Raw genomic sequence first — 56284 nt, forward strand, 5'->3', positions numbered from 1 at the left:
GTTGCGGCACGACTGGCCGCCGCGCAGGGCGCACCTGCGCGCCGCGTCACCACGGTCGCCAGCGAAGCGGTGAAGGGCAAGGGCAATGTCGGGCGCGGCATCGTCTGCAAAGCCTGTCGCACGGTGTCCGCGACCGCGCGGTAAAAATTTTTCCGGCGGGTCGGGATGAAGTCCCATCCGGCCATCGTTCTCCTTCCGACGGGCCAGAAGAGAGGCCCGCATCTTGAAGGAGATGTCATATGAACCGGATTTTGATCACCACGTTCGCCGCTGCCGCCATTTTCGCGATGCCCGCGCAGGCGCAGCTCCTTGGTAATGCCGGCGGGTCGCTGGGCGGCACGCTTGGTGGCACGCTGGGCGGTGCCGGCAATCTTGGCGGTACGCTCGGCACGGTCGGCTCTGCCTCGCAGAGCGTCACTGGCACCCTGTCCGGCTCGGGCCGGGCCGACACCAGCCGCTCGGTCGATACGCGCTCGGGTTCGGCCAGCGCCAGTGCGGGTCTGGCCGGCACGGTTGCCGGCACCGTTGAAGGGGCGACGTCCGCGACTGGCCCGGCTGGCACTGTGACCGGTGGCGGTGCGCTCGGCACCAGTCAGAGCATTGACAAGAGCGTCGGTGTCTCGGCGCAGGGCGTTGGCACCGACGCGGTCCGCAGTACGGCGGGCGAAGTCGTCGGCACGGCGCGGGGCACGGTGCAGGGCACGGCCGAGACGGCGCGGGGCACCGCTCGCGGCACAGTGGAGACCGCGCGCGGCACGGCCCGCGGTGCGGCTCAAACGGCGCGCGGTACCGTTCGTGGAACGGCCAACACTGCTCGTAACGCGGCCGGACAGGTGCGCGATACCGCCGGCTCGGTGGATGCCAGCGGCACCGTGAGCGGCTCGGTCCAGGGTTCTGGCGCGGCCGGCCAGTCTGCCAGCACCGGCGACGAGTAAGCCTCCCTCGCACCGTCGCCGTAGAACGGCGCTGTGTGGGACAGACCGTTCGGAATGCCCCGGCTTCGATGAGAGGCCGGGGCATTTCTCATGCTCAAGAGATGGCGCTCAGCGCGGTGTCCAGGCGGCTGCAGCCTTGAGGAATGCGGCCGTCTCTTCGTCGGCGCTCATATTGGCTGGCGGGAAGTAGCTGAGCTTCACCACCACGGTGCGGCTCGCCGGATCGACGAACACATATTGCCCCTGCAGGCCGATGGCGGAGTAGGAGCCGCCGCCCAGCGTCCACCACTGATAGCCATAGCCCATCGGCCCTGCTTCCTTGGGGTCGGTCGGCCGCGTCGATTCCGCGACCCAGGCGGCCGAGACGATCTGCTTGCCATTGGCCTTGCCGCCATCAAGCATCATCTGCCCCACGCGTGCCCAATCGCGCAGCGTGGCATTGTAGCCCGCGCCATTGAACTCACGGCCCACGCCCGGCGGCCCATCCATGATGAAGAAGCCGTCGCGCTCGGCGCCCAGCGGCTCCCACAGATGCTTGGTCGCATAGCCGGCAATGGTGTCGCCGCCGCTCACCCGCTCGATCAGCCAGCCGAGCACGGCAGTGTCGATGGTCTTGTACTGGAACACAGTGCCCGGCGTGTGCAGCCGCTTCACCTGCCGCGCCATGTCGGCAAAGCGCGAGACATTCTTGACCAGCGCATTGATGTGATTGGTCGCCGCGATGCCGGGATTGGCGAAGTCGTAGCGCTCCTCATAATCCACGCCCGAGCGCATCTGCAGGATGTGGCGGATCGACACGCCGTCATAGCCCGAGCCTTTCAGCTCGGGCAGATAGGCGGTGATGGGATCGTCGAGCGACTTGATCCGCCCCTCCGCCAGCGCGCTGCCGATGAGGATCGAGGTCAGCGACTTGGTCATCGACCAGCCCATGAACCGCGTCTGTTCGTTGCTGTTGTTGCGGTAGATCTCCGTGACCATCTTTCCGTCCTTCATCACCAGCAGCGCATTGGTGTAGGTGCGCTCCAGAAAATCGTCGGCCTTGTAGGTCGTGCCCTTATAGGCATAGCTGAAATCGAGCGGCTTGTCGTTGCGCGGGAGTTGCCAGATCGGCCCGGAGCGCGGCGCTGAGCGCGTGGTGAACAACGTGTCCATGCTGCGGAAGGTCAGGGACGCGACGTCCGCATCATTCATGTGCCAACGCAGGATCTGCACGGCGGGCGCGACATCCGATTTCGCGCCGCTGGCGAGCACGGGCGGCAGTTCCTGCTGGGCGAGGGCAGGGGCGGCACAGATGGCGATGGGAGCCAGGGCCAAGCCGACCCGGCGAGCAAGATTTTTCATGATTATGTCTCCTCTCCTGCGCTGTGGGTAATCCGGGTGCGGGCGGACGGCAAGAGATCGCAAAAACGAACAGGCGGCACGCCGTGAAGCCTGCCGCCTGTCTGTCTCTTGTCGCCTCGAAAGGGCGATGTTGTGGGCGCTCAGGCGGCCGGCTGGGCCTCACCCTTGAGCCGCGCGGTTTCCGCCGAAGTCGACTGCGGTCCGGTGTTGCGGCTGGAAAGCCCGTTCTTGGCATTGCCCTTCACGAACGGTTCGGGATCGCCCTCGCGCAGTTGCAGACCGAAGATGGGCGAGAGACCGGGATGACGGCCGAGGCCACCATACAGATCGAACCCACGCTCGATCCAATCGCGCAGCGGATCGTCGTCGGTCAGCACGGGCGTATCTGCCACCGAGGCGGTGAACAGGAACACGGCGAGCAGACGGTAATCGGCATAATTGGGCGTGTCGCCACCGAACCACTTATTCTCCGCCAGCACATTGCGCATGATCTGGAGGTTTGGCGGCACCTTGGGCAGACGGTCTTCACGGCCCACAATGATGTCCTCGATCTTGCGGCCGAACATCCGCTCGCGCGATTCGGTAACATATTGGTGATCCTGCGGCAGCGAGCGATCACGATATTCCTTGAGGAAGCAGGTCATCCACGGGCTGATCGCTTCTTTCCACAGCCAGGCTTCCATGCCCTGGGTGAGGGCGCGCACGCTGGGGTGCGGGATGAGCGTCGGCCGGTCGGGATAGGTCTCGTCCAGATATTCGGCGATCAGCCAGCTATCGAGCACCCATTTGCCATCGTCGACGATCGCCGGCAGGCGCTCGGTCTTGCCGCCGGTCCGCTCGAGAATGCCGGTGAAACCGCCGGGCACCGTGTCGATCTCAAAGCCCTTGTGGGCGATCGCATATTTCGTCGCCCACACGAAGGGGCTGATCGTCGCGCCGCTCGCCAACGCCAGATCGTAAAATGTAATTTTGTTGTCTTTTGCCATTGCAGAGCCTCTTTCAGTCCTCGCCATTGTCGGGCGCTGAATAGGGCGTTGCAATCTCGAATGCCAGTATTTTTGCGGCTAAGCGCAAGGGGAATGAGCAGAGCTGCGCGGGCCGCGCGCACTCTCTCATTGACTAAGTCTGGCAGGTGTCAGCTTTGCGCGATGAGGCCCCGGGCGGGTTCGATCACGGTGAGCGTGGCGGAATCCGTCACCAGCCAGCACTCACCCGCTGCCCAAGGCTGTCCGTCGATCGTGCCCCGGCCGCTCAGCGGAACGAACCAGCAATGGCCATCGGCGCAGTCCAGGTCATGGCTGCCTTCGTGCCAGCGCTCCAGCGCCAGCGTGAACGGCGCCTCGTCGCGGCGGAGAAGCGTATCCGCATCCACTTCTGCGATGTTGACCGGCGCCCGTCTATAAGGCTCGGCGCGGCTCACGGCGACGCCATCATCCAGATGCAGTTCGCGCGGGCGGCCATAATCGTAGAGCCGATAGGTCACATCGACATTCTGCTGCACCTCGACCAGCGTGACGCCAGCGCCGATGGCGTGGACAGTCCCGGCGGGAATGTAGAAGAAGTCGCCGGCCTTTACCGGCTTCCAGTCCATCAGATGCTCGATGCTGCCATCGAGCGAGGCGGCGCGCAGGGTCTCATCATCCAGCGGGCGGAGCGTCCCCATGCCAAGCGTCGCGCCGGGCTCGGCATCGAGGATGAGCCAGCACTCGCTCTTTCCGCCCGGCAGACCGCGCGCCTGGCCCTGCGCGTCATTGGGGTGAACCTGGACGGACAGGCGCTCGCTGGTGAAGATATATTTGACGAGCAGCGGCGGATGCTGGCCGTCCGGCCCATCGAACCAGACCTCGCCAATCTGCCGGCCCTGTCCATCGGGATAGGCCGCTGGCAGATCGGTGCGGCCCCAGGGCTTCTCGACATATTTGGTGGCAAGGCGAATGGCGTTCACGATTCAGCGATCCTTCAGGGCGACGCGCTTGCCGTCCATCCACAGTTCGAGGACCTGCGTCGCGGCAAGGTCGGTGGGGCTGGCCAGTTCGATGTCGCGGTCCAGAATGAGGAAATCGGCACGCTGGCCGGGTGCGAGATTGCCGAAGCGCTCCTCGGCAAATGCGGCATAAGCGGCGCCGCGGCCATAAGCGCGCAGCGCCTCCGCCAGCGTCAGGCGTTGCGTCGGCAACCAGCCGCCCGCTGGCTCGTTGCGGGCATCGAGCCGCGTGGTGGCCGACTTGAGGCCGATGAAGGCATCCGCCGGCTCCACCGGTGCATCGGAGCCGAACGCCAGCGGCACCTTGTTGTCCAGCATCGTGCGCCAGGCATAAGCGCCGCCGAGCCGCTCCGGCCCGAGCCGCCGCGTCGCCATCGCCCAGTCGGAGGTGGCGTGCTGCGGCTGCATGGAAGCGATCGTGCCGCTGCGCGCGAAACGGGCGAGATCGGCCGGGTCGACGATCTGCGCATGTTCGATCCGCCAGCGCCGGTCGCCCTTATAGGTCTCGCTCAGTTCCTCGATGGCATCCAGCGTCTCGGCATTGGCCTGATCGCCAATGGCGTGGACGGCAAGCTGGAAGCCGTCCATCGCTGCCCGGCTCATCTGGTTGCGCAACTGGGCTGATGTCAGCAGCGCTAAGCCGCTCTCCTTGGGCGCATCGGCATAAGGCGCCTTGAGCCAGGCACCGCGTGAACCGAGCGCGCCATCCAGCACCAGCTTGACGCCGCCCAGCCGCAGCCGGTCGTTGTACAGCCACGGGGTCGGCGCAGGCCCGGCGATCAGCGCGGCCTGCTCCATGCCGGCGGCATAGCCCAGGATGCGGATTCGCAGCGCGCCCCGGTCGCCGGCGCGGCGATAGGCCTGCCAGTGCTCGATGCTGGTGCCCATGTCGGCGACGGTGGTGACGCCGCGCGCCAGCAGCGCATCCTGCGCGGCGGACAGTGCCGCGTCATAATCCTTGGGCTGGGGACGGGGGAGGGCAGGCGTCATCAGCGCCATCGCCTTGTCCACGAGGATGCCGCTGGGACGCCCTGCGACCATCTCGATCCGCCCGCCGGCAGGGGCCTTGCTGGTCGGTGCGATCTTGGCGGCGGTCAGCGCGGCGGCATTGGCCCAGCCGGCATGACCATCGACGCGCTCCAGCCAGATCGGGCGCCCATCGCCCAGCCCATCGAGGTCGGCGGCAGTCGGGAAGCGGCCGAGGTTCCACTTCTCGTGATTCCAGCCAAAGCCGATGATCCACGGACGGCCGGGATTGGCCGCAGCGAAGGCGGCGATCTTCTGCCGCGCCTCTTCGAGCGAATTGGTATCGCTCAGGTCCAGATTGAGGCGCGAGAAGCCGACATCAATGACATGAACATGCGCGTCGATGATGCCGGGCATCAGCGTGCGGCCCTTGCCGTCAAAGCGGAAGCTCGGCCGATCGGGGCGTTTCTCGCCGCGCGCCAGCCGCTTTTCCACCCGGCCATCGTCGCTGATGACAAGGCCGGTGAAATGCACGAGGTCGCCGGTCGCATCGACCGTGATGCCGTTCACATTATCGATCAGGCCCTGAGCGTCCGCGCGGGTCGCGCCCATGCCCAGTCCGAGCGCGAGCGCCGCCAGAACGGCGCTTGTCCTTCGTGCAAAACTCATGGCTTGCGCAGGCGCCTCACCAACGCGCTGGTATCCTGCCGTCCGCCGCCCATGGCGACGACCTCGGCATAATATTGATCGACCAGCGCCGTGACCGGCAATGTGGCGCCGAGCGTGCGCGCTTCATCAAGGGCCAGGCCCAGATCCTTGCGCATCCACTCCACTGCGAAGCCGAAATCGAAGCTGTCCTCGCTCATCGTCTTCCAGCGATTGTCCATCTGCCAGCTTTGCGCGGCGCCGCCACCAATCGCTTCCTGGACCTTGCCGAGGTCGAGCCCTGCTGCCTGCGCGAACCGCAGCGCTTCGGAGAGGCCCTCCAGCACGCCGGCGATGCAGATCTGGTTGACCATCTTGGTGGTCTGGCCCGCGCCGGCCTCGCCACAATGCACGATGCGGGCGGCATAGCTTTGCATGACCAGCCGCGCTGTCTCGACCGCCGCCTGGGTGCCGCCGCACATCACCGACAGCGTGCCGCCCTGCGCGCCGGACTGTCCGCCGGAAACCGGCGCATCGACGAAATGAAGCCCCCGGCTCTCCGCCTCGTCTGCGAGCTGCCGCGCGATTTTGGCGGAGACGGTGGTGTGATCGATGAACAGCACGCCGGGTCGCATCGTGCGGAACGCGCCGTCGCGCCCGATGGTCACCGCTTCGAGGTCGGCATCATTGCCGACGCAGCTGATGACGACCTCGGCCTCCGCCGCGGCTTGCGCGGGGCTGACTGCCGCCTCGCCGCCATGCTGCTCGACCCAGGCCTGGGTCTTGCCCATCGACCGATTGAACACCGAGAGGTCGTGCCCGGCGGCGGCGAGATGCCCCGCCATTGGTCCGCCCATCACTCCCAGCCCGATAAACGCGATTTTTGCCATAAGCAGGGCATAGTGGCAGTTTGCAGGATGCGCCAGATGGGAGTAGGGGGCGGCGCCATGAACAGGATCGAACCGCTTGAGCCCCTGACGGCCAGTGCCGATGCGCTGCCCGTCTCCGTCGCCGATGTCCGCGCGGCGGCGGCGCGAATTTCGGGCTCGATCCTGCGCACGCCCACCGTGGTTAGCAAGACGCTCTCGCAGATGACTGGCGCGACCGTGTATCTCAAGTTCGAGAACCACCAGTTCACCGCCGCCTACAAGGAGCGCGGCGCGCTCAATCGCCTGTTGCTGCTGGACGATGCGTCGCGGTCCAAGGGTGTCATCGCGGCGTCGGCCGGCAACCACGCACAGGGCCTTGCCTATCACGGCGCCAAGCTCGGCGTTCCCGTCACCATCGTCATGCCCATGACGACGCCGCTGGTGAAGGTGATGCAGACCGAGGGTCACGGCGCGACCGTGGTGCTGGAAGGCGAGAAATTCGAGGACGCCTATAATCACGCGCGCAAGCTGGAAGCCGAGCGTGGCCTGACCTTCGTCCACCCGTTCGACGAGCCGGACATCATCGCCGGGCAAGGCACGGTGGCGCTGGAGATGCTGGAGGACGCGCCGGAGATCGACACGCTGGTCATCCCCATCGGCGGCGGCGGGCTCTTCTCGGGCATGGGCACCGCTGCGCGCGGCATCCGCCCGGATATCGAGCTGATCGGCGTTCAGGCGGAACTCTACCCCTCGATGTACGATGTGGTGAAGAGCGCCAACCTGCCCTGCGATGGCGATACGCTGGCCGAGGGCATTGCGGTCAAGGAGCCGGGGCAGCTCACGCGCCGCTTCGTCACCGCGCTCGCCAATGATGTGGTGCTCGTGACCGAGCGCGCGCTGGAACAGGCGGTGAGCCTGCTGCTCCAGATCGAGAAGACCGTGGTCGAGGGCGCTGGCGCTGCCGGTCTCGCCGCACTGATCGAGCACAAGCCGCTGTTCGCCGGCAAGACGGTGGGCCTGGTGCTGTGTGGCGGCAACATCGATACGCGCCTGCTCGCCAATGTGCTGCTGCGCGATCTGGCCCGTTCAGGCCGATTGGCGCGCCTGCGCATCATCATGCAGGATCGTCCCGGCGCGCTGTTCCATGTCGCTCGCATCTTTGATCAGGAGGCGGTGAACATCCTGGAGCTCTCCCACCAGCGGATTTTCACCAATCTGCCCGCCAAGGGCCTGACTCTGGATGTGGAGTGCGAGACGCGCGACGAAGCCCATCTCCAGCGGTTGATGCAGGCGCTGGCTGTGGCGGGCTACGATACAACGCCGGTCGAGCTGGCCTGAAAACGCCGCCGCGCCGGTGACGCGGCTTTGACCGGTCAGGTCAGCGGCGTGTCGGGTTCCGGCTGGCTGGCATTTCTGAATGCCAGCGCCGTCTGGAGCGCGTCATCCAACGCGGCCACGCTATAGGGCTTGGTCAGCGTGGTGACGTGCGCGAACGCCTCGGGGTGCAGCGCGCCGCCATAGCCGGTCACGAAGATGCAGGGTGTGCCCTTGTCTCGCAGCATTTGCGCCAGCGGATAGCTTTGCTGGCCATGGATGTTCACATCCAGAATGGCGAGGTCCAGCGCCTGTCGGCCGATCAGCTCTGCCGCACTGTCGAAGCTGTGCGCCAGAACGGGGTTCGCGCCGCGATCCAGCAGCTTGTCTTCGAGGACGAGCGCGATGATCGGCTCGTCCTCAACGATCAGGATGGTCAGGTCGTCCAGTCTCATGAAACAATCGATGCGTTGGTGAGCTTTGCCTTGATGGTGCACAGCAGGCCGGTCGGCCGAAAGTCTATGACGACGCCGCTGGCCCGTTCCGTCGAGAAGCCGTGCTCGATGAGGCGCGACCCGAAACCCCGACTTGCGGGTTGCTGGACGGGCGGGCCACCGCGTTCTTCCCAACGCAGGTCGATCAATCGGTAATCCTCTTCTTCGTCCTCGATCGTCCAACTGAGGTCTATGTGACCTTCAGGCACGGACAAAGCCCCATATTTCACAGCATTGGTGCAGAGTTCGTGAATGATCATGGAGAGGGACACCGCCGTCTGCGGCGCGATGGTGAAATCCCGGCCATCGAGATGCACCCGTGCCAGATCCTCGCCGATGGAGGCTTCGGCCGCACTGCGCACCGTCTCGATGAAGCCGGCGGTTTTCCAGTTGCTGGTCGTCAGCAGATTATGGGCCGCCGCCAGCGCCGCGAGCCGCGCATTGAAGGTCTGACGCGGAACCTCGGACCCAGGCATCTGGCGGAAGGATTGCATCGCCAGGCCCTGGACGATCGCCAGCGTGTTCTTCACGCGGTGATTGAGCTCGTTCATCAGCAGGGCCTGCCGCTCTTCCGATTCCACTTGGTCGGTCACGTCATGGCCTTGGACGAACACCCCGGAAACAGTCCCGCCTTCGCCCACGGTGGGTTGATAGACGAAGTCGAGGTAGCGCTCCTGCACCTCGGTTCCCTCGTCATTCTGCAGCAGCACCTTGAGGCGGCGCCCGATGAAGGGTTTGCCCGAGCGATAGACCTGGTCGAGCAGGTTCAGGAAGCGCTGCCCGCTGACCTCCGGCAGGGCGTCCTTCACCCGCTTGCCCAGCAGATCCCGGCCCCCGACCAGCTTGTGATACGCGGCGTTCGCCATGCGGAACTCATGATCCGGCCCGTGCAGAATGGCCACGAATCCCGGCGCCTGCTCGAACAGGGATTTGAACTGTCCGGCCTCTTCCGCGAGGTCCAGATTGCGCGCCTGCACGGCATTGGCGCGCTGGATCAGGCCCATTTCATCGCGCATGGCCCGCAGCGTCTGCAGTTCGGTCACGTCGACCGTGTGCTGCAGGATGTAGGCGACCTTGCGTGCCTCGTCCGCAAAGGGCGTGTGGGTCGCACTCCAGTAGCGCACGTCCATCCCGCCATCGGGCGTGGGAATGTCGTAGCGGATGAGCGCGATCTCGTCTTGTTTGCCGGAGGCGAAAACCCGCCGGAACGAGGCTTCCAGCTGCCGGTGACTCTCCGAGTCCGGGTCGCTCGGAAAGGCATCGAACATGTTCTGGCCCAGCAGCTTGTCGCGGGTGCGCATGGTCACCTGCAGATAGGCGTCGTTCATCCAAACGATCCGCAGATCGCTATCGAGCAACACATAGGGATTGGGAGAACGCGCCAGCAGGGCCTGAAAATCGATCGTCACGGAGCCCTCGGAAAAGACGGACGGCGGTAGAATCCAGCCCGACAATGCACGATCTTGCGCGTCGGTTGCACAGAGTCAATTTCATTCCACCGGCGCCGCCCAAAGCCCGACGATTTTTGGTCGCATCTGCACGGGCGGCGAAGGCCCGCTGCTCAGAACATCCCGTTCGCGTTCGGCCCGCCGAGCTTCACGTCCTGCGCGACATCCCAATGCTCCACAATGAGGCCGTTCTCGATCCGGAAGATGTCAACCACCGCCCAGCCGCTATCGTCCGGCCAGCGGCGGACGTGGTAGTGGACGATGACATGATCGCCATCGGCAAACATGCGCTTCACGTCATGCACGCCCTGGGGATGCACGGACCTGATATGGTCGAGAAACGCCTTGAATGGCGCGCGCCCCGTTTCGACCGAGGGATTGTGCTGGATGTAGTCGGGCGCGATGAACCGGTCCACGGCGCCCGAATCCATGGGGTTGAGCACCTCGTCGAAAAGCCCGCGGACCAACGCCAGATTGGCTTGCTCATCGGCGGTATATCGCATCTCATCGCTCTCCATTGCGGCAGGCGTGCGTTATCGCACTTGTGCTCGTGCATATGCACCGTAAGACCAGCAGGGCAAAGGCCGCAACGGTCTGGCAGAGACAGCGTGGAGGGGAGGGCGACCGACCGATGGATGAGGCGGACTTCGTCATCGTGGGGGCGGGCAGTGCGGGCTGCGTGCTGGCCAATCGCCTGAGCGCGCAGGCCGGAACCTCCGTCACGCTGCTGGAGGCGGGCGGCGAGTGCCGTCATCCGATCATCGATATGCCGCTCACCTGGATGCAGGCCGCCGCGACCGAGCGCTTCATCTGGGGCAATGAGAGCGAGCCGGACCCGCAAATGGGCAATGGCACCCAGCCCATTCCGCGCGGCAAGGCGCTGGGCGGCAGCTCCTCGATCAACGGCACCATGTATATTCGCGGCCACGCGGCGGACTATGATCGCTGGCGCGACATGGGCTTGCCCGGCTGGGGCTTCGATGATGTGTTGCCCTATTTCCGCCGCTCGGAGACCAATTGGCGCGGCGCGGGAGCCGACCATGGCGGGACGGGCGAACTGCACGTCACCGCGATGAAGCCGGACCCGGTGCTGTTCCCGGCGTTCATGCGCACCGCGCGCAATCTGGGCTATGACGAGGAACCGGATTTCAACGTGCCGCGCCCGGAGGGGTTCGGCATTCCTGACTGCACGATCCGCGCGGGGCGTCGGCACAGCACGGTGCGGGCGTTCATCGACCCGGTGCGTGGCCGCCCCAATTTGCGGATCGAGACCCATGCGCTCGCCTCGCGCGTCATCATGGAGCATGGCCGGGCGGTCGGGGTGGAGTATCGCAAGGGCGGGACCGTGTGTCAGGTGCGGGCGCGCCGCGAGGTGATCCTGTGCGGCGGTGCGATCAACTCGCCGCAACTGCTCATGCTTTCCGGCATCGGCCCGGCGGCGCATCTGGCTGACATGGGCGTGCCGGTGCTGCGCGATCTGCCGGGCGTGGGCGCCAATCTGCAGGATCATCCGATCGCGCTCAGCTTCTGGCAGGCCGCCGCGCCGGTGACCTTTGACGATCAGTTGCGGCTCGACCGGATCGCCCTGCACGCGGCGCGCTGGGCCCTGTTCGGCACCGGCAATATGGCGCAGAGCCCCATGTCGATACAGGGCTTCCTGCGCTCGGGGCCGTTGCAGGATCGGCCCGATCTTCAGTTTCAGATCGTCCACGCAAGTTACGCGGCGCGGCCTTGGTTCCCCGGCTGGCGAAAAGGCGCGGGGCATCAGTTCTCGGCCGGCACGCTGCTGCTCAACCCCAAGAGCCGGGGCAGCATCGCGCTGCGCTCCGCCGATCCAGAGGCGCTGCCGAAAATTCACCTGAACTTCCTGAGCGAACAGGGTGATCTTGATCGGCTCTTATGGTCGATGCACTTCATGCGCCGTTTCTTCGCGACCGCACCGGCGCGGGATCTGGTCGCCGCGGAAGTCGCGCCCGGCCCCGATGCAGCGGATGATGCGGCGCTTGAAGGCTGGCTGCGCGCAACGGCGCGGAGCGGGGGGCATCCCGCCTGCACCTGCGCCATGGGCACCGACGATGCTGCCGTGCTGGATGCGCAGTTGCGGGTGCGCGGCGTCGAGAGCCTGCGCGTGGTGGATGCCTCCTCCATGCCGGCGCTGATCCGGGGCAATACCAACGCCCCCGTAATCATGATCGCGGAAAAGGCGGCTGACCTCATTCTGGGCAAGACGGCGCCGGCCGGGCCAGCGCAGCGATGATGGACGAGCAGGAACGGCCAGACCGGATGAACCGGCGGCGAGGGTGAGAGGATGGGACCGAGATGAGCCAGAGCGACGCAATTCTGCCGGCGGATGCACAAGCGGACCCGCCGGCGCCTGCCAAGGCGGCCAGCGGATTTCAGATCTACATCGTCGGCCTGCTGAGCTTCATCATCATGGTCATCGATGGCTATGACATCGGCTCGATGCCCGTCATCGTGCCGCATCTGGCGCAGCTCTGGGGCGAGCCGCCGGCCTTGTTCGCGCCGGCCTTATCTGCCGTGGTCATCGGCCTGGGTCTCGGCGCCTTCTTTCTCGGCCCGCTGGGCGACAAGGTCGGGAGGCGCACGACGACCGTTGTGGCGCTGGGCGTTATCAGCTTCGCGACACTCGGCACGTCATGGTCGCAGACGGTCAGTCAGTTGTTCTGGTGGCGCTTGCTCACCGGCACGGCGCTGGGCGCCTGCCTGCCCAATGTGCTGGCGATCCTCGCGGAGGTGATGCCGGCCAAGCGGCGGGCGAGCGCGATGACCATTGTCGGCTGCGGCATTCCGGTCGGGGCAGCCGGTGCCGGCGTCGTGGTGCCATGGCTCACCGCCGGGCGCGGGTGGGAAGCGGCGTTCACCGTCCCGGCGACCTTCATGTTCGTGATCACGGTTCTTCTGGCGCTGTTTCTCACGCGCCTGCCGGCGGCTCCCGTAGCGGCCAAACCGGCGCGCGAGCGGGCGTGGCACTGGACGGACATTCCCATATTGGCGCCGCTGGGGCGCGGCTATCTGCTGCGCACCACGCTGTTTTCCGCGCTGTTCTGCTTCAATGCGCTGTCCATGTACATGCTGGCGAGTTGGCTGCCGACGGTGCTGCGCGGGGTCGGCTTCAGCTTCGAGACGTCGGCCCACATGGCTTCCATCGTTCAGATCGGTGGGCTGGTCGGCGGCCTCATTCTGGCCACGCAGATCGACCGTCACCGCACGATCCCGGCGCTGTTGGCAGGCTATGCGCTGGTGTCGCTCGGCTTGGTGGCGCTGGCGGTGCTGGCGCCGGCATTCGCCACCTGGGGCCTGCTCATGCTGATTATCGGCATGGGCGTAGGCGGCGCCCATATCGCGCTGACGGCCGTGGCCGCGAGCATCTACCCGATCACGATGCTGTCGGCCGCCATCGGCCTGGCAGTCGCTGTCGCGCGCGTGGGTGCCATGGCGGGGCCGCTCGTGGGCGGGGCGTTGATCGCTGCCAACATGTCCGCCGGCATGTTCTTTCTGGCGCTGCTGGTGCCGGTCGGCTGCTGCATCCTGTGCGTGCTCGCCTTCTCCAAGGCGCGGATCGCGACCGCGCCCTCCGCTCAGGAGGAGGCTGCAGCCTGAGCGGCCTCTTTCGTATCTGCGCCTTCTGAACTCTCAGAGGCCTCGGCAGTGCTCCCTCGCGGCGGGTGTTCGCTCGTCAGCAGATCGAGGAAGCGCTTGAGCCACCAGCGAATGTCCTGCGTTTCCACGCTGTCCATCATAGCCCGCCAGCGCGTCTTGCGCTCTTCGAGCGGCATGAGCAGCGCCTGGTGCAGCGCGTCGGCCAGTTCTTCCGGGCTGAACGGGTTGACCAGCAGGGCATCCTGCAATTGCTCGGCGGCGCCGGCATAACGGGAGAGGATGAGGACGCCGGGATTTTCTGGGTCTTGCGCCGCGACATATTCCTTCGCGACAAGGTTCATCCCATCCCGCAATGGCGTCACCAGCGCAGCGCGCGCGGAGCGGTACATGCCGGAGAGGGCAAGCCGGTCATAGCCACGGTTCACATAGCGCAACGGCACCCAATGAGCGGTCGCAAACTCGCCATTGATGTGGCCCGAGAGCGCATCGAGTTCACGACGGATGTCCTGATAGCTGGCGACCTGCTCGCGCGATGGCGGCGCGATCTGGAGGAAGGTGACCTTTTCCTGAAATTCGGGATGGTCCTGCAGCAAGCGGCTGTACCCGTGAAAACGCTGCTCCATGCCCTTGGAATAATCGAGCCGGTCGACCCCCATGATGAGGTCGCGGCCTTCGAGACTGCGCAGGATGCTTTCGCGCGCTTCATCGGCTTCCGGGGTGGTCGCGCTTTTGGCGAAGTCCCCCGCATCGATGCCGATCGGGCAGGCGACGACCCGCACGGTCCGGTCGCCGATGCGGATCACACCGTCCGATATCTCCGCCTCGGGGAACTGGTCGTGGACATAATAGAGGAAGGAATCGAGCCAGGCCTGGCACTGGAAGCCCAGCAGATCATAGGCGAACAGCGCATTCACCAGCTTGGCGTGGCTCGGCAGGGAGGTCAGCAGGCGCGCAACGGGCCAGGGCGTGTGAAGGAAGAAACCGGTGCGGTTGGTGACATCGCGTTTGCGCAGTTCCGCGCCGAGCGGGATGAGGTGATAGTCGTGGACCCAGATCAGGTCTTCAGGCGTGACCAAAGGCATCAGGGTGTCGGCGAAGCGTTCGTTCACGCGCGCATAACCACCCGCGAAGTTGCGCTCGAATTCTGCGAGGTCGGTCCGGTCGTGAAAGAGCGGCCAGAGCGTGCGATTGGCAAAGCCGTTATAGTATTCGTCGATATCCTGCGGCTCGAGGTCGACGGTAGCAGTGGTGACGCCGTCGCTCTTGCTGAAATTTACATGCCCGGTGAACGTCTCGGTCTCGTTGCCCGACCAGCCGAACCAGATGCCATTTGTCTCGCGCAGCGCCGAGGACAGCGCGACCGCAAGGCCACCCTGATTGGCTTGTCCTTCCCCCGTCGGCGGGCTGACGCGGTTCGACACGATGACGAGGCGAGTCATCTGATGGTACTCCACGGCTTGCTGAGCAGAACGGCGCAGTTGATTAATCCAACCAACGAATAGGTTTGGGGATAGTTGCCCCACAGTTCGCCCGTGGCGGGGTCGATATCCTCCGAGAGCAGGCCGGCGGCAGTGCGGCGGCTGAGCATTTCCTCGAACAGCACCCGCGCCTCGTCGACCCGTCCGGTGGCGTGCAGCGCCTCGATCAGCCAGAAGGTGCAGACGTTGAAGGCGGTCGAGGGCAGGCCGAAATCGTCCTCGGTGGCATAGCGCAGCATGTGGCTGCCGCGACGCAACCCCTGCTCGACGGCCTCGAGCGTGGTCTTGAATCGCGGATCGCCGGGCGAGAGAAAGCGTAGGTCCAGCAACTGGATGATGCTGGCATCCAGATCGTCGCCCCCGAATGTCGCGGACATGCGGCCTGTGTCCTCCCGCCAGGCCGCATCGATAATGGTCTGGCGCATGCGATCGGCCCGGCCCTGCCAGAAGGCGGCCCGTTCCGGCAGATCGAGCGCGGCGGCGGCATTGGCCAGTCGGTCGCACGCCGCCCAGCACATGGCGGCGGAGTAGGTGTGGACATGGCTGCGGGTGCGCAGCTCCCACAGACCGGCATCGGGCTTGTCATAGACGTCCCACGCGCGCTCGCCCACGGCCTCAAGCGCATGGAAATCGTCGGTGCCGCCCATGCGCAGCAGCCGCCGATCAAAGAAGCTCTGGGTGCTGGAGAGGACGATCTGGCCATAGGCATCGTGCTGGATCTGCTCGGCCGCCTGGTTGCCGACGCGCACCGGCCCCATGCCGCGATAGCCGGCCAGCCCCGGCGCGATCCATTCGGTCAGCGTGGCTTCGCCACCCACCCCATAAAGCGGCTGAATATGGCCCCCGCGCGCATTATCGACGAGGTTGCGCAGATATTCGAGATAGCTCTCCAGAACATCGAGGGCCCCGAGCCGGTTGAGCGCCTGCACCGTGTAATAAGCGTCGCGAATCCAGCAGTAGCGATAATCCCAGTTGCGCCCGCTATCGGCATGTTCGGGCAGCGATGTGGTCAGCGCCGCGACAATCGCGCCGGTTTCCTCATGTTGGCACAGCTTGAGCGTGATCGCGGCACGAATGACCGCTTTCTGCCACTCCACCGGCGTGGCGAGACCACGTACCCAGCCCTGCCATTCCCGGATCGTCCGGTCGAGCATGGTGTCCAGCGTGATGCGCAGATCGTCGGCAAAGCTCTCGTCCGGGCCTAAGAAGAAGTGCAGCGGCCGCTCGACACGGAAGAGTCGCTCGTCCTCGATCCAGCCGACCGGCGCGGTTGTCGTCAGGCGCAGGGTCATGTCCGAGAGCATGTAGCGGATGTGATTGGTGCCGCGCGTGCGGTGCGGATCGCGCGCGCCCCAGTCGCGCGCCGGGCGCAGGCGGATGCGGATGCGCGGGCTGCCCGCCACCGGCTTGACAATGCGGGCATAAGCGACCGGACGGAACATGCGCCCGCTGCGGTGGAAACGCGGACAGAAGTCGATGACCTCGATGGCGTTGCCATGCTTGTCCTCATGCCGCGTCACCAGCACCGGCGTGTTGCGCACATAATGCTGCGTCGTCTCCACGCAGTCTTCCAGGTCGATTTCCCAGAAGCCGCGCGCGCCCTCAGCGGCGCGTGGAGCAGGGTCGAGCAGGGAGGAGAAGGCCGGGTCGCCATCCACCCGGGGCACGCAGCCCCAGACGAAGCGGCCGGCCCGGTCGATTAGGGCGGAGACCTGGCAATTGCCGATGGGCCAGAGGTCGAGTGTAGCAGTCATCAGAGCAGGTCCTCCAGCCAGGCATGTACGGCGCGCGGATTGGCAAGCTTGTATTGGGCTGCGGTCGGCCGCCGATCGCCCACGATCACTCCGACGCCGCCAAGCGCCTGCGCGGCGAGAAACGCGGCCTCGTCGGTCTCGTCATCGCCAAGGAACCAAGGCGAGGTGCCTGCCATGGGCGCGCGGCTCATCAGGGTGCGCACGGCCTTGCCCTTGTCGCCGCCGGGCATCCGCAGTTCCGTCATCATCTTACCGGGCTGGTAATGGAGGCCGAGGTCGTCAGCGAGGCGGGTGGCGAGGGCGGTGGCTTCCGCCTCGATCTGTGGCGCCATGCGGAAATGCAGCGCGACGCCATAGCTCTTGTCCTCGACGATCACGCCCTCGTGCCGGCCGGCGAAGGCGCGAAAGTCCGCGGCGGCTTCGTCCAGTCCCTTGGGCCGCACCGGATGCGCCGCGACACCGCGCCAGCGATGTTCGCTGCCATGGCTGCCGGAAACCGCCAGATCTTGCGCGATGGGGCCGAGAATGGCGTCGATCTGCGCGATGGAGCGCCCACTCACGACGGCCAGACGCCCATCGAGCCGCGTCGACAGCCGGGTGAGCAGGCTGCGCAGACGCTCGTCTGCGATCACCTCTTCGGGATGGTCGATCAGCTCGAAGAGCGTGCCGTCCAGATCCAGAAACAGGCTGAGATGGTCGAGGGTGTCGATTGAGGGGGCTGGAAGATCGAATGCGGACGGATGCGAAATGGTGATTCCCCTGTCATGGTTGGCGTCATGGTTGGGTCCGCCGTGATTGGGTTCGGCGTGGCTCTCGTTGCGAACGCCCGCACATGGGGGCGGGTTCCTGTCTCGCGGCCTGGCCGAAGCGCGGCCGGGTCGCGTTCGTCGTCCGCGCATGATAGCGAGGCGCATGCTCAAGCCAACCCCATCCGCCATTTTGTTCGTCTGTCTCGGCAATATCTGCCGGTCGCCTTTGGCCGAGGCGGCCTTCCGCCACGAGGCGTCGCTGGCCGGCCTCGATGTGACGGCGGACTCGGCGGGCACGGGCGACTGGCATGTCGGGCGGCCGCCCGATCCGCGCGCGCAGGCCACCGCGCTGCGCCATGGCATCGACATCTCGACCTATCGCGCGCGGCAGATAGCCCCGGCGGATTTCCAGCGCTTCGACATGATTTTTGCGCTGGATGGGGACAATCTCGCCAGCATCCGGCGCCTCGCGCCCGCAGGGCATCGCGCTCATGTCGGCCTGTTGCTGGACATGGTGCCGGGGCGGGAGGGGCAAGCCGTGGCCGACCCCTATTTTGGCGATGAAGCGGGGTTCGATGTGACCTGGCGGGACGTGCAGGCGGCGGCGCGCGCGCTGGTCAGCCGGTTTTGATCTGCGCGTAGAGGCGGTCGATGTCGGCCGGGCGGGCGAGGTCGGTGCCCGGCGTCAGCACCGCCGCAGTGCCACCGGCAATGCCATAGCGGAAGGCGTCCTCCACTGGCCAGTCGCTGGCCAGCGCATAGACCATCGCGGCGACGAAGCTGTCCCCGGCGCCGACCGCGCTTTTCGCGTCGATGGGGATGGCGGGGTGATAGAGGGTGCTCTCTGCCGTCGCCAGCACCGCGCCTTCATGGCCGAGAGTGACCGCGACATAGCGGGCGCGGCCCGATCGCACGATTTCCTGGGCCGCCGCGGCAATGGCATCCGGGCCTTTCAGGTCTCGCCCGACGAGCTGCTGCAATTCGCCCTGGCTCGGCTTGACCAGCAGCACATGCTCGCCGCTCAGGCCACCGCGCAGACCGGCGCCTGAACTGTCGAGCACGAAGCCGATGCCGCGCGGCGCCAGCGCGGCGGCAAGCTGCCCGTAGAAATCCTCCGGCACCCCGGGCGGCAGCGATCCGCTGGCCACGAAATAATCGCACGCCACCTGACTGAGCTGGTCGAGCGCCAGCCGCCATTCGGCGTCCTCCACCACCGGTCCCGGCGGCGTGAAGCGATATTCCTTGCCGCTGTCCTTCTCCAGCACCGAGGTCGCGACGCGGGTTTCGCCTTGGATGGGGATCTGCGCGCGCACCAGTTGATGCCGGTCGAGCAAGCCATCGAGCGCTACGCCCGTCGCCCCGCCGGACAGGTAATGCACCCGCGCATTGCCGCCCAGCCGCACGAACACGCGGGCGACATTGATGCCGCCGCCGCCGGGATTATGATATTCGCCAGCCGTCCGCATCTTGTGCGTGGCAAATACCTTGTCGACCTCATAGGCCACATCGATGGTGGGATTGAGGGTGAGCGTGGCGATGTTCTTCATGCGCATGGGCTAGCAGGATGCGCGCGGCGATCAAAGCCGTGCCGCGCTGTGCGGCAGCCGGTTGCATTGGCGGAGCAGGCGCGGCACGATGACGAGCAGGACGTTTACGCGCCTGGCACCGCGAATTATGACAAGATAAGTTCGATTCGAATTGTTAGTTAGGTCAACTAAAGTTAGACATTGAACCAACGGAGCGGGTGAGGCGACATTCGGCGCAAGATCGAATGGGCATCACCGGTTTGCTGGACTCCATCTGGGGTTCGGAAGGGAGAGTATGGCTGGAGATGCTGCGGACGGCCCGAAAGACCATGGCCTGGATGATGGCGGCCCGCCACCATCTGCCGGGCCGGTGAGGCAGCGCCTCGGGATGCTTCGGCAACTCCTGCTGGCGCTTCTCTGCCTTCCGCTGCTGCTGACGATCAGTTCCGCCAGCGTGCAGGCCGTGCCGGGCGGCAATGAGCTGATCTCCAGTCACGCCTATGCGGTGTTCGGCACCCCCAAATACGGCCCCGGCTTCAAGCATTTCGACTATGCCGATCCCAAGGCGCCCAAGGGCGGCACGCTGCGGGTGGCCTATATTGGCGGCTTCGACAGTCTCAATCTCATGGCCCTGCTCGGCACGCCGCCGATCGGCATGATGCAGGTTTACGAGCCGCTGATGCGGCGCAGTTCGGACGAGCCGGCAATGCGCTACGCGCTGGTCGCCGAGTCGATCACCTATCCCAAAGATATTTCATGGATGGATTTCCATCTCGATCCCCGCGCGCGCTGGCATGATGGCGTGCCGATCACGCCCGAGGACATCATCTTCACCATCGATCAGGCCAAGGGCCTGGTGACGCCGTCGCTCAAACGGCTGGAGCAGGCCGTGACGCGTGCGGAAAAGCGCGGGCCGCACACGGTGCGCGTCTATTTCACCCAGCCTAACAATCCCACGCTGCCGACGGTGGTGATGGATATGTGGCTGCTCCCCCGCCATTATTACGCGAAGCACGCGCTCAATGCCGCCTCGCTCGACCGCCCCTTGGGCAGCGGCCCCTACAAGGTCGGCCGCTTCAGCCAGGGGCGCTGGATCGAATATGAGCGCGTGAAGGATTATTGGGCCAAGGATCTGGCGGTCAACAAGGGCCGCTACAATTTCGACATCATCCGGCACGATTATTACCGGGACCAGACCGTGGCCTATGAGGCCTTCCTCGCCGGCAATGTCGACTTCCGACAGGAAACGAGCGCAGTGCGCTGGGCGAGCGAGAAGCAATTGCCGGCCTTCCGCGCGGGCCAGATCAAGCGGCAGGTCATCGATTACCGCAGCCCGTCCTTCTATCTGGGCATCGTCATGAACACGCGGCGGCCCGCGCTGGCGGATCGTCAATTGCGGCGCGCGCTGATGCTGGCCTATGATTTCGAGTGGGTGCGCCGGACCCTGCTCGCCGGGCATCATGGCCGCCTGCACAGCTTCTACACCAACAGCGAGTTTGCGGCCGAGGGACTGCCGCAGGGGCGGGAGCTGGAGCTGCTCCAATCCGTGCGGGACGAGGTGCCGGGCGAGGTGTTCACCAAGGCGCCGGACTTGCCGGTCGGCGGGAACTGGCGCAATCGCCGGGCCAATCTCATCGAGGCAGTGCGGATCCTGCGGGCGGTGGGCTATCGCTATCAGGATGGCCGGCTGATCGACAAGACAACCGGTCGCCCCATGGCGCTCGAGCTGATCAGCTATTCCCCGCTGATGGACCGGCAGGTTTCGCTCTTTGTCGAGAATGCGCGGCAACTGGGCATCGCCATCAGCTTCCGCTCGTTCGACAGTGCGCAGTTCCGGCATCGGCTGCGCCATTATGATTATGATCTGCTGCTCAACATTCCGATGTTCCCCGGCCATGAAACGCCGAGCATCGGCCAGACATTGATCTGGGGATCGCACGCTGCGGATCAGCCGCAATCGCTGAACTATCCGGGCGTCAAGAATCCGGCCGTCGACAAGATGCTGGCGCAGATGATCACCGCAACGGATCGCGAGACCGTGGTCGGCGCGATGCGGGCGCTCGATCGCATCCTGTTGTGGAATTTCTACGCCATTCCCTTCCAGCATGATTACCCGGCGCCGGTGGGGCAGATGCCGATCACCTATTGGGACCGGTTCGGCATGCCGAAAAAGCAGCCCGCCTATAATTTCCCGATCATGACGCTGGATACGTGGTGGAGCGACCCCGGCAAGACGGCCGGGCACGCACAAGGACAGTCTTCATGACGGCGCTCTGGTCCTATGTCGCCCGCCGGCTCCTGCTGATGGTGCCGACGCTGATCGGCATCGTCACGATCACCTTCATCATCATCCAGTTCGTGCCCGGCGGCCCGATCGACCAGATTCAGGCGCGGTTCGCCGGCACCGCGATGGACGCGACGGCCACCATCGGCGGCAGCGTGGACACCGGGGCGAGCAGTGGCATCATGCCCACCGGCGAGCTGGACCCGGCGATGGTGAAGGAGCTTGAGAAGCTCTACGGTTTCGACAAGCCGGTGCTCTATCGCTACTTCAAGATGCTCGGCGATTTCGCGCGGTTCGAGTTCGGCAACAGCTATTACAAGGACCAGCCGGTGATCGATCTGATCATCGAGAAACTGCCAGTTTCGATCTCGCTGGGCCTCTGGACCACGCTCATCACCTATCTCGTTGCCATTCCGCTCGGCATCCGCAAGGCCGTGCGCGCGGGCACCGCGTTCGATGCCTGGTCGAGCTTCTTCGTCACCATCGGCTATGCCATTCCCGGCTTCCTGTTCGCGGTGCTGCTGGTCGTGCTGTTCGCTGGCGGCACGTTCTGGAGCATCTTCCCGGCGCGGGGCCTTGTCTCGGACAATTGGGAGGAGCTCTCGCTCATCGGCAAGGTGCTCGATTATCTCTGGCACATCACCCTGCCGGTCGCCGCGATGGTCATCGGCGCCTTCGCCAACCTGACCATGCTCACCAAAAATTCGATCCTCGATGAAGTGGGCAAGCAATATGTGACGACGGCGCGGGCCAAGGGCCTCTCCGAGAACGGCGTGCTCTACGGCCATGTCTTCCGCAACGCGATGCTCATCGTCATCGCCGGCTTTCCGGCCGCCTTCGTCAGCGTGCTGTTCACCTCCTCGCTGTTGATCGAGGTGATCTTCTCGCTGGATGGCCTTGGGCTGCTGGGTTTCGAGGCGACGATCAACCGGGATTATCCGGTCATGCTGGGCTCGCTGTTCATCTTCTCGCTGCTCGGGCTGCTGACCAATCTGCTCGGCGATGTCACTTATGTGCTGGTCGACCCCCGCATCGATTTCGAAAGGCGGGACGTCTGATGAACGCCGAAACGCCCGTCGCAGCCCCGGCCGTTCATCCCCGGCCTGTGCGCCCGATCAGCCGAATGAGCCCGCTCACGCGCCGGCGCTGGGCCAATTTCAAGGCCAATAAACGCGGTTATTGGAGCCTGTGGATCTTCCTCGCGCTCTATGCGGTGACGCTGTGCGCGGAGCTGATCGCCAATGATAAGCCCATCTTGCTGAGCTATCGCGGCGAGATTTATGCGCCGGTGCTGCGCGCCTATCCCGAGACGACATTCGGCGGCGTGTTCGAGACGGAGGCCAATTATCAGGACCCCGCCGTGCGGGCGATGATCGCTGAGGGCGACGGCTGGGCGATCTGGCCGATCATCCCCTACAGCTACCGGACGATCGACTATGATATCCCCGTCACCGCGCCGTCACCGCCATCCGCACGCCATTGGCTGGGCACAGACGACCAAGCGCGCGACGTACTGGCGCGCATCATCTACGGCTTCCGCCTCTCGGTGACCTTCGGCCTGCTGCTCACCTTTTTCAGCTCCATCATCGGCATCACCGCCGGCGCCATACAGGGCTATTTCGGCGGGTGGACGGACCTCATTTTCCAGCGCTGCATCGAGATCGTGCAGAGCCTGCCGATGCTCTACCTGCTCATCATCATGGCCAGCTTCCTCACGCCCAGCTTCTTCACGCTGCTCGGTGCGCTGCTGCTGGTGAGCTGGATGACGCTGGTGCACGTCGTGCGCGCCGAGTTCCTGCGTGCGCGCAATCTCGATTATGTCCGCGCCGCCCGGGCGCTCGGCCTTGGCAACCGCACGATCATGTTCCGGCACATCCTGCCCAATGCGATGGTCGCGACCATCACGTTCCTGCCGTTCATCGTCTCCTCGTCTATCACCATCCTCACGGCGCTGGATTTTCTCGGTTTCGGCATGCCGCGCGGATCGCCCTCCATCGGCGAACTGCTCAATCAGGCGAAGAACAATCTCTATGCACCGTGGCTCGGCATCGCGGGGTTCGCCGTCATGGCCACCATGCTCTCGCTGCTCATCTTCATCGGCGAAGCGGCACGGGATGCCTTCGATCCAAGGAAATCGACATGAGCGCGACGGACACGCCCCTGCTTGCGGTCGACAGGCTGTGCTGCTCGTTCCGCTCGGAAGGCCGCATCGTCGAGGCGGTGAAGGACGTGTCCTTCACGCTGGAAAAGGGCCAGACGCTGGCGCTGGTCGGCGAGTCCGGCTCGGGCAAGTCCACCGCCGCCATGTCGATCCTGCAATTGCTGCCTTATCCGGTGGCGTTCCATCCGTCCGGCTCGATCCGGCTGGACGGGCAGGAGATCGTCGGCGCCAGCGAGCGCACGATGCAGACCCTGCGCGGCGCCCGCATCGCGCTGATCCCGCAGGAACCGCTGACGGCCCTCAACCCGCTCCACACCATCGATCGTCAGATCATCGAAGCGATGAAGCTGCACGATCCTGCGATCAGCCGGGCGGCGGCGGTGGCCAAGACCATCGATCTGCTTAAGCTGGTCGGCCTGCGCGATGCCGAGAACCGCCTCAAATCCTATCCGCACCAGCTTTCCGGCGGGCAGCGCCAGCGCATCATGATCGCGATGGCGCTCGCCAACGAGCCGGACCTGCTGATTGCCGACGAGCCGACCACCGCGCTCGACGTGACCGTGCAGGCGCAGGTGCTCGATCTGCTCAAGGATCTCCAGCAGCGGCTTGGCATGGCGATGCTGCTCATTACCCATGATCTGGGCGTCGTGCGCAAGATGGCCGAGCGCGTCTGCGTGATGACGCAGGGCGAGGTGGTGGAGGCGGGCGATACCAGCGCGGTGTTCGACAATCCGCAGCACGCCTACACCCGCAAGCTGCTGGACGCGACGCCGCGCGGCGAACCGCTTAAGATCGAGGGCGATCCCGCGCCGCTGGTGCGCACGGAGGATCTGAAGGTCTATTTCCCGATCAAGGGCTGGTTCGGCAAGCCGCGCGCCTTTGTGAAGGCGGTGGACGGCGTGACGCTCTCGATCCCGCGCGGGCATACGCTGGGCGTGGTCGGCGAGTCCGGCTCGGGCAAGAGCACGCTCGGCCTTGCGCTGCTGCGCATCAGCCGCTCGGAAGGGCCGATCTGGTTCGAGGATGAGCCGCTGCACGAACGCAACTGGAAGCAGATGCGCCCGCTGCGCAAGCGGATGCAGATCGTCTTTCAGGATCCCTTCGCCAGCCTCAGCCCCAAGATGACCATCGGCCAGATCGTCGGCGAGGGGCTGCCGATCCACCGACCCGACCTGACGCCAGCGGAGCGCTACGAGGCCGTCGCGACGATGATCGAGGAGGTCGGCCTCTCCACGGCGGTGCTGGATCGCTACCCGCACGAATTCTCCGGCGGCCAGCGCCAGCGCATCGCCATCGCCCGCGCGATCATCCTGCGGCCCGATCTCGTGATCCTGGACGAGCCCACCTCCGCGCTCGACATGTCCGTGCAGGCCCAGATCGTCGACCTGCTGCGCAACCTGCAGGCGAGCCATGGCCTGACCTATCTGTTCATCAGCCACGACCTCAAGGTCGTTCGCGCCCTCGCGCATGAAGTGGTGGTGATGCGCAACGGCAGGATCGTCGAGCAGGGCTCCTCGCAGCAGATCTTCAATGCGCCGCAGACGGATTACACGCGCGACCTGATCGCGGCGGCGTTGGAGTTGCGGGCGCGGGCGGCGGCTTGATGGGGTGGCGCATGTGACTGAGTGAACGGCTGCTCTGATAGGCAAGATGCGCAGAGCAGTCGCCGCTATTCTACAACACTCAGGACAAGGCCAACTGGTTGCGGGTCTGATCGCGGCGTGCCAGAGATCGGTATCTTTGGGGATTGTCTATATGAGCGACCATCCGGGCCTCGCGCCTCTGTCTGATCCTCCATCTCTTGAAGAACTTGAGACCGAGGATGAGCGGATTGAAGCGATGATATCTTGGTTCTTCAATAATTTCGAGGACCCAGCCCAAGAAACCCCATATGATGGCGGCGAAGGTGGCTATCAGTTCATCTGGGGCGGGCCATTCGATGCAGGCGAGTATCTTTTTGACTATTTCCCAGATGCCGACGACGACGAGCGTCAGTCGGCTATAGAGCAGATCGAAGCGGACGGTGTCGATTGGGCACCGGCCGGTCACCGCATTCTGCCTCCCGAAGAGGATTACATTGAGGAAGAACGGCTGTCGCTCGAGGATCGGCTAGATAATCTCGGTTCACAGTTGGATACACTTCAAACTCATGTGCAGCAGCTAATCCAGTTGCAAGTTTCAACATCAGGTTCCGCCCCGGCTGGGATCGGGCACAATAATCCGCCCGTCGATGAGGGCGACTGCATCAATCTAGACGAGGTGCAAGAAAGCATCGATCAGGTGCGGGCACAGCTTGGAAAGGCGGATCGGGCGCAAGGTGCTGACGCTGAGGTCATCACTAGGGCTGAGGGCCGCTTCCAAAAATTCCGCCAGTGGATAATGAAGGCTGCTAAGGGTGCGACAGCAGCACTAGTTCTCGGCATCATCGGCGGTGCTGGAAAAGTGATCGGCGAAAAGGGCCTTCAATATATCGTCGATCATCAGTCTGAAATTCAAAAATCCCTGAATTTTATTATTTCAACTCTCAACCTATGGGTGGGTAATTTCAGTTTATAGTATGAATTTCGAAAGTTGAGTTCGGCCATGTGGTGGTATCCGAAAGTACGGCTATTGACCGTGCCCTAGCGACATCCCCCACTCTCCCCAACGCCCGCCACCCCAGGCAAGGATCAATGCCGTTCCGGGCATTGTTGGCGGCCTTGCGGCTCGCTAGCCTCCTGCCGTCAAAAGCGATGTGAGGGAGAAGAGGATGTCGGCATTCAATCGGGCGATGAGCCATGGCCATGCGAGCCGGCGTGGCCGCGGCGTCCTGCTGGCCGGTCTCTCGCTTCTGCTCGCCAGCACCTCGGCCTGCACCCAGGCGGATGAGCCCGTGGCATCGGCGTCGGCGGCCTCTGCGACTGTCGCGCAGACTGGCCCGATCCGCGCCTTCGGCAATCTCACCGTGTTCGAGTTCGCGCCGCTCTTCATCGCCGCTGAATCCTATTATCCCGCTCCCGTCACCATCGGGCGCGGGAGCGTCGCCAATCTCGTCGGCGAGCCCGGAGCGACGCCGGATGATAGCAGCGCGCCCGCCGACATCGCGACCAATGCCGAGACGCAGGCGCTGCGCTATTCGCTGCGCAACCCGGACATGCGCATCGTCATGACCGTCACCGAAGGGCTATACCGCATCGTCGCGCGCAAGTCGGCCGGCATCAACTCGCTGGCCGACCTTAAGGGCAAGCGGATCGCGACCATTTCCGTCACTTCGTCTGGCTTCTTCACCCAGAAGATGCTGAAAACCGTCGGCCTCTCCAGCGACGATGTCACCATGGTCGGCATGAAACTGCCCGACATGCCGCAGGCACTGGCAGACCGAAAGGTCGATGCCGTGGCGATCTGGGAGCCGGAAGTCGAGCGCGCCGCGCAGGCGATTGGCGATGATGCCATCGAGTTCAGCGGCAAGGGCGTCTATCGCGAGCTGTTCAATCTCAACACAACCGCGGGCGCGCTGGCCAATCCGCAGATGCGGCGGAACATCGTCGTTATGGTCCGCGCGATCATCGATGCCACGCAGGAGGTCCGCCGCGATCCCACACGGGCGCAGGAGCTGGTGGCGCAGAACAGCGGCTATCCGCTGGAGCTGGTCAAGCAGAGCTGGTCCCACCACAATTGGCTGGCGGACTGGACCGGCGACCTGCTGGACGTGCTCGAAGAAGAGGAAGCCTGGCTCGCCAAGCAGGACAAGCGCACGCCGCGCACCCGCGCGCAACTCGCGACGCTGATCGACACGAGCGTGCTAGAGGAAGCCAAGGCGCTGCCGCCGCTGCCCAAGCGGAAGTGACGTAACGCGGACCCTAGCCCTCAGCGCGACCGCTTCAGCCGCACGATCGTCTCATCCAGCGCCGAAAGAAAGCGTGAACGGTCCGCCTTGCTGAATGGCGCGGGGCCGCCGATGATGTCGCCGCCGGCGCGCAGATCGGCCATGATGGCGCGGGTCGCGATGGCGCTGCCGATGGACGCGGTGGTGAAGGGCTTGCCGGTCGGGGCGATCACGCTCGCGCCGGCTTTCAGGCAGCGGTCAGCGAGCAGAATGTCCGCGGTGATGCAGATCGTCGTCGGGCTGGCCTGCTCGGCGATCCAGTCATCGGCCGCATCGAAGGCGTCGGACACGACCACCCGCTCGACCAGCGGATGATCGGGGATGCGGATGCGCTGGTTGCTGACGATTTTGACCGGCGTCTCATGCCGAAACGCCACCCGGTAGATTTCTTCCTTCACCGGGCAGGCATCTGCATCGACGAGGATTGCGATCATCTATCCTTGCCGGGCTTCTTGTGCGCGAAGGGCTTGGCGCCACCCTTCCACTTGTTCGGGCCCTTCTTCTTGCCGGCGCCATGGGGGCCGGGCTGGGCCTGATCCGGGCGGCCCCCATGCGGTCCGCGCGCGGCGGGTGCGCGATAGGGCTTGGGCGCATGGACGGGGCGGGCATTGTCGCGGCGATTGCGACGCGCTTCCTCGCGGGGCTTGCCGTCGGTCGGCTGGATGTCGACCTCGTCATCCTCGCTGGCGGTGCGGCGCACGGCATCGAGGAAGCGCGCAGCGACGCCGCCCGCGACCTCGAACAAGGTTTCCTGCGCCGCGATGCGGATCGCGCCGATCTCTGTGCGGCTGATGTGGCCGCGCCGGCAGAGCAGCGGCAGGATCCAGCGCGGATCGGCATTCTGATTGCGGCCGACATTCAGGCGGAACCAGGCGCTCTGCTCGAAACCGGGGCGGGGTCCGCGCGGTTCGGCGGGGGCATCGCTGCCCAGTAGATCTTCAGGCTCGGGCAGGCGCGCGCGATAGGCATGGGCCAGCATCGCGGCGACATCTTCCGGGCTGCGCTCGGCCAGCAACTGGCGGCCCAGCTCATGATCCTGCTCGCTGAGTTCGACAGGGGCGCGCAGCGTATCGAGCAGGCGCTGCGTGTCGGCGCGACGAATGTCCTCGGCAGAGGGCGGCGAAATCCAGTCGGCCTGGATGCGCGCTCCGCGCAGCATCGATTCCACCCGGCGGCGGCGCGGATAGGGCACGATGAGCACGGCGGTGCCCTTCTTGCCCGCGCGCCCGGTGCGGCCGGAGCGGTGCTGCAGCGTCTCGGCATCGCGCGGAATCTCGACATGGACGACGAGACTCAGCGTCGGCAGGTCGATCCCGCGTGCGGCCACGTCGGTCGCCACGCACACGCGCGCGCGGCGGTCGCGCAGGGATTGCAGCGCCTGATTGCGCTCGTTCTGGCTATGCTCGCCGGAAAGGGCAACGACCGCGAAACCGCGCTCGACCAGCCCGGCATGGAGGTGGCGCACATTGTCGCGCGTGGCGCAGAACAGCATCGCCGTCTCAGCTTCGTGGAAGCGCAGCAGGTTCACCACGGCATGTTCGATGTCGGCCGGCGCCACAGCCATCGCCTGATAGCTGATGTCGCCATGGCCGCGCTCCTGCGTCACCGTTGAGATGCGCAGCGCGTCGCGCTGATAACGCCGGGCAAGCGCCACGATGGGGGCCGGCATGGTCGCGGAGAAGAGCAGGGTGCGGCGCTCCTGCGGCGTGCCGTCGAGAATTTCTTCCAGATCCTCGCGGAAGCCCATGTCGAGCATCTCGTCGGCTTCGTCGAGCACCACGGCGCGTAGGGTGGAGAGGTTGAGGGCGCCGCGTTCCAGATGGTCGCGCAGGCGGCCGGGTGTGCCGACCACGATCTGCGCGCCATGCGAGAGCGCGCGGCGTTCCTTGCTCGCATCCATGCCGCCGACGCAGGTGGCGATGCGCGCGCCGGCCTTGCCATAGAGCCAGATCAGCTCGCGGCTGACCTGCAGCGCCAGTTCACGGGTCGGCGCGATGATCAGCGCCTGGGGCAGGCCGGGCGGCGCCATGCGTTCGCCATCTTCCAGCAGGTCGGTGGCAATGGCGAGGCCGAACGCCACGGTCTTTCCCGATCCGGTCTGCGCCGAGACGATAAGGTCGCGGCCATGCGCCTGCGCCTCCAGAACTTCGGCCTGAACGGGCGTGGGGTCGGCATAGCCGCGCTCGGCAAGGGCATTGGCGAGAAGAGGGGGGAGTGTGGAAAAGGGCATGTATCTCGCTAATCAAAAAAGAGTGGAGCGGTGGACCATCCTCGCCGCAAAGCCTGTTTCAAAGGCCTCATCTGCGCGCGTCATCCTGTTTGGTGGTCCGCCTTATGCGCCCCCCATACAGATATGGAGGGCATCTGGCTTGCAAAGTTTTGCGTGGCCGGGCCGATGGCCCCTGCGGGCCGGGCTGAGGGCTAGATTTCCTCGCGGTCGAGCTTGCGGATGAAGCCGATGATGCCGGTCTGCCGGTGGCGCTTGAGCCGTTCGGCCTGCAGGATCGTAAGCACCTTGGCGAAACAGGCTTCGGCATCGTCATTGACGAGCACATAATCATAGCCGTCCCAGTGCGCGATTTCGCTGTGCGCGCGCGCCATGCGTCGCTCGATCACGTCGTTGCTGTCGGTGCCGCGCCCACGCAGCCGCGCTTCCAGCTCGATCATCGAGGGGGGCAGGATGAACACGCGGACCACATCGCCGCCGGCCAGCTGGTGGAGCTGCTGCGCGCCCTGCCAGTCGATATCGAACAGCACGTCGTGCCCGGCTTCCAGCATCCCTTCCACCGGCGCGCGCGGCGTGCCGTAGCGATGATCGAACACATGCGCCCATTCGAGGAACTGGTTGTCCGTCACCATGGCGCGGAACCGCTCGAGATCGACGAAATGATAGTCCTTGCCGTCGACTTCGCCGGGCCGCATCGGCCGGGTGGTGGCGGAGACGGACATGGTCAGGCCCGGGTCATGCGCCAGCAGCTTGCGCGAGATGGTGGATTTGCCGGCCCCGGAAGGGGAGGACAGCACGAAAAGCATCCCCCGGCGCTTGAAGGATGCGGGCTGGGCAAGTGGATCGGCGGAAACGGGATCGGTCATGTCGGCCATGCTTGCTCCTGCCGTGAGTCTGCCGCCACGTCAATTGGCGGACTGAGACTTGGGCGGAGGAATCGCCTCCGCGCGGCCAGTCTGGAGGGATTTTTGTGCAGATCGGTCGTCTTCCAGCGGCTTCGTTAAGCGCCCGTAAAGCCAGCGGTTGCTATGGGTTATGTCATTGGAGGATGACATGATTATGCGGATTCTCCGCACCGAGCGCGGAGCGAAGGCTTTGGAACTTGGGCTGGTAACCAGCCTCACCGGTATCGCGGCATTGATTGCCGTGGCTTCACTCGGTTTGGGCTGACGGGCCTTCCGCCCTTTTAGTCCAATGTCATCTGGCGCTTTCTTTTTACCACCTCTCCACCATTTGCAGCGACGTTGAACCTACAAATGTGAGGAGTGCCCCATGCCGCGCCAGACATCACCTGCTGTTGACCGTGACCTGACGCCCTTTGATCGGCTGCGCGCAAATGAGCGGGGCGCGACGGCAGTGGAATATGGGCTGATCGCGGCGCTGGTGTCGCTGGCCTGCGTCATGGCGTTCCTGTCACTTGGCATCAATCTCTCCGAGCTCTTCTTCGGCATCAGCAACAGCCTGTCCGGCCGGTAAGGCGCGAGAAGCGGCAGCCTGCCAGATATTTTCCACCTTCGCGCGACGAGCAATTGCGTGGCGCGAGAATGCGCTTAGGCTGTCCCCAATCATAAGCAGGAGAGCGTGCCCATGTTCGTCAAGTTCACCAGCCCGGACCGCGCCCCCGTCGCCGTCAATGCGACGCAGATTTCGTTCATCTCCAATGTCGGCGAGGGCACGCGTATTCGCTTTGGCGAAGGCCGTAGCGTGACGGTCGTCGAGCCGCTCGATGAAGTGATCGACCGGCTGAACCGGACCAACCAGCTGCCCGAAAGCTAGGCGGCCCGCGCGCCGAGACTTCAGCTGCCCGCGTTGAGATTGATCGGGGGAGCAAGCGGATTGGTCTCATCCGGGTTGGCTTGGCTTACACCGGTACCGCTCGCTTCGCCCGATAATGCGGCCGCGATCATCGCTTCCCAAATCTCTTCATTGCCTGCGCTGGCCATTGCGGCGTCCGGCTCGCGCATCGTGCGGAGCACCGCGCGTGCGTCCTCAACGCAATCTTCCCATTCCAGGTCCACAGACCGGCTGGCGCTCGGCTCGGTGCCATCGGCATTCTCGCTCAGCCGCAGTCCGGCGAGCACGCGCGCAATGCGCTCTATCAGGGGCGTATGGGAAATGGGCATGGGGGCATCCTCCAGCATGGTCTCGCACAGGGGGCACGCCGCCGCCGCGGACGTGACGGGTCCACAACAGCGATGTGCCACTTCCATCTCGCTTGGGAGCTGGCCCTGATGAGACGCTTGTGCGGCCCGAAGGTTGCCGGACGCTCCTTCGAATGGGCGCCGTTTGCTGCTGGCAGGATTAGGGGCTGCGCCTTAACGCAGTTTCGCGATCGTCAGCCCGTCCGCCTTGGCGCGGTCCTTCACCGATTCCTCGCTGCGGGTGAGCGCTTTGGCGATGGCTTTCAGCGCCATGCCTTTCTTCGCCAGCGTGTGCAGCTTTTCGATCTCGGCGGCGGTCCACGGCTGGCGATGCCGCTCGAAGCGTCCGCCTGCGTCAGTCTTGGCCATCAGGCTGCACTCCTTTGCGATGGGCGGCCCGGTGCCGCGCTCACCGCTTCTTCACGAACTCGGCGCGCAGCACCAGCCCCTTGATGCCCTCATAGCGGCAGTCGATTTCCTGCGGGTCACCGGTGAGGCGGATCGACTTGATCAGCGTCCCGCGCTTGAGCGTCGGCCCCGCGCCCTTCACCGTCAGATCCTTGATCAGCGTGACCTGATCGCCATCGGCCAGCAGATTGCCGACCGCGTCGCGCACTTCTACCGCATCGGCTGCGCCCTGCTTAGCGGCCAGTTCGGAAGCCGGCAGCCACTCGCCGCTGGCTTCATCGAACACATAATCCTCGTCGCTAGTCTGCTCGCTCAACTGTCGTCCCCCATTTTGAGCGCGGCGATGAAGGCTTCCTGCGGAATCTGCACGGAGCCATATTCGCGCATCCGCGCCTTGCCCTTCTTCTGCTTCTCCAGCAGCTTTTTCTTGCGGGTGATGTCGCCGCCATAGCATTTGGCGGTCACGTCCTTGCGCATCGCGGCGATGGTCTCGCGCGCGATCACCTTGCCGCCGATCGCCGCCTGAATGGGGATCTTGAAGAGGTGGCGGGGGATGAGGTCCTTCAGCCGCTCGCACATGTGGCGGCCGCGCTCCTCGGCGACGCCCCGATGGACGATCATGGAGAGCGCGTCGACCGGCTCGTTGTTGACCAGGATGCTCATCTTCACCAGGTCGCCCTCGCGCAGGCCAATCTGCTCATAGTCGAAGCTGGCATAGCCCCGGCTGATCGACTTCAGCCGGTCGTAGAAGTCGAACACCACTTCGTTGAGCGGCAGTTCGTAGCTCACCTGCGCGCGGCCGCCCACATAAGTGAGGCCGGTCTGGATGCCGCGCCGGTCCTGACAGAGCTTGAGGATGCTGCCCAGATATTCGTCCGGCGTGTAGATCGTCGCCTTGATCCACGGCTCGTCGATCTGCTCTATGCGGCTGGGGTCGGGATAGTCCGCCGGATTGTGCAGCAGGATCTCGCGCGCATCCTCGGTCTTCGATTTGCGCAGCTGGATGCGATAGACGACCGAGGGCGCGGTGGTGATGAGGTCGAGGTCATATTCGCGGGTCAGCCGCTCCTGGATGATCTCGAGGTGCAGCAGGCCGAGGAACCCGGCGCGGAAGCCGAAGCCCAGCGCCGCGCTGCTCTCCATCTCGAAGGAGAAGCTGGCGTCATTGAGCCGCAGCTTGGCGATGCTCTCGCGCAGCTTCTCGAAGTCCGCCGCATCGACCGGGAAGAGGCCGCAGAACACCACCGGCTGCACTTCCTTGAAGCCGGGCAGGGGCGTGGTCGCGCCGTTCTTCACCGTGGTGATGGTGTCGCCCACGCGGGTCTGCGTGATTTCCTTGATCTGCGCGGTGATGAAGCCGATTTCGCCCGGGCCAAGCTCGGGCAGCGTCTCGATCTTGGGGCGGAAGCAGCCGACGCGGTCGACCAGATGCTCCGTGCCGCCGATCATGAACTTGATGTTCTGGCCCTTCTTGAGCACGCCATTGATGACGCGCACGAGGATGACGACGCCGAGATAGGGGTCGTACCAGCTGTCGACCAGCATCGCTTCCAGCGGCTTGTCCCGGTCGCCACTGGGGGCGGGGATTTTCTTGACGATCGCTTCCAGAATCTCGTCAATGCCGATGCCGGCCTTGGCGGAGGCGAGCACCGCCTCGCTAGCGTCGATGCCGATCACATCCTCGATTTCCGCCTTCACCTTCTCGGGCTCGGCGGCGGGCAGATCGATCTTGTTGATGACCGGCACGATCTCATGGTCATGCTCGATCGACTGGTACACATTGGCCAGCGTCTGCGCTTCCACGCCCTGCGCGGCATCCACGACCAGCAGCGCGCCTTCGCATGCTGCGAGGCTGCGCGAGACTTCATAGGCGAAGTCGACATGGCCCGGCGTGTCCATGAGGTTGAGCTCATAGGTCTTGCCGTCGCTCGCGGTGTAATCAAGGCGCACGGTCTGGGCCTTGATGGTGATGCCGCGTTCCTTCTCGATATCCATGTTATCGAGCACCTGCGCGGTCATCTCGCGATCCGAGAGTCCGCCGGTGCGCTGGATCAAGCGGTCGGCAAGGGTCGACTTGCCATGGTCGATATGCGCGATGATGGAAAAGTTACGGATGTGGGCGAGGTCAGTCATTGCGCGCCGATAGCAGGCGGAAGGGTTCCGGCAAAGCCTTCTGAAAGAGGGCTCGCCGCGACCATTTCATACAAGACATAAGAGGCGCCGCCTGTCATGCGCCGCCGCCGTGCAGTCGTTAACCTTGTGCCGGCATTTTGCTGTGATAAACAGCGGGCCTTGTGGTTCGGCAGGGGCGTCGACTGCATAATCCTTGTGGGTGAGGTAACACATGAAACTATCGATCAAACTGGCGCTGGCGCTGTCCGCGATCGGCCTGGTGGTGCAGCCGGCCATCGCGCAATCCTCGGGCCGCAAGGCGCAGGACAAGGGCACGCGCGACATCCCGCGTTGCACCAAGAATCTGGGCACCGTCGCCATCGTCGAGCCGGACACGCAGTGGTGGCGCGAGCTGAGCCTCGGCAGCCCCGAAGCGATCCTGCGCATCTTCATCCAGCAGTCCGGCTGCTTCACGCTCGTTAACCGCGGGCGCTCGATGCAGAACCGCGCGATGGAGCGCGCCCTGGCCGACCAGGGTGAGCTGCAGGCCGGCAGCAACATCGGGCGCGGTCAGGTGAAGGCGGCGGACTATTTCCTCCAGCCGGACATCGTGACCTCCAACAAGAATAGCGGCGGCAACGCTCTTGGCGGCATGCTGGGCGGCTTCCTGGGCCGTAGCACGTTCGGCGCGCTGGCCGGCGGCATCAACATCAAGAAGAGCGAAGCCAATGTGACGCTCTCCATCGTGAACGCGCGCACCACGGTCGAGGAAGCGATGACCGAGGGCTATTCGCGCAAGTCGGATCTGAGCTTCGGTGCCGGCGGCGGCGCGGGCTGGTGGGGCGGTTTTGCCGGCGCGGCTGGCGGCGGCTACCAGAACACGGATATCGGCCAGGTCATCGTGCTGGCCTATCTGGATGCCTATACCAAGCTGGTGACCCAGCTCGGCGGTCTGCCCGCCAATGCCTCGGCAGCAGCGCCCGCTGCACGCTGAACGGCATCGGTAAATCGATCTGAAAGGGCGGGCCGAATGGTCCGCCCTTTTCGTTTGGGCGCGCCTATCGCTCCACGGGCGTCGCTCTCATGCGCACGGCCCTTGCCTCGCGCGCAGCCTCGGCTAGGCTGCCCCCCGCAAGACACATTTTCTGGAGAGGCCGTTCCATGCGTCATATCGCCATCATCGGGTCTGGCCCTGCCGGCTATTATACCGCGGAAGCCTGTCAGAAGCAGTTCGGCGAGGATGTGGCGATCGACATCATCGACCGGTTGCCCGTTCCCTTCGGCCTCGTCCGCACCGGTGTCGCGCCGGATCACCAGTCCATCAAGGCCGTATCCCGCCGCTATGAAGCCGTGGCCTTGACCGACACGGTGCGCTTCGTCGGCAATCTCGTTATCGGGCGCGACGTGTCCATCCCGGAGCTTCAGGGTCTTTACGATGCCGTGATCCTCGCCACCGGCGCGCCGTCGGATCGCCCGCTGGGCGTGCCCGGCGACGATCTGCCCGGCGTCATCGGCAGCGCGGCTTTCGTCGGCTGGTATAATGGCCATCCCGATCATGCCGATCTCGCACCGCGCATCGACGAGCGCGATGTGGTCATCATCGGCAATGGCAATGTCGCGCTGGATTGCGCCCGCATCCTCGCCAAGACCGCGCGCGAGCTTGAGGAGAGCGATGTCGTCGCTCATGCCTATGACATTCTCAAGAAAGCGCAGCCCCGCTCGATCACCATCTTGGGTCGGCGCGGCCCGGCGCAGATCGCGATGACGCCCAAGGAACTGGGCGAGCTCGGCCGGCTGGAGCGCGCCTCCGTCCATGTCGACCCCGCCGACCTGCCACCGACCTCGGTCGATGAGGCGCTGGAGCCGGGGCAGCGCAAATCGCTGGCGCTGCTCCGCCAGTTCGCCGAGCCATCGCCCGAGAAGGTGGTGGCGATCCGGTTCGATTTCTTCGTCGTCTCTGAGCGTGTAGAAGGGGAGGGACGCGTCGAGCGGCTGGTGCTGGAGCGGACCCGGCTCGATGCCCAGCAGCAGAGCATCGGCACCGGCGAGCGCGTGACCATGCCCGCCGATCTCATCATCAGCTGCATCGGCTATCGCACGCCGCCCATTCCCGACGTGCCTTATGACGAGGCGCGCGGCCGCTTCGCCAATGAGGAGGGCCGCATTCGCCCGGGCCTCTATTGCGTCGGCTGGGCGCGGCGGGGGCCGAGCGGCACCATCGGCACCAACAAGCCCGACGGCTTCCTGATCGCCGAAGCCATCGCCGCCGACCAGCCCGCCGCGGCCGGCAAGCAGGGCCGGGCTGGTCTGGACGCGCTGATCGCCGAGCGCGATCTGGAGATCGTCACCTTCCGCGACTGGCAGAAGATCGACGAAGCCGAAATCGCCCAGGCCCGCTTGGGCGCCCCGCGCGAGAAGTTCGTGCGGATCGCGGATATGGTGAAGGCGGGGCGGGGGTAGGGGGGCGCTCTCCGGACGCCGCTTCTTTGATCCCTGATTATACGTGCCCGCACCGGTCTCACCGTTGCGGCGACTCGGCTCGCGCAGACGTCGCGCCGCGGCACTTCGATTTGATCCTGCGGTCGCCGCCTGCTTTGGGTCGTGATCGTTCCCTTCTCGTGAAACCCCAATAAAACCGCCCTTTGAAGGTTGATCCACGCAGGCGCCGTACATTTGAGCCTCTGTCAAAAAATCGTCACGACCCTCTTTACATAAGTAAGCACGCTCTGCATACATACCAACGCCGAACGGGGAGGGCTCAACAGGATAAACATCGCTCACGCTGCGCGTGGGCTCGAGGCGGTAACCGATGTGAGCTCTGGCCTGCGGGCATGACAGGTTTATCTGGAGGAAGCCCACAATGTTGTTTGCACGCAAGCCCGAGGCATCTTTGACGATGTCCCACAAAGCGTTTCTCGCCCTTCTTCTGGCCTCGACGAGCGCGCCGCTGATGGCTGCCGATGCCGCAGACACGGCCGAAGGTGGCGACATCATCGTCACCGCCCAGCATCGTGAGCAGCGCGTCACCGAAGTGCCGATCAGCCTCAGCGTCGTGTCCGGTGCGCAGGCCGCTGAATCCGGCGCGTCGAGCACGCTCGATCTCGCCCGCTTGGTGCCCGGCCTTTCTATCGGCCAGAACTCGGGCGACGGCGACTTCCCGTTCATCTCGCTGCGCGGCGTCGCCATGCGCGACTTTGCCGACACCAATGAGAGTCCGTCCGCCGTCTATGTGAACGAGTTCTACAAGGCGAACCTGATGGGTCTCGATTCCCAGATGTTCGACATCAGCCGCATCGAGGTGCTGCGCGGTCCGCAGGGCACGCTTTATGGCCGCAACGCGACCGGCGGCCTTATCCACTTCATTGCCGCCGCGCCGACCGAGCAGCTCGAGGGGCATGTGTCCGTCACCTTCGCCGAGCGCAATCGCGTTCAGGCCGAGGCTGCGATCAGCGGCCGGCTGTTCGGCAATCTGCTGGGCCGCGTCAGCGTCTTCCGCCACCGCTATGATGGCTACATCAAGAACAATTTCCCCGGCGGGGAAGACGGCAACGCGCTCAACGCCAGCGCCATTCGCGGGCAGTTGTCGAACCAGTTCGCGGACAATCTGAGCGCCGAACTGTTCGTTCAATATTACAAGAACGACAATGAAGCGGGTAACATGTTCACCCACATTGCCGTGACGCAAGACCCGGTGACGGGCCTCTCCACTCGCAATCCGGGCGGCGTCGACTCCTTCGGCTATGGCGACAGCAAGCCGCTGGAGACGAACACCAACTTTGACGCCTATATGCGCTCCGAGCAGTTCACCGCGATCGGCAAGATCAAGGCGGACCTCGGCTTTGCCGAGCTGACCTCGATCACCGGCTTTGAGAAGGGCAAGAAGGACGCGGCGTTCGACAGCGACTCCACGCCCGGCGCACGCTCGACCGAAGTCCACCCGCGCGCCGAGCAGTTCTCGCAGGAGCTGCGCCTGGCGGGCGTGAACGGGCCGCTCACCTGGGTCACCGGCCTCTATTATTTCGATTATAATGTGAACGGCTATCAGCGCCGCACCACCTCGGCCGCCGCCGGTCCGCGCCGTCCGGTTTATTATGATCTGGACAGCGAGAGCTGGGCGATCTTCGGCAATGTCGACTATGCGCTGACCTCGACCCTCACGGCGACGGGCGGGGTGCGCTACACCGAGGAAGACAAGGAATATGACCTCAACAACACGGACACCGGCCCGGTGTTCAACACCACCACGGTGGGCGATCTCGCCAAGCGCAACGATGACAGCACGAGCTTCACGGCGCGGCTGAGCTGGGCGCCGCAGCGCGGGCAGCTCTTCTATGCGGGTGTGGCGCGCTCGTTCAAGGCCGGCACCTTCAACGTCGGCTACACGTCGCTTCCGCTCTCGGCCATCTCGGTCCGCCCGGAACGGCTGACCAGTTACGAAGCCGGCGCCAAGTTCGCCACCTACGACAATCGCTACAGCATCAGCGGCGCGGTGTTCCATTACCAGTATAAGGACAGCCAGGCCTACCAGTTCGATGGCGTGTCGCTCTCCTCGACCACATTCAACCGCGATGCCGAGATCACCGGTGCCGAAGCCGAGTTCGCGGCAGAGCCGGTGCAGAATCTGCGCCTGCGTGGATCGCTGACCTATCTGGATGCCAAGCTGCTCGACGTGCAGCTGCCCGGCCTCGCCAATAACGGCCCGGTGGTCGATCGGCGGATGCCGCTGGCCCCCAAATGGTCGTGGAACCTGACGGCCAATTATCGCGTGCCGAACGTGCTTGGCGGCACGCTCGGTCTGCAGGGCGACATCGCCTATAAGGGCGTGCAGTATTTCGACGCCTTCAACAGTCCCAGCCAGCGTGAGGCAGCCTACGCCTTGTCAAACGTCCGCCTCTCCTGGACCGATGCAAGCGACTCGCTGACCCTCGCTGTCTTTGCCGAGAATGTGACGGACAAGCGCTATCGCACCGCCGCGTTCGACCTCGCATTCCTCGGCATGGCGACCGAAGTCTGGGGCCGTCCGCGCTGGATTGGCGGCAGCATTTCCTATCGCTTCGGCAGCTAGAGCCTCGGGTCGCATCCGATCGCTCAATCGCCGTGGTGTCAGTTCAAGCCGACACCACGGCGATTTACTTTTGGGGCAAGACGCCCGCACATGGGGCGGGCCAAAACACCGGCAAGGGAACCAAGGCATGAGGATCGTCCGAGCATCGCGCAGCCGCTGGGTCTGTATCGCGGCCGCCTGCGCGGTCCTGTCCCCGATGCCGGCCATGGCCGAGCAGACGGCTCCCGACAAGCCCAGCGTCATCTACACCGGCAAGATGGAGGCGCGCGGCACGACGCGCGCGCAATATCAGCGCCTGATCCTCGATCTCGCCCATGTTTGGGCGGATTGCGATGCGGACCTCATGCGCCGCATTCTGACGGACGATGTCGATTTCTCCTATCCCGGCCGCCGCCTGATCGGCCGCGATGCCGCGCTCGCTGACCTCGAGGGCTTCTGCAAGGTCGCGACGGACCGCAGCATCTACTTCCCCGCCGACGCCTTCTATATCGATGTGCGCAATGGTCGCGTGGCGGCGGAAGTCCAGTTCCGCGTGACCCAGAATGGTGAGAAGCAGGTCGTCAACGACGTGTGGATCGCCACGGTGCGCAAGGGGCGCATCGCGATCATCAAGGAGTATCTGGATGGGCGGGTGCGGCTCCTTCAGGCCGAGGGCAAGCTCACTTATGGAGAGGACGCGCCGTTCCTCACGCCTTGGCCGCCCCGCGTGGAGCAGCCGCCAAAGCCTTGAGGGTCACCCTGACGCTCGACCCCTGATGCCAGGGCCCGAGCTTCAGGCGTTTTCCGACACCGGCGCGCAATCTGCCACGCTGGAGACAGCCACGCCGGCTGCTTCCAGCCGCGCCGCGATCTGGAAGATCTTGGCCTCGGCCCACGGCGCGGCGATGATCTGGACGCCGACTGGCATGGGGCCGCTGGTCATCACCGGCGCGGTCAGCACGGGCAGGCCGATATAACTGATCGGCTGGGTGTAGATGCCCACATGCGCGCGGGCGAGCATCTCCTTGCCGCCCAGATTGAGGGTCTGCTGGCCTAGCTTGAGCGCGGCGCAGGGCGTGGCAGGCGCGAGCAGGACGTCATAGTGCGCGAAGGCCCGGCGCGCCGCCTCGCGGAATCGGTAGCGGAAGCGCTGGGCCTGCACGACGAGGGTGGAAGGGAGCAGCGCGCCGGCGAACAGGCGATCGCGCGTCGCCGGATCGAACTGGTCCGGGCGCTGGCGCAGGGCATCGATGTGCAGATTGCCGCCCTCGGCCGCCGTGATGACGAAGGCCGCATAGCGAGCGATCTCGGCTTCATCGAGCTCGACATAGCGATCCGCATTCAGGGCGTCGGCAACCTTGTCCACGGCTTCCAGCGCGACATCCTCGGCATTGCCCCGGAACCAGCCGCCCAGAACGCCGACGCGGAACGCATCGGTGTCTTCGCCAAGTCGCTCCAGAACCGGTTCGGGCGCGGCCGTCGAGCAGACGGGGTCGCGTGGGTCCGGCCCTTGCAGCGCGTCATAGGCCAGCGCGAGATCGGCCACGCTGCGGGTCATCGGGCCGATATGATCGAGGCTGGACACGAACGGGAAGGTGCCCGCACGCGACAGGCGACCATAAGTCGGCTTGAGCCCGAACAGGCCGCAGAAGGAGGCGGGCACGCGGATGGACCCGTTGGTGTCCGATCCCATGCCGATATGCGCAAGGCCCGCTGCGACCGCTGCCGCAGCGCCACCCGATGAGCCCCCGGCGAGCCGCCCGAGATCATGCGGATTACGGGTCGGGCCGAAGAAATCATTCTCGGTCGTAAAGCCGTAGGCGAATTCATCCATGTTGGTCGACGCGACGATGATCGCGCCGGCCTCGCGCAGTAGCCTTACGGCGGTTGCGTCTTCGCTGGCGGGCGGGGCCTCGCGGCGCATCTTGGCGCCGGCCAGCGTCACCTCGCCGGCGATGTCGAACAGGTTTTTCACCACCACCGGCACGCCCGCCATGGGGCCGCCGGGCTCGCCGCGTGCAATCGCGGCATCGAGCGCCGCTGCCGCAGCCAGGGCCGACTCGGAAAAGACGGCCGTGCAGCTGTTGATCAGCGGATCGAGCCGTTCGATCCGCGCCAGCATGTCGCGCACCACATCGGATGCGCTGAACGTCCCGGCATTCACTCCGGCGGCGATCTGCGCCGCGCCCATTGCTGCAAAATCGGTCATGGCCGGAACACCGGCGCGGCTTCCAGCGCGGGATCAAGCTCGAGGGCGAGCAACGGGGCACTCTGGACGAGGATGAGGTGAAGATTGTTAATGACGCCCTCGCGATATTCGGCCGGCACCGGCAAGCCGATGATTTCCGGCGCGGCCGCCACATAAACGGCCACTCCGTCCCGATCGCTGATCTGGTTTTGCTTTTGCGTATTCGTCATTTGATCCTTGTCCGGACGACCGGCGGGCTGAAATCTTTGGAAATCAGATGTTTCCTGGTGCCGGTCGGCGCCGGCAGAATCTTTTATGCATAATTTGCTCACTTAGGCAATTGTGCAGTTGCTGCATCGCGATTAGCCTTTGGGTTAAGACAGGCGCGGCGCTGCCCCGCGCCGGACCGGAATGCTGGATCGAAAATGATGATGGATACGCGCCCCCCTGAACTGCTCTCCATGACGACGCGTGACGGCGTTCGGCTGGATGCGGACGTGTATCGGCCCGCGCCGGCGGGAGACTATCCCGTGCTGCTGATGCGCCAGCCTTATGGGCGGCGGATCGCGACGACGGTCTGCTTCGCGCATCCGGCCTGGTATGCGGCGCAGGGCTATATCGTCGTGATTCAGGATGTGCGGGGCCGAGGGACATCTGAGGGCACCTTCGCACTGTTCGAGCAGGAGGCCGCGGACGGCGAGGATGCGATCAACTGGGCTGCGGGACTGCCTGGATCGACCGGCGCGGTCGGCATGTACGGCTTCTCCTATCAGGGCGTGACCCAGCTCCTCGCTGCGGCGACGCTGCCGCCTGCGCTCCGGGCGATCGCCCCGACGATGGTCGGCTGGGATTTGCGGCAGGACTGGGCGTATGAGAACGATGCCTTCTGCCTCGCCGCCAATATTGGCTGGGCAGTGCAGCTTGCGGCGCAGAACGCCAAGCACGCCGGGGATGCCGACGCCTTTGCCGATCTGGCGCAGGCCGCACGGGCGCTGGCCTTGGGGCACGGCAATCATGCGCGGCCCGACATTCTGCACCGCCATGCGCGCCATGTGCCATTCTATCGTGACTGGCTCGACCGGGATTTTGCGGACCCCTATTGGGCGCGGATTTCCCCGTCCGCCCATGCGGATCGCCTGACCCAGAGCGGGCCGCCGGCGCTGTTCGTGACGGGATGGTACGACACCCATCTTCCCGGCACCGTGGCGGCCTATCGGGCCTATGAGCAAGCGGGACGTGCAGATGCCGCGCTGGTCGTGGGGCCGTGGACGCATTTCCCCTGGGGGCGCCGGCTTGGCGGCAAGGACTTTGGCGAGGCGGCCATCGGAGAGATCGACCAGTTGCAACGGGCGTGGTTCGACCAGCACCTCAAGGGGGAGGGGGAGGCGATTGCGCCCTCCCGCGCCGTGCGACTGTTCGACATGGGGCGCAATGCCTGGCGGGATTTTCCCGCATGGCCCGGCGGGCAGCAATGCTGGCAGATCGGCAGCGGCGGTCGCGCGGCGCTGGACGAGCGCGACGGCGTTCTGGCGCCGGATTGCGAGACGCAGGCACCGGCGGATTATCTGGTGCACGATCCCTGGCGGGCCGTTCCGACCACCGGCGGGGCCTTCGGTGCCGTGCCGGGGCCGGTTGACCGCACGGATGTGGACGCCCGGCCGGACGTGCTCACCTACACCAGTCCGCCGATGGCGGCGCCCGTGACGCTGGCGGGCGAGACGGTCGCTGCGCTGGAGGTGACAGCGGACTGCCCGAGTTTCGATCTGAGCTGCATCCTCACCATCGTCGATCAAACCAGGCGCAGCCATCACCTGACGGAAGGCTATGCCCATTTCGCGGTCGCATCCGACGGCTCTGCCACTGTGCGCTTGCGCCCGACATGCGCGACAATACCCGCCGGGGCTCGTCTGCGGCTGGCGGTTTCGGCGGCGTCTTTCCCCGCCTATCCCATCAATCCCGGAACCGGCACGCGACCGGTGGATGCCGGCGTGGAGGAAGCGGGCGTGATTACGCTGCGTCTGAACCTGGCCGAAAGCCGGCTGGTGTTGCCGGTGCTGGAGGAAGTGCCATGACGCCTCAGGATTTGCTTCCGCACGATCTCGCGTCGGGCGAGCCCTTCGTCCTGCGCGGCGTGCATGTGCCCGCCACCTTCACGGCTTTTGAGGGCGGCGCGGAGATCGTCACGGCGGACATCGCCATCGAGCAGGGACGGATCGCCTTTGTCGCGCCGTCGCTCGCCGAGACGCCCAGCGCGTGGCGCGACATCCGCCTGGATCGCATGATGGTCTGGCCCTGTTTCGTGGAAGCGCACACGCATCTCGACAGCACGCAGATCTGGGCGCGCTCCCCAAATCCCGATGGGACGTTCGGCTCTGCGGCCAGCGCGATCATTGCCGACCGTGAAACCCACTGGACCCCCGATGACATGCGCCGGCGCATGGATTTCGGCCTGCGCTGTGCCTATGCCCATGGTGTGCGGGCGATGCGCACGCACCTTGCATCCCAGAACGAGCAGATCGAGCAGCGATGGGAGATTTTTTCGGAGGTGCGCGCAGCCTGGGCCGGGCGGATCGAGTTGCAGGCCGTGCCGCTGATTTCCACCGATGTGCTGGCGGACGATGTCTGGTTCGCGCGGGTGCTCGATGTCGTGCGCCGTCATGGCGGGGTGCTGGGCGGCTTCGCGCATGTCTCGCCGCTGGTCGATGCCAGCCTTGAGCGGCTCTTCGATGCGGCAGACAAATACGGCCTCGCGCTGGACTTCCACGCCGACGAGACGGACGACGCGACCTCGGACATCGTGCGGCGGGTCGCAACGCTCGCCGACCGGCGGGGCGGGGGGATGCGGGTAATGGTCGGCCATTGCTGCAGTCTCGCCGTCCAGGACGAGGCAGAGGTGGACCGCACGCTGGACCTGATGGCGCGCGCCGGGCTTTCCGTGGTCAGCTTGCCGGGCTGCAACCTCTATCTGCAGGCGCGCGCTCCGGGCCGCACACCGCGTTGGCGTGGCGTCACCTTGCTGCACGAGATGGCCGCGCGCGAGATTCCCATCTGCATCGGTGGCGACAATTGCCGCGACCCCTATAATCCCTATGGCGACTTCAATCCGCTCGAATCCTTCCAGGATGCGGTGCGGATCGCGCATCTCGATCATCCGGTGGGGGACTGGCCGCGCAGCGTCACCACCACGCCCGGCGCGCTGGTCTCGCAGGCGCAGGCGATTGTCGCCGGCGCGCCTGCCGATCTCGTTCTCTACCGGGCGAAGAGCTATAATGAGCTGTTCGTGCGCCATGGCGCCGGTCGGCTCGTCATGCGCGACGGCATCTTCGTTGATCCCGCTCTTCCCGACTTTGGCGAGCTGGACTGATGCTGGATCATGCGCTCGAAATTCTGGAAACGCTGGTCGCGTTCGACACGACGTCCAGCAAATCCAATCGCGCCCTCATCGATTGGGTCGCCGCGCGGCTCGCCGAGCGAAACATCCCCTATTGGCTGGTAGAGGATGCGGATGGCGGGAAGGCCAATCTGCTCGCGCGGATCGGGCCGGATGTGCCGGGCGGGATTGTCCTGAGCGGACATAGCGATGTCGTGCCGGTCGATGGCCAGCCATGGACCAGCGATCCCTGGACGGTGACCCGCAGGGAGGGCCGGCTCTACGGGCGCGGCGTGGCGGACATGAAGGGGTTCATCGCGCTGGCGCTCGCGCTGATCGACACGCCGGCGGTGCAATCCCTGCAGCGCCCGCTGATCCTCGCGATTACCTATGATGAAGAGGTCGGCTGCCTTGGCGCGCCGCATCTGCTCGATCAAATGACGGCGTTCGTCCCGGCGCCGGCGCTGGCGATCATCGGGGAGCCGACCAGCATGAAAGTGCTCTCGGTCCACAAGGGCATGCGGGTGTTCGACGTCACGGTGACCGGGCGGGAAGCGCACAGCAGCCAGCGCGATCAGGGCGTCTCCGCGATTGCCGCCGCTGTCGAGCTGATGAGCCTGATCGGCCAGATGAATGCGCAGGCGCAGGACGCGATCCGGGCCGACGATCCATGCAGCCCGCCGGGTACGACGCTCTCGGTCGGCATCGTCAATGGCGGCACGGCGGCGAACATCCTCGCGCGCCAGTGCACCTTCCGCTGGGATCTGCGCTCGCCCAGCGAGGCCGAAGCGGACGGCTATGAAGCGCGCTTTCGGGCCGCGGCGCAGGCGCTGGATGCCCGCGTTCGCGCGCGTGCGCCGGAGGGCGGGGTTGTGATCACCCAACTGGCCAGCGCGCCGCCGCTGGAGCTGGATCGGGACAGCGCCGCTGAATCCTTCGTGCGGTCGTTGACCGGCGATAATGAGCTGAGCGGCGCGGCCTTCGTGGCGGAAGCGGGGCTTTATCAGAAGATCGGCATTCCGGCGGTGCTGTGTGGGCCAGGCTCCATCCTGCAGGCCCACCAGCCGGACGAGTGGATCGAGATCGACCAGCTGCGCGCCGGCGCGGACTTCCTGATGCGTCTGGCGGGCCGCTTGTCGAGCGAGGTCAACGGTTAACGAACCTGCCCCGGCTTATTTGCAAAACATGCTTACTTATGTAAGGGTTCTGGCCGTGCAGAGCACTCTGCGCGTCCGGCAGTCGCATCGACCCAGTCGGAAGAAGCCGATGATGTGCAGGTGGATCGTGAGACGCCGAACCCTTAACCGCTCCGGGCACGCGCCAAGGACCACCGCGCGATGACGCGGATTGTCGATGGCCACGCTGCCGCCCGGCGCCTGCGAGCGCAAACGGCGCAAGATTCGGCCCTTGCCCAAGCAAGCCTGGGTCGCGCTCCGCGTCTCGCGCTGCTCATGATGGGGGAGGCGGCGCCTGCCCGCGCATATGCCGCGCGCATCGAGGAGTTTGCCGGGCTGGCCGAGGTCGACACCATGATCGTCACTGGACCCGCCGATGGCTCATTGGCGCAGATGCAGGCGCTGGTGCGCCAGTTGAACGCCGATGAATCGATCGATGGTATTCTGCCGCTCACACCCTTCCCGTCCGGCATCGCGATGGCGGACATCGCTGCAATTCTCTCGAGCCAGAAGGACGTTGATGGCTTGACTCCGCTTAACGCCGGCCAGCTAGCGGCGGGGCTGGAGGGCCTGTTCCCCTGCACGCCACAAGCCGCGGTGCTGCTCGCGGAGGAGGTGCTGGGCGACCTGCGCGGGCTCAATGCCACCGTGGTCGGCGCCTCGGCCAGCGTCGGGCGCCCGCTCTTGCAATTGCTGCTCCAGCGCGGCGTGACCGTGACGATCGCGCATATCGACACGCGCGATCTGGTGGCAGCCTGCCAGACGGCGGACCTGTTGTTCGCCGCGGCCGGCCGGGCGGGGCTGATCGGCGCGCGCCATGTGCGGGCAGGTGCCACGGTCATCGATATCGGCATCAATCTCGTGACGCAGGCAGATGGCAGCCGGCGCATTCTGGGCGATGTCGATCTTGCCGCCGTCGACGGGGTTGCAGCCGTGATCTCGGCCGTTCCCGATGGTGTCGGCCCGCTGACGACGGCATTCCTGCTGGCGAATACCGTGCTGGCAGCGCAAAGGCGGCACGCAGGGGCTTGAGGGCCGGGCCGCGATAGGGTCAACAAGGGGCCGGCGTGGGCCGGGTCATATGAAGAGGATGGGACGTGGCGAGACAACCGAGCGTAAGAGGACCGAAAGCAGCGGTGCGGAAGACTGTCGGCGCGCGCGCCGCCAGGACGCAGGTCGCTGAACCGGCCGACGATGCGAAGGGTCTGCGTCGCACACGGGATGCGGCTGGCACGCGCAAGAAGATTCTGGAAGCCGCCATCGAGGAGTTCGCCGAGCGCGGGCTAAGCGGCGCGCGCATCGATTCGATCGCGCAGCGCTCCGGCGCCAACATGCGGATGATCTACCATTATTACGGCAACAAGGAGCAGCTTTACGTCTTCGTGCTCGATCATGTGTATGAGGACATCCGCAAGAAGGAAGCGGCGCTGAACCTGGCCAACCTCGAACCGTATGAGGCGATGATGAAGCTGTTCAACTTCACCTATTCGCACTTTGCGGCCAACCCGCATGTCATCTCATTGTGGACCGGGGAAAACCTGCAGCAGGGTGCCTATCTCTCCACCTCGATGCGCGCGCCGACGCTCAGTTCACCGCTGATGGACGCCATCAAGGAGACGCTCGCGCGCGGCGTGGAGCAGAAGGTGTTTCGCGAGGATATCGATCCGCTGCAACTCTATGTGTCGATGGTCGCATTGTCTTACTTCCACCTGTCCAACGTCTACACGCTCTCGGCGATCTTCAGCGCCAACCTGCACAGTGAGCGCTGGAAATCGGAACGCCGGCGCCACGCCCAGGAGATGCTGAGCGCCTACCTCCTGTCCAGCGCCAAGCCGGATGCATGAGGACGACGCGGGAGACTCATCGGCGCTGCCGGTGTATTTCCGTCTCAGTGCCGGCGCATGTCTCGGCGGCCTGAACAGATAATCACTTGAATTATAACACTAAAAAATAGCAGGGCGGCCAAGCGGCAGTCTTGCCTTAGTAAGCAGTTTATGTATAACTATCGGCATGAAAGTTCATGTCATATATGCCTATCCGCTGAAGACGGGCCTCGCGGTCGACATTCACAACACGGTTGTCTCCAGCCTCATCGAGGCTGGGCACGAGGTCGATGATCTGGATCTCTATGCGGAGAATTTCGATCCGATCCTCAATGAGGAAGACCGGACGATCTATCATGACGTCACGATCAACCAACGCCGCATCAAGCCCTATGTCGACCGGCTGCAGGCGGCCGATGCGGTGGTGCTCTGCCATCCGGTCTGGAATTTCGGCTGGCCGGCGATGCTCAAGGGCTATTTCGATCGGGTGTTCCTGCCCGATGTCTCGTTCAAGATGGTGGACGGAAAGCTGACGCCGGGCCTCGCCAACATCCGCAAGCTGACCAGCGTAACGACCTATGGCGTGGACCGGCTCCGAGCGCTTTACCTGTTTGATCCGCCGCGTTCGAATGCCACGCGCTTCCTGCGGGTTGTGTGCAACAAGAAGGTGAAGGTGGATTACCTCGCCCTCTATGGGATCAATAACATGACGGAAGCGCGCGCGGCCAAATTCCTGGCGAAGGTCCGCAAAGAAATGCTGGCTTTCTGACCATGGGCGATCGCCGCGTTGACCCGAATCAGGGCGCGGCCGATGCCGCCGCGCCGATCGTTTCCTTCCAGGACGTCTCACTGACCTTCGGGACAGGCGTCGAGGCCCTGCGGGGCATTAATCTCGATATCCGCCCCGGCGAGTTCATCAGCATTTTGGGGCCCTCGGGCTGCGGCAAGTCCACCTTGCTGCGCATCGCCGCCGGGCTGATCGACTATACCGACGGGGCGCTTCATGCGGATCGCTCCCACATCGCCTTCACCTTCCAGGATGCGACGCTGCTGCCCTGGCGCACGGTGCGCCGCAATGTCGAGCTTCTGCTCGAATTGCGCGGCGTCGGGCGAGAGGAGCGGCGCCGGGTGGCGCAGGAGAAGATCGCGCTGGTCGGCCTGAGCGGCTTTGAGGAGCAATATCCCAAGCACCTTTCGGGGGGCATGAAGATGCGCGTGTCGCTGGCACGCGCCCTGACCCTCGACCCCACGCTGTTCATGTTCGACGAGCCCTTCGGCGCGCTAGACGAGATCACGCGCGAGCGGCTCAACGATGAAGTGCAGACCCTGCAGTTGCGCCAGCAGTTCGCGGCGATGTTCGTGACGCACTCCGTGTCGGAGGCGGTGTTCATGTCGTCCCGCGTCATCGTGATGTCTGCGCGACCGGGCCGCATTGTCGGCACCTACGACATCCCGTTCCCGTTTCCGCGCGATGACGCGGTGCGCTTCTCGCCGCAATTTGCGGAACTGTGCGGCACGCTCTCGGCGGCGCTGCGGGATGCATCGGGAGGTGTGGAATGACCAAAGCGACCTATTTTCCGCCCCGCGCTGCCCGCACAAAGGCCAGTCCCGCTGCACGCTGGGTCGCGCGACTGCTGCCCCCGCTGCTGCTCGGCCTCCTGCTCGCGGCCTGCTACGCTTATGCGCGCGCCGGTCTTGAGGCGTATCGCCAGTTCCTGATGCCCGGCCCCAGCGAGATCTGGGAAGGCGCCTTCGCTTCAGCCGCCGTACGCGCGGAACTGCTGCGTGCCGCCGGCGTGACGGCGCAGATCGCGCTCACGGGTCTAGCCGTGTCGATCCCGGGCGGCATGCTGCTCGGCGTCCTCATGTTCCGCTCCTTCTGGATCGAGCGGGCGGTCGCGCCTTATCTGGTTGTGCTGCAGTCGATCCCGGTGCTGGCGATCATCCCGCTCATCCAGTCCCTGCTCGGCTTCGGCTTCCTGCCCAAGGTGCTGATCGTCGCCTTGTTCACCTTCTTCGCCATTCCCACCACGCTGCTTCTCGGCCTCAAGAGCCTCGACAAGGGCATTGCCGAGCTGTTCCGGCTGGAAGGCGCGGGCTGGGGCACAACCTTGCTAAAGGCGGGCATCCCGTCCGCGCTGCCATCGCTCTTTGCCGGCATTCGCATTGCGGCGAGCCTCGCGGTGATCGGCGCCATCGTCTCCGAGCTGTTCTTCGTTTCGGGCGATGGCGGGCTGGGCCAGATGCTGGTCAACTCGAAGATCGATTTCCTCTACGAGCAGATGTACGCGGCGCTCATCGTCTCGGCGGTGATGTCGATCGGCGTCTATCTGTTCTTCGGCTGGCTCGGCGACCGGCTCTTCTCTCACTGGCACGATTCGGCCGGGGCGAAGGGATGATGCGGCGGGCACGTCATGCCGTGTTGGCCGCGCTGGCCTTGCTCGGCGCGGGCGCGCAGGCTGCGCCGGTCGCGCAGGGCGCCTTCGCCCGGGAGCATTACCGCACACCGTTGGCCAGGGTCTGCCCCAATCCGGTCGCCGTGCAGCTCGACTGGTTGCCGCAGGCCGAGCATGGCGGGCTGTTCCAGCTGATCGGTGGCGCCGGGAAGATGAGCCAGGGGCGCTATCAGGGCCGGCTCGGCGCGACCGGGATTGACCTGCTCATTCTGGTGGGCGGCAAGGGCATCGGCCTTGGCGATGCCGAGACACCGTTTTCCGCGCTCTACATGGGCAACAGTCGCGCTGGCCTGCGTCCGCATCTGGCGCTGGTCGATCAGGACAATGCCTTCATCTTCTCCCGCCGCTTCCCGGCTACGGGCGTGGTGGCAATGCTCGAGAAATCGCCCATGGGTCTGTTCTGGGACCGCGCGACCTATCCGCGCGGCTTCCGGTCGGTGGCGGACCTGCGGGCGTTCGTACGGTCAGGGAAAGGCAAGATCTACCTCTCCACCACGCGACGCACATTCGGGCGCTATCTCATCAATAACGGCCTGCCCAAGGATGCGGTGCAGGAAGGCTATAATGGCGACGCCGAAACCTTCGTGCTGAACCGTGGGCGCTGGCTTAATCAGGGCAGCGTCACCAGCGAGGGCTATCAGTTCGCTCATGGCAAGCGCTGGAACAAGCCGGTGGATTTCCTGCTGCTCTCGGACATGGGCTATCCGCTTTATCCCGGTATGGTCTCGGTCGCGACAAACCGGCTCAACGAGCTGGCCCCGTGCCTCAAGGGTCTGGTGCCGCTGCTGCAGCGCGCGCAGGTGGATTATATCCGCGCGCCGGGCGAGGTGAACGACGTCATCTACCGGTTCAACGAGGGCGGCTTCGCGGCGCCCTGGTGGAAGACCTCGCGCGAGTTGCTGGCAGCAGCCTCTGCCGTCTCGCTCTCGCGCGGCATCGTCGGCAACGGGCCGAACAGGACTTTGGGCGATTTCGACATGACCCGCAGCGCTGTGCTCCTCTCCCGGCTCAAGCCCTATCTCGACATCCGCGCCAAGCCGAATGTGAAGCCGCAGGATGTGGTGACCAATCGCTTCATCGATCCCTCGGTCGGCCTGCGCTGATGCCCGTGATTCTCGATGGCGATGCCACTGCGGCAGCATGGCGCGCGCGGATTAAGGCGCGGGCGGACGAGGGCGCATTCGTGCGGTCGGGGCATCGGCCGTGCCTCGTCACGGTGCTCGTCGGCGATGATGAGGCAAGCCGGGCCTATGTCTCGCGCAAGCATCAGGATTGCGAGGCGCTTGGCTTTGCCTCCCGCCAGATCGATCTCCCGGCCAGCATTTCGCAGGCCGACCTGCTGGCGCTGATCGACATTCTCAACCGGGACGCCGCCTGTCACGGCTTGATCGTGCAACTGCCGCTCCCTGCGCACATTGATGCCGGCGCGGTGATCGAGGCGATCAGCCCGGACAAAGATGTGGACGGGCTCCACCCTCTCAATCTGGGGCGGATGCTGGCCGGTCAATCTGCGTTGCGGCCCTGCACGCCAAGCGCGATCCTCGCTCTGCTGCGTGAATATGATGTGCCGCTGGCCGGGCGCCGCGTCGCGATCATCGGGCGCGGGCTGCTGGTCGGTCGGCCGCTCGCCATGATGCTGGCCGACAGGGATGTCGATGCGGTCGTCACCGTGCTTCATCGCGGCATAGCGGATCTGACGCCTGTGCTGCGCGAGAGCGACGTGATCATCGCCGCAGCCGGCCAGCCTGATCTTGTGCGTGCCGACATGGTGCGACCCGGCGCCTGCGTCATGGGCGTCGGGATTAGCTATGTCGACGGGCAGATGGTGTCGGACATTGCCGAGGATGTCGCGCAGATGGCCGGCTGGGTGACGCCGCGCCACGGATCGGTGGGGCCGATGACCCGCGCCATGCTCATGCGCAACCTGCTGGACGCGGCGCTCAGCCAGACCTGAGCGCCGCCGGTTTTCCCTTGTTCGATTATCCCCGCGCCGGGCCGATGGCCGCGGCGAGCTGGGCCTGATATTCTTCCATCCAGTCCGCATCGGCCGGCGCATTATAGGCGCCACCGCGCGCGCCGTTGACGATCTCGGGATCGTCCACGCCTGGCGGCACCGTGCCGGCATCCTGCAGCGCGCGGGCCGCCTTGATGATGCGCTTGCGGGTCTGCATGATCATCAGGTCGCTGGTGACGAGATGCTCGTTGGAGCGGTCCACGATGTCGCCCATGCTCTCGGTGATATACTGGTCCTGCAGCGTGATGCCGGTCACGCCGGTGAAGCTCACCTCATTCTGCGCGGTGCGGTCGACCTCATAATCATTCTCGGCATTCTGGGCGAGCTTCCAGCGGCCGAACCAGTCGCTGCTGTTGGGCAAGAAATTGTGGCGGAATTCCAGGCCCGCGATGGTGTTGCCATCCACCGTGGTGCGCAGTGGCTGGGTGCGCTTCACCCAGGCGAAGTTGAAGACCATGGTGTGGCTGTCATCCATCGGCACCCAGGCATTGGCGGTGACGTTGTCCGAGAAGGTGCCGTCCGGGAACAGCGCCCAGAAGGGGAAGATATACTGGCAGATGCGCCAGTAGAGGCCCTCGCCATCGGCAGAGGGGCGATAGGCGCCAGCCATCGTGCCCCAGTCGGTATCGGCGACCTTGAAGTCGGGCGCGCGCTTGGTCACCGCGACGCTGTGCATGTTGGTCGCGTCGACGTCTTCATCGGCCACGCTGCCGACATGCAGGAAGCCGAAGTGGCTCGTGTCGATGTCACCTTCCAGCGCCTGCAGCCAGTTGCACTCGCGCTGGGTGAGCGTCACGCGCAGCTCGGCATCCGGCAGCATCGTGGCTTCGATGCAGGGGAGGGGCGGCGGCGTTTCGCGCTCGCCCATATACACCCACACCACGCCGGCGCGCTCGGCGGTGCGATACACCTTGGCATGGACGCGCGGCTGGAATTTGGCGGCGTCGGCTTCGGAGACGTTCGGCATGTCCAGGCACTTGCCGTTCACGTCGAACTTCCAGCCATGGTACACGCAGCGAATGCCGCCCTTTTCGTTCCGCCCGAAGAAGAGCGAGGCGCAGCGGTGCGGGCAGCGATGGTCCATCACGCCGACCCGGCCCTCGCTATCGCGGAAGGCCAGCAGCTTCTCTCCGAGCAGCATCAGGCGCAGCGGCGCGCCGTCTGCGGCGATCTCTGACGAGGCGCAGGCCGGAATCCAATATTGGCGCATGACGGTGCCCATCGGCGTACCGGGGCCAACACGCGTCATCAGTTCATTATTCGCAACCGAAACCATGCAACCTTCCTTCTTTCAGATGTCCGCGAGCGCGTCTTGATTGTCCCAGGCCAGCATCTTGCCGGGGTTGAGCAGGCCCTTGGGGTCGACTTCCCGCTTGAAGGCCAACTGGACATGGTTGACCTGCTTCATGCCGCCTTCCTCGATGGTGTAGACATGCGGGTTGAACTGACGGCAGCCGCGCTGCTCATGATAGGCCATGATCTCGTTCAGTCGCTCCTCGGTGGTGAAGCGCACCATCTGGATGGCTGAGCAGCTCACGGTCGGGCCGCTGCGGGTGAACTCGAGGTGGAACATCACCTCGTCGCCGAAATGGCGCTGGAGTTCGTCGGCCAGTTCCACGCAATTTTGGGCCGGCAGCAGCGTTTGCAAATAGGTCAGCGTCGGATCGACCTTGAGCGCCTGCAGCGTCGTATGATTCCAGCACAGCTCGTAGAGCGGCACGCGCTTGCCCGTGGCAGGCGCGGTGCGGCTATCGTGCGCGATGCGTCCGCCGTGGGCCGCGACGAGCGTCTCGAACCCCTCCCATGACTGGCTGGCGACCATCACCAGCGCGCAGGCTTCATCCGCGCGGACATATTGCGCGATCGGGCGCAGATAAGTGTGAGCAATGGGCGGGGCCATCACCCCGCACTGCTTCTTCACCAGACCCGGACTTTCCGCGAACGCCTTGCCGAAGCGGGCGGCGCTCAGCAGATCGTCGAACGTGACGACCGCATCGATCCACAATTGCGCATTGGCGAGCGGCAGTTCCAGCTCGGTGATGATGCCGGTGACGCCGTAGCTGTGGTTGAACTTGGCAATGTCGGCGCCGCGCAGCTCCAGCACGCGCGGCTCGGCTTCGAGCGTCACGAGCTGGGCGCCGAGGATGTTGCCGGTCTCCCGCAGCATCCCCCAGTTGATCGAGCCGACGCCGCCCGATCCGCCGGCAATGAACCCGCCCACGGTCGCGACAGTGCGGGTGGAGGGGTGCAGCCGCATTTCATAGCCATGCTCGGCAAGTTCCTGATCGAGCGTGATGAGGCGCTTGCCGGCCTGCACGCGGCACACGCCGTCCTTCACCCAGAGGAGCTTGTCCATCGCGCGCATGTCGAGTAGCGCGCCGCCCCGGATCGGCATGGCCTGGCCGTAATTGCCGGTGCCGCCACCGCGCACCGTCAATGGCACGTCATGGGCATAGCAGGCGGCGGCGATTTCCAGAATGTCGGCTTCGGAATGCGCTTCCAGCAGCACGTCGCCGGTCACGTCGGCGAGCTGGCGCTTGAGGATGGGGCTGTACCAATAATAGTCCCGGCTCATCCGGCGCACCGCTGCGGCATCGGTGATGACCTTCGGCCCCTTCAGTGCGTCGATCAGACCATTCAAGTTCATAGGCTTCGATTCCGTCTCAATCCTGCGCGGCGCCGGGGCGGATCGCGATCATCCTTGCGCTCGGTCGAGCAGTAGTTATACATAAACTGCTTACTAAGAGAAGAGGGGAATCTGGGATTTGCGCGTGCGGGTCGTAGATTGGGTCGCCGAAATAGGGCAGAAACACAGCGGCGGGCGCGGTCGCGTCCGGCCGCGGTCCTGCGGTTTTGAGGAATAAAGGCAATGCTTGAATATTGGCAGGATATGACGACGCGCGACTTCCAGTCCGTGGATGCCGCGCGCGATATTGCCCTCATGCCGGTCGCCGCCATCGAGCAGCATGGGCCGCATCTGCCGGTCTCTGTCGATGCCGATATCAATGCGGGTGTCGTCGCGGCAGCGGCGCGTCACCTGGCGGACGGCGTGCGCGTCGTCGCGCTGCCGATGCTCGCCATCGGCAAGAGCAACGAGCATATGGCCTTCCCCGGCACGCTGACCGTCGGGACCGAGACGCTGCTGCGCTACTGGATCGATATCGCCGAGTCCGTCCTGCGCGCCGGTTTCCGCAAGATCGTCGTGCTGAACTCGCACGGTGGCCAGCCCCAGCTTGTCGAGATATTGGTGCGCGAGCTGCGCGTGCGTCACGGCGCTCTCGCCGTCTCCGCGAGCACCTACGGCTTTGGCGTGCCGGAGGGCCTGTTCAGCGAGGACGAGCTGCATCATGGCATTCATGCCGGCGCGGTCGAAAGCTCGATGATGCTCCATCTGCGCCCCGAGCAGGTGAAGCGCGAGCTGATGGCGGATTTCCCCTCGACCGGCCCGGCGATTGCGCGCGATTATGATGAGCTTCGGCTCGAAGGCGCGGTGGGCATCGGCTGGATGACGCAGGACATCAATCCGGACGGGGCAATCGGCAATGCCAGCCTCGCCAATGCCGATCACGGCGCCCAATGTCTCGACCATGCCGGGCGCGGCCTCGCGCGCCTGCTCGCCGATGTCAGCCGCTACCCCTTGCCGGAGTCCCGCGCATGAATCCCGCCGTCTATCTCTCCCGCGCCACCGAACTGCAGGCGTTCCGCATCGCGCCGACCGACACCAACTATTTCGTCATCCTGCATGACAAGGCCGTGCCCGGCTTCGAACATGTGTGCGTGGTCGAGATTTTCGAGCCCGGCGGCAAGACACCGCCGAACAGTCACAAGGCCGCCTTCGAGTTCTTCTATGTGCTGGAAGGGGAAGGGCGGGCGACCTGCGATGGAGCCAGCG

At 65.1% G+C, this 56284-nt stretch carries 53 protein-coding genes (2 of these 53 only partly in view); 30 read left to right on the forward strand and 23 right to left on the reverse strand.

Annotated features, from left to right (window positions below):
* Window positions 1–144, forward strand: the final stretch of a protein-coding gene (locus tag M2337_RS06320) for a S8 family serine peptidase (protein WP_264572125.1). It extends 1185 nt beyond the left edge of the window; only the last 144 of its 1329 coding nucleotides appear in the window; its start codon lies beyond the left edge, outside the window; its stop codon occupies window positions 142–144.
* 95 nt (window positions 145–239) lie between these two features.
* Window positions 240–935: a hypothetical protein gene (locus tag M2337_RS06325; protein ID WP_264572126.1), complete on the forward strand. Its 696-nt coding sequence runs from the start codon at window positions 240–242 to the stop codon at window positions 933–935.
* 108 nt (window positions 936–1043) lie between these two features.
* Here the strand turns inward: M2337_RS06325 and M2337_RS06330 are convergent, their stop codons facing one another.
* The 5 genes from M2337_RS06330 to M2337_RS06350 form a co-directional block, all read right to left on the reverse strand.
* The gene (locus M2337_RS06330) at window positions 1044–2276 is read right to left on the reverse strand and encodes a serine hydrolase domain-containing protein (RefSeq protein WP_264572127.1); all 1233 of its coding nucleotides are present in this window, start codon (window positions 2274–2276) and stop codon (window positions 1044–1046) included.
* A gap of 140 nt (window positions 2277–2416) precedes the next feature.
* Window positions 2417–3262 (reverse strand): beta-etherase, encoded by an 846-nt coding sequence (locus M2337_RS06335; protein ID WP_264572128.1) that lies wholly within the window; start codon window positions 3260–3262, stop codon window positions 2417–2419.
* Window positions 3263–3411: 149 nt separating this feature from the next.
* Window positions 3412–4221, reverse strand: coding sequence for a class I mannose-6-phosphate isomerase (locus M2337_RS06340; protein WP_264572129.1), 810 nt, complete (start codon window positions 4219–4221; stop codon window positions 3412–3414).
* A 3-nt stretch (window positions 4222–4224) separates the two neighbouring features.
* Complete coding sequence (locus M2337_RS06345) at window positions 4225–5895, reverse strand: amidohydrolase (protein WP_413716228.1); 1671 nt, start codon at window positions 5893–5895, stop codon at window positions 4225–4227.
* Window positions 5892–6761 carry an NAD(P)-dependent oxidoreductase gene (locus M2337_RS06350; RefSeq protein ID WP_264572130.1) on the reverse strand — a complete coding sequence of 290 codons (870 nt, stop codon included), beginning with the start codon at window positions 6759–6761 and terminating at the stop codon, window positions 5892–5894. The genes M2337_RS06345 and M2337_RS06350 overlap by 4 nt, the downstream gene beginning before the upstream one ends.
* Before the next feature lie 57 nt (window positions 6762–6818).
* Between M2337_RS06350 and M2337_RS06355 the strand changes: the two genes are divergently transcribed.
* Entirely contained in the window at window positions 6819–8078 is a 1260-nt protein-coding gene (locus M2337_RS06355; RefSeq protein ID WP_181558795.1) for a threonine ammonia-lyase, read from the forward strand.
* 35 nt (window positions 8079–8113) lie between these two features.
* Here M2337_RS06355 and M2337_RS06360 read toward each other — a convergent pair whose 3' ends face one another.
* The 3 genes from M2337_RS06360 to M2337_RS06370 form a co-directional block, all read right to left on the reverse strand.
* Window positions 8114–8509: a response regulator gene (locus M2337_RS06360; RefSeq protein WP_264572131.1), complete on the reverse strand. Its 396-nt coding sequence runs from the start codon at window positions 8507–8509 to the stop codon at window positions 8114–8116.
* Window positions 8506–9957, reverse strand: a complete 1452-nt coding sequence (locus M2337_RS06365; RefSeq protein WP_264574523.1) for a sensor histidine kinase — start codon at window positions 9955–9957, stop codon at window positions 8506–8508. Before M2337_RS06365 ends, M2337_RS06360 begins: the two co-directional genes overlap by 4 nt.
* A 152-nt stretch (window positions 9958–10109) precedes the next feature.
* Entirely contained in the window at window positions 10110–10499 is a 390-nt protein-coding gene (locus M2337_RS06370; protein ID WP_264572133.1) for a nuclear transport factor 2 family protein, read from the reverse strand.
* A 128-nt stretch (window positions 10500–10627) separates the two neighbouring features.
* Between M2337_RS06370 and M2337_RS06375 the strand changes: the two genes are divergently transcribed.
* Window positions 10628–12253 carry a GMC family oxidoreductase gene (locus M2337_RS06375; protein ID WP_264572134.1) on the forward strand — a complete coding sequence of 542 codons (1626 nt, stop codon included), beginning with the start codon at window positions 10628–10630 and terminating at the stop codon, window positions 12251–12253.
* Between the two features lie 62 nt (window positions 12254–12315).
* Entirely contained in the window at window positions 12316–13617 is a 1302-nt protein-coding gene (locus M2337_RS06380; protein ID WP_264572135.1) for an MFS transporter, read from the forward strand.
* Here the strand turns inward: M2337_RS06380 and M2337_RS06385 are convergent.
* Genes M2337_RS06385 through otsB form a run of 3 tightly spaced genes read right to left on the reverse strand, consistent with a single transcriptional unit; the run spans window position 13596 to window position 17763 of the window.
* Window positions 13596–15056, reverse strand: coding sequence for an alpha,alpha-trehalose-phosphate synthase (UDP-forming) (locus tag M2337_RS06385; RefSeq protein ID WP_264572136.1), 1461 nt, complete (start codon window positions 15054–15056; stop codon window positions 13596–13598). The genes M2337_RS06380 and M2337_RS06385 overlap by 22 nt on opposite strands.
* Complete coding sequence (locus M2337_RS06390; RefSeq protein WP_264572137.1) at window positions 15053–16849, reverse strand: glycoside hydrolase family 15 protein; 1797 nt, start codon at window positions 16847–16849, stop codon at window positions 15053–15055. Before M2337_RS06390 ends, M2337_RS06385 begins: the two co-directional genes overlap by 4 nt.
* Window positions 16849–17763: a trehalose-phosphatase gene (gene otsB / locus M2337_RS06395; protein WP_264572138.1), complete on the reverse strand. Its 915-nt coding sequence runs from the start codon at window positions 17761–17763 to the stop codon at window positions 16849–16851. The genes M2337_RS06390 and otsB overlap by 1 nt, the downstream gene beginning before the upstream one ends.
* Here otsB and M2337_RS06400 point away from each other — a divergent pair.
* Complete coding sequence (locus M2337_RS06400) at window positions 17762–18229, forward strand: low molecular weight protein-tyrosine-phosphatase (RefSeq protein WP_264572139.1); 468 nt, start codon at window positions 17762–17764, stop codon at window positions 18227–18229. The two genes, otsB and M2337_RS06400, sit on opposite strands and share 2 nt — an antisense overlap.
* Here the strand turns inward: M2337_RS06400 and M2337_RS06405 are convergent.
* Entirely contained in the window at window positions 18216–19145 is a 930-nt protein-coding gene (locus M2337_RS06405) for a 1-phosphofructokinase family hexose kinase (RefSeq protein WP_264572140.1), read from the reverse strand. The genes M2337_RS06400 and M2337_RS06405 overlap by 14 nt on opposite strands.
* 367 nt (window positions 19146–19512) lie before the next feature.
* On the opposite strand from M2337_RS06405, the gene M2337_RS06410 reads away from it, so the two are divergent.
* The 6 genes from M2337_RS06410 (at window position 19513) to M2337_RS06435 (ending at window position 27395) form a co-directional block, all read left to right on the forward strand.
* Window positions 19513–21390 (forward strand): extracellular solute-binding protein, encoded by a 1878-nt coding sequence (locus M2337_RS06410; protein ID WP_264572141.1) that lies wholly within the window; start codon window positions 19513–19515, stop codon window positions 21388–21390.
* A complete protein-coding gene (locus M2337_RS06415; protein WP_181558805.1) occupies window positions 21387–22466 on the forward strand; it encodes a microcin C ABC transporter permease YejB in 1080 nt (359 codons plus the stop codon). Before M2337_RS06410 ends, M2337_RS06415 begins: the two co-directional genes overlap by 4 nt.
* Window positions 22467–22531: 65 nt before the next feature.
* Window positions 22532–23551, forward strand: coding sequence for an ABC transporter permease (locus M2337_RS06420; RefSeq protein WP_413716247.1), 1020 nt, complete (start codon window positions 22532–22534; stop codon window positions 23549–23551).
* A complete protein-coding gene (locus M2337_RS06425) occupies window positions 23548–25173 on the forward strand; it encodes an ABC transporter ATP-binding protein (RefSeq protein WP_264572143.1) in 1626 nt (541 codons plus the stop codon). Before M2337_RS06420 ends, M2337_RS06425 begins: the two co-directional genes overlap by 4 nt.
* 151 nt (window positions 25174–25324) lie before the next feature.
* Window positions 25325–26125, forward strand: a complete 801-nt coding sequence (locus tag M2337_RS06430) for a hypothetical protein (RefSeq protein ID WP_264572144.1) — start codon at window positions 25325–25327, stop codon at window positions 26123–26125.
* A gap of 193 nt (window positions 26126–26318) precedes the next feature.
* The gene (locus M2337_RS06435; protein ID WP_264572145.1) at window positions 26319–27395 is read left to right on the forward strand and encodes an ABC transporter substrate-binding protein; all 1077 of its coding nucleotides are present in this window, start codon (window positions 26319–26321) and stop codon (window positions 27393–27395) included.
* 20 nt (window positions 27396–27415) lie between these two features.
* Here M2337_RS06435 and M2337_RS06440 read toward each other — a convergent pair whose 3' ends face one another.
* From M2337_RS06440 to gmk, 3 genes are all read right to left on the reverse strand, one after another.
* Window positions 27416–27868, reverse strand: coding sequence for a YaiI/YqxD family protein (locus M2337_RS06440; protein WP_181558809.1), 453 nt, complete (start codon window positions 27866–27868; stop codon window positions 27416–27418).
* The gene (locus M2337_RS06445; protein WP_181558810.1) at window positions 27865–29664 is read right to left on the reverse strand and encodes a DEAD/DEAH box helicase; all 1800 of its coding nucleotides are present in this window, start codon (window positions 29662–29664) and stop codon (window positions 27865–27867) included. Before M2337_RS06445 ends, M2337_RS06440 begins: the two co-directional genes overlap by 4 nt.
* A 191-nt stretch (window positions 29665–29855) precedes the next feature.
* On the reverse strand, window positions 29856–30536 hold the full coding sequence (gene gmk, locus M2337_RS06450) for a guanylate kinase (RefSeq protein WP_181558811.1): 681 nt from the start codon (window positions 30534–30536) through the stop codon (window positions 29856–29858).
* A gap of 397 nt (window positions 30537–30933) precedes the next feature.
* Here gmk and M2337_RS06455 point away from each other — a divergent pair, with 397 nt between their 5' ends.
* Both M2337_RS06455 and M2337_RS06460 read left to right on the forward strand, forming a co-directional pair.
* A complete protein-coding gene (locus M2337_RS06455; protein WP_264572146.1) occupies window positions 30934–31137 on the forward strand; it encodes a Flp family type IVb pilin in 204 nt (67 codons plus the stop codon).
* Window positions 31138–31248: 111 nt separating this feature from the next.
* Window positions 31249–31437, forward strand: coding sequence for a flagellar FlbD family protein (locus M2337_RS06460; RefSeq protein ID WP_181558812.1), 189 nt, complete (start codon window positions 31249–31251; stop codon window positions 31435–31437).
* A 20-nt stretch (window positions 31438–31457) separates the two neighbouring features.
* On the opposite strand, the gene M2337_RS06465 is transcribed toward M2337_RS06460, so the two are convergent.
* The 4 genes from M2337_RS06465 to lepA all read right to left on the reverse strand — a co-directional run bounded on the left by M2337_RS06465 (window position 31458) and on the right by lepA (window position 34343).
* Window positions 31458–31784, reverse strand: coding sequence for a hypothetical protein (locus tag M2337_RS06465; RefSeq protein WP_264572147.1), 327 nt, complete (start codon window positions 31782–31784; stop codon window positions 31458–31460).
* Between the two features lie 192 nt (window positions 31785–31976).
* Window positions 31977–32171, reverse strand: a complete 195-nt coding sequence (locus M2337_RS06470; protein ID WP_264572148.1) for a hypothetical protein — start codon at window positions 32169–32171, stop codon at window positions 31977–31979.
* Between the two features lie 40 nt (window positions 32172–32211).
* Window positions 32212–32526 carry an alkylphosphonate utilization protein gene (locus tag M2337_RS06475; RefSeq protein ID WP_264572149.1) on the reverse strand — a complete coding sequence of 105 codons (315 nt, stop codon included), beginning with the start codon at window positions 32524–32526 and terminating at the stop codon, window positions 32212–32214.
* A complete protein-coding gene (gene lepA, locus M2337_RS06480) occupies window positions 32523–34343 on the reverse strand; it encodes a translation elongation factor 4 (protein WP_264572150.1) in 1821 nt (606 codons plus the stop codon). Before lepA ends, M2337_RS06475 begins: the two co-directional genes overlap by 4 nt.
* Window positions 34344–34554: 211 nt before the next feature.
* Between lepA and M2337_RS06485 the strand changes: the two genes are divergently transcribed.
* The 4 genes from M2337_RS06485 (at window position 34555) to M2337_RS06500 (ending at window position 40117) form a co-directional block, all read left to right on the forward strand.
* Complete coding sequence (locus M2337_RS06485; protein ID WP_264572151.1) at window positions 34555–35316, forward strand: CsgG/HfaB family protein; 762 nt, start codon at window positions 34555–34557, stop codon at window positions 35314–35316.
* Between the two features lie 167 nt (window positions 35317–35483).
* Window positions 35484–36782 carry an FAD-dependent oxidoreductase gene (locus M2337_RS06490; RefSeq protein ID WP_264572152.1) on the forward strand — a complete coding sequence of 433 codons (1299 nt, stop codon included), beginning with the start codon at window positions 35484–35486 and terminating at the stop codon, window positions 36780–36782.
* A gap of 436 nt (window positions 36783–37218) precedes the next feature.
* Window positions 37219–39387 (forward strand): TonB-dependent receptor, encoded by a 2169-nt coding sequence (locus M2337_RS06495; protein WP_264572153.1) that lies wholly within the window; start codon window positions 37219–37221, stop codon window positions 39385–39387.
* A 127-nt stretch (window positions 39388–39514) separates the two neighbouring features.
* Complete coding sequence (locus M2337_RS06500; protein ID WP_264572154.1) at window positions 39515–40117, forward strand: nuclear transport factor 2 family protein; 603 nt, start codon at window positions 39515–39517, stop codon at window positions 40115–40117.
* Between the two features lie 42 nt (window positions 40118–40159).
* Here M2337_RS06500 and M2337_RS06505 read toward each other — a convergent pair whose 3' ends face one another.
* Window positions 40160–41575 carry an AtzE family amidohydrolase gene (locus M2337_RS06505; protein WP_264572155.1) on the reverse strand — a complete coding sequence of 472 codons (1416 nt, stop codon included), beginning with the start codon at window positions 41573–41575 and terminating at the stop codon, window positions 40160–40162.
* Entirely contained in the window at window positions 41572–41784 is a 213-nt protein-coding gene (locus M2337_RS06510; RefSeq protein ID WP_264572156.1) for a DUF4089 domain-containing protein, read from the reverse strand. The genes M2337_RS06505 and M2337_RS06510 overlap by 4 nt, the downstream gene beginning before the upstream one ends.
* Window positions 41785–41982: 198 nt before the next feature.
* Here M2337_RS06510 and M2337_RS06515 point away from each other — a divergent pair, with 198 nt between their 5' ends.
* The 10 genes from M2337_RS06515 to M2337_RS06560 all read left to right on the forward strand — a co-directional run bounded on the left by M2337_RS06515 (window position 41983) and on the right by M2337_RS06560 (window position 52332).
* Window positions 41983–43626, forward strand: coding sequence for a CocE/NonD family hydrolase (locus M2337_RS06515; protein WP_264572157.1), 1644 nt, complete (start codon window positions 41983–41985; stop codon window positions 43624–43626).
* Complete coding sequence (locus M2337_RS06520; protein WP_264572158.1) at window positions 43623–44918, forward strand: cytosine deaminase; 1296 nt, start codon at window positions 43623–43625, stop codon at window positions 44916–44918. Before M2337_RS06515 ends, M2337_RS06520 begins: the two co-directional genes overlap by 4 nt.
* Window positions 44918–46081, forward strand: a complete 1164-nt coding sequence (gene argE / locus M2337_RS06525) for an acetylornithine deacetylase (protein WP_264572159.1) — start codon at window positions 44918–44920, stop codon at window positions 46079–46081. The genes M2337_RS06520 and argE overlap by 1 nt, the downstream gene beginning before the upstream one ends.
* A gap of 180 nt (window positions 46082–46261) precedes the next feature.
* Window positions 46262–47131 carry a bifunctional 5,10-methylenetetrahydrofolate dehydrogenase/5,10-methenyltetrahydrofolate cyclohydrolase gene (locus tag M2337_RS06530; RefSeq protein ID WP_264572160.1) on the forward strand — a complete coding sequence of 290 codons (870 nt, stop codon included), beginning with the start codon at window positions 46262–46264 and terminating at the stop codon, window positions 47129–47131.
* 104 nt (window positions 47132–47235) lie between these two features.
* The gene (locus tag M2337_RS06535; RefSeq protein WP_264572161.1) at window positions 47236–47943 is read left to right on the forward strand and encodes a TetR family transcriptional regulator; all 708 of its coding nucleotides are present in this window, start codon (window positions 47236–47238) and stop codon (window positions 47941–47943) included.
* Window positions 47944–48109: 166 nt separating this feature from the next.
* The gene (locus tag M2337_RS06540; protein ID WP_264572162.1) at window positions 48110–48691 is read left to right on the forward strand and encodes an NAD(P)H-dependent oxidoreductase; all 582 of its coding nucleotides are present in this window, start codon (window positions 48110–48112) and stop codon (window positions 48689–48691) included.
* Between the two features lie 2 nt (window positions 48692–48693).
* Window positions 48694–49482, forward strand: coding sequence for an ABC transporter ATP-binding protein (locus tag M2337_RS06545; protein ID WP_264572163.1), 789 nt, complete (start codon window positions 48694–48696; stop codon window positions 49480–49482).
* Window positions 49479–50321, forward strand: a complete 843-nt coding sequence (locus M2337_RS06550; RefSeq protein ID WP_264572164.1) for an ABC transporter permease — start codon at window positions 49479–49481, stop codon at window positions 50319–50321. Before M2337_RS06545 ends, M2337_RS06550 begins: the two co-directional genes overlap by 4 nt.
* Entirely contained in the window at window positions 50318–51481 is a 1164-nt protein-coding gene (locus M2337_RS06555; protein WP_264572165.1) for a hypothetical protein, read from the forward strand. The genes M2337_RS06550 and M2337_RS06555 overlap by 4 nt, the downstream gene beginning before the upstream one ends.
* Complete coding sequence (locus tag M2337_RS06560) at window positions 51481–52332, forward strand: bifunctional 5,10-methylenetetrahydrofolate dehydrogenase/5,10-methenyltetrahydrofolate cyclohydrolase (protein ID WP_264572166.1); 852 nt, start codon at window positions 51481–51483, stop codon at window positions 52330–52332. Before M2337_RS06555 ends, M2337_RS06560 begins: the two co-directional genes overlap by 1 nt.
* Before the next feature lie 25 nt (window positions 52333–52357).
* Here M2337_RS06560 and M2337_RS06565 read toward each other — a convergent pair whose 3' ends face one another.
* Together M2337_RS06565 and M2337_RS06570 are read right to left on the reverse strand one after the other, a co-directional pair.
* Window positions 52358–53668, reverse strand: a complete 1311-nt coding sequence (locus tag M2337_RS06565) for a Rieske 2Fe-2S domain-containing protein (RefSeq protein WP_264572167.1) — start codon at window positions 53666–53668, stop codon at window positions 52358–52360.
* A 15-nt stretch (window positions 53669–53683) separates the two neighbouring features.
* Window positions 53684–55039: an FAD-binding oxidoreductase gene (locus M2337_RS06570; RefSeq protein ID WP_264572168.1), complete on the reverse strand. Its 1356-nt coding sequence runs from the start codon at window positions 55037–55039 to the stop codon at window positions 53684–53686.
* Between the two features lie 222 nt (window positions 55040–55261).
* Between M2337_RS06570 and M2337_RS06575 the strand changes: the two genes are divergently transcribed.
* Window positions 55262–56050, forward strand: coding sequence for a creatininase family protein (locus M2337_RS06575; protein ID WP_264572169.1), 789 nt, complete (start codon window positions 55262–55264; stop codon window positions 56048–56050).
* On the forward strand, window positions 56047–56284 hold the 5' portion of the coding sequence (locus M2337_RS06580; RefSeq protein WP_181558831.1) for a cupin domain-containing protein. Its footprint extends 191 nt past the window's final position; the window shows 238 of its 429 coding nt (coding positions 1–238); it begins with the start codon at window positions 56047–56049; the stop codon falls past the right edge of the window. Before M2337_RS06575 ends, M2337_RS06580 begins: the two co-directional genes overlap by 4 nt.

Origin of the sequence: Sphingobium sp. B2D3A (assembly GCF_025961795.1) — a bacterium.
GTDB lineage: Bacteria > Pseudomonadota > Alphaproteobacteria > Sphingomonadales > Sphingomonadaceae > Sphingobium.

Coding starts and splice junctions, on each gene's coding strand:
- M2337_RS06325 (WP_264572126.1), top strand. CDS start 240: ATGAACCGGATTTTGATCACCACGTTCGCCGCTGCCGCCATTTTCGCG.
- M2337_RS06330 (WP_264572127.1), bottom strand. CDS start 2,276: ATGAAAAATCTTGCTCGCCGGGTCGGCTTGGCCCTGGCTCCCATCGCC.
- M2337_RS06335 (WP_264572128.1), bottom strand. CDS start 3,262: ATGGCAAAAGACAACAAAATTACATTTTACGATCTGGCGTTGGCGAGC.
- M2337_RS06345 (WP_413716228.1), bottom strand. CDS start 5,895: ATGAGTTTTGCACGAAGGACAAGCGCCGTTCTGGCGGCGCTCGCGCTC.
- M2337_RS06350 (WP_264572130.1), bottom strand. CDS start 6,761: ATGGCAAAAATCGCGTTTATCGGGCTGGGAGTGATGGGCGGACCAATG.
- M2337_RS06355 (WP_181558795.1), top strand. CDS start 6,819: ATGAACAGGATCGAACCGCTTGAGCCCCTGACGGCCAGTGCCGATGCG.
- M2337_RS06360 (WP_264572131.1), bottom strand. CDS start 8,509: ATGAGACTGGACGACCTGACCATCCTGATCGTTGAGGACGAGCCGATC.
- M2337_RS06370 (WP_264572133.1), bottom strand. CDS start 10,499: ATGCGATATACCGCCGATGAGCAAGCCAATCTGGCGTTGGTCCGCGGG.
- M2337_RS06375 (WP_264572134.1), top strand. CDS start 10,628: ATGGATGAGGCGGACTTCGTCATCGTGGGGGCGGGCAGTGCGGGCTGC.
- M2337_RS06380 (WP_264572135.1), top strand. CDS start 12,316: ATGAGCCAGAGCGACGCAATTCTGCCGGCGGATGCACAAGCGGACCCG.
- M2337_RS06385 (WP_264572136.1), bottom strand. CDS start 15,056: ATGACTCGCCTCGTCATCGTGTCGAACCGCGTCAGCCCGCCGACGGGG.
- M2337_RS06390 (WP_264572137.1), bottom strand. CDS start 16,849: ATGACTGCTACACTCGACCTCTGGCCCATCGGCAATTGCCAGGTCTCC.
- M2337_RS06400 (WP_264572139.1), top strand. CDS start 17,762: ATGCTCAAGCCAACCCCATCCGCCATTTTGTTCGTCTGTCTCGGCAAT.
- otsB (WP_264572138.1), bottom strand. CDS start 17,763: ATGCGCCTCGCTATCATGCGCGGACGACGAACGCGACCCGGCCGCGCT.
- M2337_RS06405 (WP_264572140.1), bottom strand. CDS start 19,145: ATGAAGAACATCGCCACGCTCACCCTCAATCCCACCATCGATGTGGCC.
- M2337_RS06410 (WP_264572141.1), top strand. CDS start 19,513: ATGCTTCGGCAACTCCTGCTGGCGCTTCTCTGCCTTCCGCTGCTGCTG.
- M2337_RS06415 (WP_181558805.1), top strand. CDS start 21,387: ATGACGGCGCTCTGGTCCTATGTCGCCCGCCGGCTCCTGCTGATGGTG.
- M2337_RS06420 (WP_413716247.1), top strand. CDS start 22,532: ATGAGCCCGCTCACGCGCCGGCGCTGGGCCAATTTCAAGGCCAATAAA.
- M2337_RS06425 (WP_264572143.1), top strand. CDS start 23,548: ATGAGCGCGACGGACACGCCCCTGCTTGCGGTCGACAGGCTGTGCTGC.
- M2337_RS06430 (WP_264572144.1), top strand. CDS start 25,325: ATGAGCGACCATCCGGGCCTCGCGCCTCTGTCTGATCCTCCATCTCTT.
- M2337_RS06435 (WP_264572145.1), top strand. CDS start 26,319: ATGTCGGCATTCAATCGGGCGATGAGCCATGGCCATGCGAGCCGGCGT.
- M2337_RS06440 (WP_181558809.1), bottom strand. CDS start 27,868: ATGATCGCAATCCTCGTCGATGCAGATGCCTGCCCGGTGAAGGAAGAA.
- M2337_RS06445 (WP_181558810.1), bottom strand. CDS start 29,664: ATGCCCTTTTCCACACTCCCCCCTCTTCTCGCCAATGCCCTTGCCGAG.
- gmk (WP_181558811.1), bottom strand. CDS start 30,536: ATGGCCGACATGACCGATCCCGTTTCCGCCGATCCACTTGCCCAGCCC.
- M2337_RS06455 (WP_264572146.1), top strand. CDS start 30,934: ATGCCGCGCCAGACATCACCTGCTGTTGACCGTGACCTGACGCCCTTT.
- M2337_RS06460 (WP_181558812.1), top strand. CDS start 31,249: ATGTTCGTCAAGTTCACCAGCCCGGACCGCGCCCCCGTCGCCGTCAAT.
- M2337_RS06465 (WP_264572147.1), bottom strand. CDS start 31,784: ATGCCCATTTCCCATACGCCCCTGATAGAGCGCATTGCGCGCGTGCTC.
- M2337_RS06470 (WP_264572148.1), bottom strand. CDS start 32,171: ATGGCCAAGACTGACGCAGGCGGACGCTTCGAGCGGCATCGCCAGCCG.
- lepA (WP_264572150.1), bottom strand. CDS start 34,343: ATGACTGACCTCGCCCACATCCGTAACTTTTCCATCATCGCGCATATC.
- M2337_RS06485 (WP_264572151.1), top strand. CDS start 34,555: ATGAAACTATCGATCAAACTGGCGCTGGCGCTGTCCGCGATCGGCCTG.
- M2337_RS06490 (WP_264572152.1), top strand. CDS start 35,484: ATGCGTCATATCGCCATCATCGGGTCTGGCCCTGCCGGCTATTATACC.
- M2337_RS06495 (WP_264572153.1), top strand. CDS start 37,219: ATGTCCCACAAAGCGTTTCTCGCCCTTCTTCTGGCCTCGACGAGCGCG.
- M2337_RS06500 (WP_264572154.1), top strand. CDS start 39,515: ATGAGGATCGTCCGAGCATCGCGCAGCCGCTGGGTCTGTATCGCGGCC.
- M2337_RS06505 (WP_264572155.1), bottom strand. CDS start 41,575: ATGACCGATTTTGCAGCAATGGGCGCGGCGCAGATCGCCGCCGGAGTG.
- M2337_RS06510 (WP_264572156.1), bottom strand. CDS start 41,784: ATGACGAATACGCAAAAGCAAAACCAGATCAGCGATCGGGACGGAGTG.
- M2337_RS06515 (WP_264572157.1), top strand. CDS start 41,983: ATGATGGATACGCGCCCCCCTGAACTGCTCTCCATGACGACGCGTGAC.
- M2337_RS06520 (WP_264572158.1), top strand. CDS start 43,623: ATGACGCCTCAGGATTTGCTTCCGCACGATCTCGCGTCGGGCGAGCCC.
- argE (WP_264572159.1), top strand. CDS start 44,918: ATGCTGGATCATGCGCTCGAAATTCTGGAAACGCTGGTCGCGTTCGAC.
- M2337_RS06530 (WP_264572160.1), top strand. CDS start 46,262: ATGACGCGGATTGTCGATGGCCACGCTGCCGCCCGGCGCCTGCGAGCG.
- M2337_RS06540 (WP_264572162.1), top strand. CDS start 48,110: ATGAAAGTTCATGTCATATATGCCTATCCGCTGAAGACGGGCCTCGCG.
- M2337_RS06545 (WP_264572163.1), top strand. CDS start 48,694: ATGGGCGATCGCCGCGTTGACCCGAATCAGGGCGCGGCCGATGCCGCC.
- M2337_RS06550 (WP_264572164.1), top strand. CDS start 49,479: ATGACCAAAGCGACCTATTTTCCGCCCCGCGCTGCCCGCACAAAGGCC.
- M2337_RS06555 (WP_264572165.1), top strand. CDS start 50,318: ATGATGCGGCGGGCACGTCATGCCGTGTTGGCCGCGCTGGCCTTGCTC.
- M2337_RS06560 (WP_264572166.1), top strand. CDS start 51,481: ATGCCCGTGATTCTCGATGGCGATGCCACTGCGGCAGCATGGCGCGCG.
- M2337_RS06565 (WP_264572167.1), bottom strand. CDS start 53,668: ATGGTTTCGGTTGCGAATAATGAACTGATGACGCGTGTTGGCCCCGGT.
- M2337_RS06570 (WP_264572168.1), bottom strand. CDS start 55,039: ATGAACTTGAATGGTCTGATCGACGCACTGAAGGGGCCGAAGGTCATC.
- M2337_RS06575 (WP_264572169.1), top strand. CDS start 55,262: ATGCTTGAATATTGGCAGGATATGACGACGCGCGACTTCCAGTCCGTG.